Below are 55,248 nucleotides of genomic sequence, written 5' to 3' on the forward strand. Positions count from 1 at the left end.
GGCGGCGTGCTGACCGGGGTCTGGGGGTCGAAGTTCTACCGGGTGGTGTTCTTCTTCCCCCAGATCCTGGCCGTCGTCATCGTCGGCGTGATCTTCAGCCGGGTCTACGCCCCGGACGACAGCGGCCTGCTCAACGGGGCGTTGAAGGCCCTGGGGATCGGGCCTGTGCTGTTCATGGCGAACCCGGACATCGCGCTCTGGTCGATCGTCGGGGTGCTGGTGTGGCAGGCCGTCGGCTTCTACGTGGTGCTCTTCTCCGCCGGTATGGCCTCGGTGCCCAAGGACATCTACGAGGCGGCGACCATCGACGGCGCCGGGCGCGCGGCGATGTTCTTCCGGATCACCCTGCCGCTGCTCTGGGACACCCTCCAGGTGGCCTGGGTCTACCTCGGCATCGCCGCCTTCGACGCGTTCGCCATCGTGCAGGTGCTCTCGGTGGACCAGGGCGGCCCGGACGGCGCCACCACCGTGCTCGGCATGGAGATCTACCGCAACGCGTTCAGCTACTCCCAGTTCGGCTACGCCTCGGCGATGGGTGTGGCGCTGTTCTTCCTGACGATCACGTTCGCGGCGCTCACCCTGCGCGTCAGCCGGCGTGACACGATCGAGCTGTAAGGCGGGGTCCGCAGATGACCACTGAAATCGCACCGAGCGCGCCGGCGGCCCCGGCCGCCCCCGGTCGGGGCGCCGGCCACCGGGCCCGCTCCGCCGATGGCCGGCGCCGCGACGTCGGGCTGCTCAGCGGCCTCGGGCACATCGCCCTGCTGGTCTGGGCGATCCTGGTGATGGCCCCGTTGCTCTGGACCATCCTGGCCTCCTTCAAGAGCAACACGGAGATCTTCCTCGGCAACCCGTTCGCCGTGCCGGGGGAGTTCAGCTTCGACAGCTACGTCCGAGCGTGGACCGAGGCGAACGTCGGGCGCTACTTCCTCAACAGCGTCTTCGTGGTGACGCTGAGCACCAGCGGCACCATGCTGTTCGGGTCGATGGCCGCGTACGTGCTGGCCCGCTACCCGTTCCCCGGCAACCGGGCGATCTACTACCTGTTCGTCTCAGGCCTGGCGTTTCCGGTGTTCCTCGCCCTGGTGCCGCTCTTCCTGGTGGTCAACAACCTGGGGCTGCTCAACACCTACACCGGGCTGATCCTGGTCTACATCGCCTACTCGCTGCCGTTCACGGTGTTCTTCCTGGCCGCGTTCTTCAAGACGCTGCCGCAGTCGGTGGCCGAGGCGGCGATGATCGACGGCGCGTCGCACACCCGGCTGTTCTTCCGGATCATGATGCCGATGGCCCGGCCCGGCCTGGTCAGCATCGCGATCTTCAACATCATCGGGCAGTGGAACCAGTACCTGCTGCCGGTGGCGCTGATGCAGGGCGAGGGCGCCGACGCCAAGTGGGTGCTCACCCAGGGCATCGCCAGCATCTCGACCTCGGCCGGCTACGAGGCGGACTGGGCGGCGCTCTTCGCCGCGCTCACCCTGTCCATCCTGCCGATGATCATCGTGTACGCGATCTTCCAGCGCCAGATCCAGTCCGGCCTCACCTCCGGCGCGGTCAAGTAGCCCGTACCGCGCTCCGGGCCCCGCCGAGGCCGAGGGGACAACGTCCCGGAAAGAGTGGCCATTCCACGGGGGATGGCCACTCTTTCCGGACAACTGCGCGTTCCACCACGGGCGTGGCGGCGAGTGTCGCAGGGGCGAGGCAGAATCGCGTCCGTGCTGGTGGCGGTGGTGTCCGACGAGCGGGGCGGGGGAGCCCTGCAACCGCTCGACGCCGCCGGTCGCCCCGCCGGGCCGGTCGAGCCGGTCGCCGATCTGGCCGCCGCGGTCGCCGCTCGGGAGGTCGCCGATCACCCCCGCTGGGTCTGGGCGTCCGGCGCGTCGATCTATCCGCCGCTGCTGCGCGCCGGGGTTCGGGTGGAGCGCTGCCACGACGTGGAGTTGACCGAGGCGCTGCTGCTCGGTCACGCCGGCCGGTGGGGTGAGCCCCGGTCGGTGGCCGCGGCGTGGGCGCGGCTGACGGGAGCGCCGGTGCCGGCCGACCCGCCGCCGCGCCCGGCCGCGCCGCCGGGCCACGGCCAGGGCGCGCTCTTCGACTCGCTGCCCGGCCCGCCGGGGCCGGGCAGCGAGGCCCTGACCAGGGTGTTCGCCGACCAGCTCGCCCGGATCGCGGCGGCCGAGCACCCGGGCCGGTTCCGGCTGCTGGTCGCCGCCGAGTCGGCCGGTGCGCTGATCGCGGTGGAGATGGGCGCCGCCGGGCTGCCCTGGCGGGCTGAGGTGCACGACGAGATCCTCGCCGAGCTGCTCGGGGAGCCGTCCCCGGTCGGCGGGCCGCCGCGCCGGCTGGCCGAGCTGGCCGCCCGCATCGCCGACGCGTTCGGCGTCCGCCAGTTGCACGCCGACAGCCCGGCGGAGCTGTTGCGGGCGTTCGCCCGGGCCGGGGTGGAGCTGCCCAACACCCGGGCCTGGGTGCTGCGCGGGGTCGACCACCCGGCGGTGCCGCTGGTCCTGGAGTACAAGGAGCTCTACCGGATCTGGACGGCGCACGGCTGGGCCTGGCGCGACGCCTGGGTGCGTGACGGCCGGTTCCAGCCGGAGTACGTCCCCGGCGGAGTGGTCTCTGGCCGGTGGGCCACCCGGGGCGGCGGCGCGTTGCAGATCCCGAAGGTGATCCGGCGGGCGGTGGTGGCCGACCCGGGCTGGCGGTTCGTGGTGGCCGACGCCGGGCAGCTGGAACCCCGGGTCCTGGCGGCGGTCTCCGGCGACGCCCGGCTCGCCGCGGCCGGCGGGGCCGGCGACCTCTACGCGGCCCTGGCCCACGACGCGTTCGGCGGCGACCGGGCCCGGGCCAAGGTGGCCCTGCTCGGCGCCATGTACGGGCAGACCGGCGGCGCGGCGGTGCCCGCCCTGGCGGTGCTGCGGCATAGCTATCCGATCGCGTTCGGCTACGTCGAGGCGGCGGCCCGCGCCGGCGAGGCCGGCGGGCTGGTGCGTTCCTGGTTGGGGCGCACCTGCCCGCCGGGCACGGCCGGGTTCGCCGACGATGCGGAGGCCGACCCGGACAGCGGGGCGGATCCGCAGTCGGCGCGGTCCCGGGCGGCCCGGTCCCGGGGCCGGTTCACCCGCAACTTCGTCATCCAGGCCACCGCCGCCGAGTGGGCCGCCACGCTACTCGCCACGCTCCGCGGCGAGCTGGCCGGCACCGCCGCCGAGCTGGTCTTCTTTCAGCACGACGAGGTGATTGTGCACTGCCCGGCGGAGCAGGCCGACGCCGTCGCCGAGGCGGTCACCCGGGCCGGTGGGCGGGCCCGCGCGCTGCTGTTCGGCGACACCCCGGTCCGGTTCCCGCTGGATCTGTCCATCGTCGACTGCTACGCCGACGCGGCATAGCGCACAATTTTCCCTTTTGCCCCGCTACCCGTGCCCCCGGGCGCTCGTTGCTCCCGGTGTCCGTACGACGAGGCGGGCCGGGCCACCGCGCCGCGGTCCGCCGGCACCGTGGAGGGGGCGCAGCTGAACCGGATCGCAGGAATGATCATCGCCGCGGGCGGGGGCCGTCGTATCGGCGGCCCGGAGGCCCTGCTGCACCAGGGAGAAAAGCCCCTGGTCAGCCAGATGATCGACACGATGACCGAGGCGGGCTGCGAGCGGATCGTGGTCGTGCTGGGCGCCGCGGCCGACCAGGTCCGCGAGACGGCGGACCTCAGCCGGGCCACGGTGGTGGTCAACCGGGCGTGGGGCACCGGGGTGGGCTCGTCGATCCGGGCCGGCCTCGCCGCCCTCGACGACGAGGCAATCGAGGCGGTCGTGGTGGTGCCGGTGGACATGCCCGGCCTGACCGCCGCCGCCGTCCGCCGGGTGGTCGCGCTGCCGTACCCGGACGTGCTGGTCTGCGCCACCTACGGCGGGCTGCGCGGCTACCCGATGCTGTTCGGTCGCCGGCACTGGTCCGGCATCGCCACGCTGGCCAGCGCGGACGTCGGCGCCCGGCCCTACCTGCTGGCGCACAAGGACCAGATCGTCGACATCTCCTGCGACTCGGTAGCCGACGGCAGCCGGGTCGACACCCCGGAGCTGATGGCGCTCTACGGGCTGACCGTCCCGGAGCAACGGGTCGGGGTCTGAGCGCCGGCCACCCGCCGGCTCGCGCGGGCCACCGCCATCCGCTGCCGCTGGCCGCCGGAGAGTTCGTCCGGCGCGCCGGCGGACGCCGTAGGCTCGACCGGTGCCGCGCCCTCCCGTCGACCTGGTGCCCGCCGACGTGCCGGCGGAGTCGCTGACCCACAACACGCTCAACGGGGTGACCGGCGGCATCTGGCGGACGTGCCGCGAGGGGCGCCCGGCGGTGCTCAAGCTGCTCGCCCCGCCCGGCCGCCCGAGCCCGGCGCACTGGGCCGGCAGCGACGACCCCGGCCACTGGAACTACTGGCGGCGCGAGGTCGAGGCGTACCGCAGCGGGCTGGCCACCTCGGCGTATCCGGGACTGGCCGGGCCGGCGGCGTTGGCGGTGGACGAGCGGCCGGACGGGACGGTCGCGCTCTGGCTGGCCGAGGCGACCGGGCGGCCGGGGACCGCGGGCGACCCCGCCGACCTCGGCGAGGTGGCGGCCCGGCTGGGTGCCGGGCACGCCCGTTGGCTCGACGATCCGCAGGCGCGGGCGATCATCACCGGGGCCGGCGACCGTGCCCGGGGCGGCCGGTGGCCGGGCTGGCTGGCCCGGGACTGGCTGCGCGACTACACGCTCAGCCGGCCGGTGCCCGAGCCGGTGCCGTGGGAGCACCCGGTGGCCGTCGCCGCGTGGCCGGCCCCGCTGCGGGTCGGCCTGCGGGCGCTGTGGGAACGCCGGCACGCGGTGATCGCGGCCACCGACCGGCTGCCCCGCACGCTGTGCCACCACGACGTGTGGCCGATGAACCTGGTGTTCGGCGACGCGGGCCCGGTGCTGCTGGACTGGGCGTGCGTCGGGCCGGGCCCGGTCGGGGAGGATGCCGCGAACCTGGTGCTGGACACCTTCCTCGACGGGCTGGTCGACGTCGCCCTGCTCGACGAGGTGGTGAGCACCGTGGTGGACCGCTACGTCGACGGCCTGGGCGGCAGGGTGCCCCGGGCGGTGGCCGCCCGGGCGGTCCGGCTCACCGGTGCGGCCAAGTACGTCTGGCTCGCCCCGCTGATGCTCGGCCGGCTCGGCGGGCCTCCCGGCCAGACGTACGATCGGCGGGACGAAGCCGCGATCATGGACGGCCGCCGTCGGGTGCTGGAGCTGCTAATGCGCTGGGCGGCCGAAGCGCTCGACTGAGCCGTCGGCGTCGCCGTCAGGACAGGTCGAACAGGGCGGCGGCGTTGCCCCAGCAGACCGCCCGCAGCCAGTCGTCGCCCAGGTCGAGCCGGGCCAGGCCGGCGAGCTGCTCCGCGTACGGGTAGGGGAGGTTGGGGAAGTCGCTGCCCAGCAGCACCTTGCCGGCCAGCCCCAACTCGCGCAGCCGGGGCGACTCCTCGGCGGGGAACGGCACGAACTGGTCGAAGAACGGGGTGAACGCCATCGTGGTGTCCAGCCGCACCCGCTCGTACGCCCCGGCGAGGTCGAGGAAGGCCCGGTAGTCGGGAGCGCCCAGGTGCGCCACGATCGCGGTCAGCCCCGGGTGGCGGGCGAGCAGGGCGGCGAACGGCTCCGGCCCGGTGTGCCCGGTGCCGACCGGCGCGTGCCCGGCGTGCACCACCACCGGCACGCCGGCGTCGGCGAGCAGCCCCCACACGTCGTCCAGCGCCGGGTCGGTCGGCGCGAAGCCACCCACCTGGATGTGCACCTTGAACAGCCGGGCGCCGGCCGCGACGGCCTCGGTGACGTACCCCTCGACCCCCGGCTCGGGGAAGAAGGTCGCCGACGGCAGGCAGCCCGGCGTGGCGCGGGCGAAGTCCAGCGTCCAGCGGTTCAGCTCCGCGGCCATGCCGGGCCGGTGGGCGTACGCCAGGGCGCTGAACGCCCGGACGCCCAGCCGGCGCAGGTGCGCGACCCGCTCGGCGTCGCTCCACCGGTACCGGATCGGCCAGTCGGTGCCGACCAGCGGGCCGGCCGCGTCGAAGTACGCCCAGACCCGGCGCAACAGCCGCGGCGGCAGGAAGTGCACGTGCACGTCGGCGAGGCCGGGCAGGCCGAGCCGGCGCCAGAACGCCGGCACCTCGGCGTCGTCGGCCTCGGACGGCGGGATCCCGCCGTCGCCGGTCCCCGACGTGGGGCCACCGGGGGCGGACCGGCCGGTCATACCTGGATGTTGAAGCGTTGCAGCACCGACGGGGCGGCCAGCCCGACGGCGGCGAGCACCGCGATCACGGTCAGCGCGGCGCGGACCACGACCACCTCGGTCTTGCTGCCGGCCCGCAGCGCGATGCTGTTCGGCAGGCCGATCATCGTCCACATCCGACGCTTGATCGGGATGGGCCAGAGGATCGGCACCCCTGCCTTGGTGATCATGTCGCCGAGGATGTGCACGAAACAGCCCACCCCGACGGCGGTGCCGATCAGCGGATAGCCCCGGCCGCCGGGGAGGTTGGCGGCGACGAACCATGCCGCGCCGGCCGACACCAGGGTCACGATCACCCAGCCGGCCCGCTCCGCCCACTCGTCGAACAGCCCGCGCAGCGCCAACCCGATCATGAAGAACAGGACGCCGATCACGGCCCACTTGCCGTACGCGGCGCAGAGCGCGGTGGTGCCCCAGCCGACCAGCAGGGTGAACGGGATGGTGTGGGTCAGCGTCCGGTGGCCGTTGGAGCGGCGCGGGTCGCGGCTCAGTTTGGTCGCGTAGTAGACCCCGAGCGAGACCTTCTCCATCACCTCGGCGAAGAACAGCGAGAAGACCCCGAAGGTGCGGGCCACCGTCGCGCCGCCCTGGTTGCGGGTCACCTTGCCGGACAGGTCGAGGTCGGGGAAGAGCGCCCCGCCGGCGCAGACGGCGGTACCGACCGCCAGCGCCAGGGGCGACTGGTGGTAGTCGGCGAACTGGTCCAGCGCCCAGGACCCGGCCAGCCACACCGCCGCGCCGGAGAGCGCGTGGGATGGTCCCATCATCTCGGCTCACCCTCCCCAGGGATCTTGAGCGCCAAACTACGCCACTGTAGTTCGTCCGGCCGCCGCAGGGGCATCACCCGGACGGTCCACAGGGGAGGGGTCGGGACCGGGGTGTGCGGCTCGGCCGGATCACGGCGCCCGGGAGGCGCCACCCCCGGCGGCGAGCAGGTTGCCCTCGGGGATGGCGATCTTCTGACCGACCCGCCCCGCCCGGGCCGCGGCCCGCCGGGCCTGCGCCGGGCCGTGATCGCGGCGGGCGGCGGCGTACGTGGCGGCGGTGCGGGCCGCGATGGTCGCCCAGCCGTACCGCTCGCCGACCATGGTGCGGGCCCGCCGGGCCACCCGCCGGGCGAAGACCTCGTCGCCGAGGAGCTGGTCGACCGCGCCGGCCAGGGCGTCCGGGTCGCTGTGCGGGAAGGTCACCCCGGTGACGCCGGGCTCGACGATCTCGGCGAGGCCGCCGGTGCGGGCCACGGCCAGCGGCGCGCCGGCCGCCGCCGCCTCCAGGGCCACCATGCCGAACGGCTCGTAGAGGCTGGGTACCACGGTCGCGTCGGTGGCACCGAGCATCGCGGGCAGCTGGCTGGTGTCCAGGAAGCCGGTGAAGCGGACGGTCCGACCGAGCGCCAGCCGCCGGGTCTCCTCCTCCAGTTCGGCGCGGTACGGGCCGTCCCCGGCGATCACCACCCGCAGCCCCGGGTGCCGGTCGCGCAGGTGCGGCACCGCGTGCACCAGGTGCTGCACGCCCTTCTCGTAGACCAGCCGGCCGGCGTACCCGACCAGCGGGCCGTCCGCGGCGAACCGGGCCCGGGCCGAGGCCACCGCGCGGGGGCGGGCCCGCCAGGCGCGGTCGTCGACCCCGTTGGGCACCACCTCGATCTGCCCGGTGGGGACCTCGAAGAGGGTGGTCACCTGGTCGCGCATGTAGCCGGAGCAGGTGATCAGCCGGGCGGAGGCGTTGCTGAGCCAGTGCTCGACGCCGTGGATGGTGCGGTTCATCTCCTCGGGCAGCCAGCCCTGGTGCCGGCCCGCCTCGGTGGCGTGGATCGTGGTGACCAGGGGCAGGTCGAGGTGTTCGGCGAGGGTGACCGCGGTGTGCGCGACGAGCCAGTCGTGGGCGTGGACGACGTCGTAGGGGCCGGCCTCGGTGGCCCGCAGCGCGGCCCGGGTCAGCGTGTGGTTGAAGGCCATCGTCCAGGCCAGCAGGGAGTTGGTCGCCAGGGGAAAGGTGACCGGGTCCTCGGCGGCCCGCAGGATGCGCACGCCGTCGGCGTACTCCTCAAGCGGCGCGCCGTCGGCGTGCCGGGTGACCACGGTGACCTCGTGGCCGGCGGCGGCCAGGGCGACGGAGAGGGCGTGCACGTGCCGGCCGAGCCCGCCGACGAGTACCGGTGGGTATTCCCAGGAGAGCATCAGCACCCGCTGATGCCGGGCGGCGGGGTTGATGTCGATCACGTCGGCGTCAGGTGACATGCGGCCCCCTTGAGTTGTCCCCGAGCGCGCGTGCCGACCGGCACCCCGACTGGTGCCCGGCTGCGCCGCGACTGGATTGGGATCCATCCTCCGGGCGCCTGGATAACCAGCGGAGACGCCGTCGTTGCGGTCGTGTAAAGCGCTACCGGATCTTCCGGCGCACCCGCAGCAGTTCGGCGACCGACCACGCCTGGAACGGGCATCCGGTGGCGGCGTGCGGCGCGAGCCCGTCGGCCGTCTCGCTCACCGATCCCAGGCCGTATTCGGTCAGATGGGATTCTATACCCACGAACAGGTCGTCGACCGGCATCTTGCCCCGCCGGCAGGCGTCGACGTACGGGCCGAGCAGCCACGGCCAGACGGTGCCCTGGTGGTACGCCCCGTCCCGCTCGGCCGGCCCGCCCCGGTGCCGCCCGACGAACTCCGGCGAGTCGGGGGAGAGGCTGCGCGGGCCGAGTGGGGTGAGCAGCCCGGCGCCGACCCGGCGCAGCGCCGGCTCGTCCGGCTCCAGCGGCGCGTACGGCAGCGACCAGGCCAGCAGCTGGTTGGGGCGGAGCAGGTCGTCGTCGTGGTACGCGGCCCCGCCCAGCGGGTACGCCGGCGCCGGCGCGTCCACCACGTCGTACAGCCAGCCGGTCGGGGCCGGGAACCGCTCCCGGAACGCGGCGACCGCCCGGTCGTGCAGCCGGTACAGCCCGGTCGCGTCCTGCCCGGCCAACTCGGTCAGCTCGGCCAGACCGGCCAGCCCGTTGATCCACAGCGCGTTGACCTCCACCGGCTTGCCCGTGCGGGGGGTGACCGGCACCCCGTACACCCGGGCGTCCATCCAGGTCAGCGCCGTCTCTGGAGCGCCCTGGGTGAGCAGGCAGTCGACCGGGTCGACGGCGATGCCGAACCGGGTGCCGGCCAGGTGCGCGTCGACCACCCCGCGCAGCGCGGGGAGCAGCTCCTCGCCGAGGTCGGTGTCGCCGGTGACGGTGACGTGCCGGCTCACCGCGTGCAGGAACCACAGTGTCCCGTCGACCGTGTTGTACTCCACCCGGCCGGTGTCGGCGGTGTTGGCGAGCATCCCCTCCGACAGCGTCCCCGCGTACGACCGCAGCAGCTCGCGGCCCTCGTCGGCGCGGCCGGTGCAGAGGAAGAGCCCCTCGTAGGAGATCATCGTGTCCCGCGACCAGGCGCCGAACCACGGGTAGCCGGCCACCACGTCCGGCCCACGGTCGGTGCCGACGACGAAGGCGTCGGCGGCCAGGGTGAGCGTCGCCGCCACCGAGTCGGCCGGCCGGGCCGCCGCCACCACCCGCCGGTTGCGCCGCCGGGCGGCGGTCACCACCTCCGTCGCCGCGGGCGGCTCCGCGGCCAGGTCCCCGGCCCAGGCGCGCACCGACACGGTGTCGCCAGGGCGCTCCAGCGGCCCGGAGAACCGCCCGGCGTACCAGAGGTCGTCCTCCGGGTGCAGCCCGCGTGCCGCCTCCTCGCGGTGGTGCGCGCCGAGCCACCACTGGCCCTCCGGCACCCAGTCCGGCCCGGCCAGCCGGAACGCGCCCTCCACCACGGCTCCGCCGGCCACCGGCTCCACCCGAAGCGCGGGCCCGTCCGCACGGCGCTCGCCGTGCGCGTCGCGCCAGGTGCAGGCCGCGGCCAGGTCGAGCCGCACCGGCCCGCCGGTGACCAGCCGGTGCACCACCGCCACGCCGGACCGGCCGTGCGTCATGGCCAGCTCCCGCTCGATCACCACGTCGCCGATCCGCCAGCGCCACCGGGGCACCCCGTCGGCCAGGTCGAACCGCTCCAGCAGTTCGAAGCCGCGCGGGTCGACGTCCCCGGAGGCCCACTCGTGGGCGCCGAGGCGGACCCGGGCGCCGGAGGGGAACAGCACCGCCGGGTCGAGACTGACCAGTCCCACCCGGCGGGACGCCGGCGTGTCGCCGGAGACCACCAGCAGCCCGTGGTAGCGGCGGGTGCGCAGCCCGCTCACCGTGCCGGTGGCGTAACCGCCGAGCCCGTCGGTGACCAGCCACTCCCGGGTCGCGCCGCTGGTCAGCTGCCCGCAGACCTGCGGGCCGAAGCGAATGTCGATCACGTTTCCTTCACCCCCGGCCGGGTGTAACACGCCACGACGAGAATGGCCGCTGTGGTGCAGTACCCCGGCGGCGTCGAAGATGGGCAGGTGATCACCGAGGTGTCCCTCCCGAACGCGCCCGCGCCCGACCCCGAGCAGCTACGGCTGGCCCAGGCCGACGCCGGGGAACAGGACTGGCGCGCATGGGGTCCCTATCTGTCCGAACGGGCGTGGGGGACGGTACGGGAGGACTACAGCGAACACGGTACGGCGTGGGATTACTTCCCCCACGACCACGCGCGGTCCCGAGCCTACCGGTGGAGCGAGGACGGCATGGCGGGCGTCTGCGACGACCGGCAGACCTTCTGCTTCGCCCTCGCGCTGTGGAACGGCAAGGACCCCATCCTCAAGGAACGGATGTTCGGCCTCGGCGGTGACGGCGGCAACCACGGCGAGGACGCCAAGGACTACTGGTGGTACGAGGACTCCACCCCCACCCACTCCTGGATGCGCTGGCGCTACCACTACCCGCAGGCCGCCTTCCCGTACGACGAGCTGGTCGCGGTCAACGCGCTGCGCGGGCGCGACGACACCGAGTACGAACTGGTCGACACCGGCATCTTCGACGACGACCGGTACTGGGCGGTGACCGTCGACTACGCCAAGGCGAGCCCGACGGACATGTGCATCATGATCACCGTGGCCAACCGGGGCGACCGGGCGGCCACCCTGCACGTGCTGCCCACCCTGTGGTTCCGCAACACCTGGGCCTGGGGGCTGCCCGGCGGCGACCGGGTGCCCCGGCTGGTCGGCGACGGCTCCCGGCTGGTCGGCGAGCACTGGGTGCTCGGCCAACTGCTGCTGGAGGGCGACGGGGCGCCGACCCCGCTGCTGTGCGACAACGACACCAACGCCGAGCGGCTCTGGGGGTTGCCCAGCCGCTCCCGCTACCCGAAGGACGGGATCAACGACCACGTGGTCGACGGCGCGGCCACGGTCAACCCGGCCCGGGAGGGCACCAAGGGGGCGCTGCACTACGTGCTGGACGTGCCGGCGGGCGGGCAGCGGCAGATCCGGCTGCGGCTGACCCGTACCGCCCCACCGCCCGGCGACAACCCGCCGCCCCCGGCGGAGCTGGGTGACGGCTTCGACGCGGTGCTCTGGGCCCGGCGGGCCGAGGCGAACCGGTTCTTCGGCGCGGTGATCCCGCCCGCGGCGACCCCGGACGAGGCGCTGATCGCCCGGCAGGCGATCGCCGGACTGATGTGGGGCAAGCAGTTTTACCACTTCGACGTCAAGCGCTGGCTGGAGGGCGATCCCGGCTCGCCGCCCCCGCCGCCGGGGCGCCGGCACGGGCGCAACAGCCACTGGTGGCACATGACCAGCTTCGACGTGATCTCCATGCCGGACCCGTGGGAGTACCCCTGGTACGCGGCCTGGGACCTGGCCTTCCACTGCGTCAGCATCGCCCGGGTCGATCCGGGCTTCGCCAAGGAGCAGCTGCTGCTCCTGTTGCGCGAGTGGTACCTGCACCCCAACGGGCAGATCCCGGCGTACGAGTGGGCGTTCGGCGACGTGAACCCGCCGGTGCACGCCTGGGCGGCGCTGAAGGTGTTCGAGATCGACGGTGGCCGGGACCACGACTTCCTGGCCCGGGTGATGCACAAGCTGCTGCTGAACTTCACCTGGTGGGTCAACCGCAAGGACACCGGCGGCAACAACGTCTTCGAGGGCGGCTTCCTCGGGCTGGACAACGTCGGCCCGTTCGACCGCTCGGCGGCGCTGCCGGTGGCGGGGGTGCTGGAGCAGTCCGACGGCACCGGCTGGATGGCGATGTATGCCCTCAACCTGCTCGACATGGCGATCGTGCTGGCCGAGCACGACCACACCTGGGTGGACACCGCCACGAAGTTCTTCGAGCACTTCGCCTACATCGCCGCCGCCGCGTACGAGCAGGGGCTGTGGGACGACGAGGACGCGTTCTTCTACGACGTGCTGCGCCTGGCCGACGGCACGAAGGTGCCGCTGAAGGTGCGTTCGGTGGTCGGGTTGCTGCCGCTGGCCGCCACCACCCGGCTCACCGCCCGCACCCTGTACCGGCTGCCCGAGCTGGGCGCGCGGCTGCGCTGGTTCCTCACCAACCGCCCCGAGTACGCCGATGTGATCGGCACCCGCCGGCTCGGCCCGGACGGCCGCCAGCAGCGGCTGCTGTCCATGGTCGGCCCGGAGCAGATCGTCCGGCTGCTGGCCCGGATGCTCGACAGCGACGAGTTCCTCTCCGAGTACGGCCTGCGCACGCTGTCCCGGGCGCACCTGGACAAGCCGTTCGCGGTGACCCTCGCCGGGCAGGAGTTCTGCGTCGGCTACGAGCCGGCAGAGTCGACCAGCGGCCTGTTCGGCGGCAACTCCAACTGGCGCGGCCCGATCTGGATGCCGACGAATTTCCTGCTGATCAGCGCGCTGCGCGACTACGCGGCCTTCTTCGGCGACGACCTACAGGTGGAGTACCCGACCCGGTCCGGGGTGAAGCACAGCCTCGACGAGATCGCCGACGACCTCTCCGCCCGGCTGATCGCCCTGTTCACCCGCGACGGCTGGGGCCGGCGGCCGATCTACGGGGCCTGCCAGCTGTTCCAGACCCACCCCGACTGGCGGGACCTGATCGCCTTCCCCGAGTACTTCCACGGCGACAACGGCGCCGGCTTGGGAGCCTGGCACCAGACCGGCTGGACCGCGCTGGTCGCCGACCTGATCCTCACCCTGCGCCGCTGACCCGCCGCCGCGACAGTCGCCAATCCGTCGCGAGCCGGTGGCCGTGCGCGAGGTCTCACTACCATCGGCGGGATGCCGCCAACCGACGGAGGGGCCGCCGCGCCGGACGAGCCGGCGCTCGTCGTCGCGGCCGCCCGGCAGCTTGCCGAGGCCGAGGGCTGGGCGGCGGTGACCCACCGCCGGCTGGCCGAGCGGACCGGGGTCGCCATCGACGTCCTCTACCGCCACTTCCCCGATCCGGCCGCGCTCATGACCGCCGTGGCGGTGTGCGGCTTCGCCGACCTGGTCGCCGCGCTCACCACCGCCCGGGCCGCCGCCGACGACCGCCGCGCCTGGCCGGTGGCGGTGGCCGCCTACCTCGACTTCGCGTACGCCAACCCGGAGGTGTACGACGCGATGCTCGCGTACACCCCCGACCTGACCCTCGGCGCGGACCGGGCACCGTCGGCGCCGCAGGCGGCGTTCGCCCAGCTGCGGGCGGCCCTGGCGCCGCTGGCCGGGGGGCGCGACCCGGACACCTTCACCGAGGTCGGGTGGAGCCTGCTGCACGGCGTGGTGATGCTGACCCGGGGTGGCCGGCTCCGCCCGCAGGCCCAGGAGCTGCGGGAGGAGATGATCGCCGCGCACCTGCTGGGCCCGCCGCGCCGCGCCGCGACCGGCGGGTAATCCGGTCGGCCGGCCGGCCGGCATGCCATAGAGTGCCGCACCGGAGCCGGTGGGCGCCCGCCGGCGGGGGGAGGGATCCAGATGACCGACGGGGGCGTGGCGGGAGGCCAGGTGCTGGTCTTCGACGCCGACGACACGCTCTGGGAGAACAACGTCCTGTTCGAGCGGGTGATCGACGACTTTCTCGACTGGCTGGACCACCCCACCCTCAACCGGGCCGAGATCCGGGCCATCCTCGACGACATCGAGCGGGCCAACGCGGTGGTGCACGGCTACGGCAGCAAGGTCTTCCTGCACAGCCTCGGCGAGTGCCTGGAGCGGCTGCGCCGGCGGCCGGTCACCGAGGCCGAGCGCGGCGAGATCGAGGGCCTGGCAAAGGCGCTGCTCGACCACCAGGTGGAGCTGATGCCGGGGGTGGCCGAGGCGCTCGACGAGCTCGCCGGCCGGCACGACCTGCTGCTGCTGACCAAGGGCGAGCGCGAGGAGCAGCAGCGCAAACTCGACGCCTGCGGCCTGCTGCACCACTTCCGCGCCGCGCACGTCGTGCCCGAGAAGAACGTCGAGACGTACCGCTGGCTGGCCCGGAAGCACGCCTTCGACCCGGCCCGGGCCTGGATGATCGGCAACTCCCCGAAGTCCGACATCCTGCCCGCCCGCGCGGCCGGGATGAACGCCGTGTTCATCCCCAACGACAACACCTGGGTGCTGGAGCACGACGAGCTGGACCCGACCGACCCGGGCGTGCTGCACCTGACCGCATTCCCCGACCTGCTGCGCCACTTCTGACCGCCGGTGCCGCTGACCTTCCCCTCGCACCTGGCGGCCGTGCTGCCGCCGAAGCTGTGCCGGCCCGCCGATTCGACGGCGTCGCCCTGGCCACCGGGGCGGTGTCCCCCGACGTCGCGTACGACCTGACCAGCACGTGTTCGGGGCGGTGGCCGCCACCGCGAGGGCGCGCCGGCGCAATGGCCGCCTCGACGGGGAAACAGCGCTGAGCGGCGTGGCCGCGTTACGTGGACATGCCGCTTTTTCACCTTGACATCAATCACTCTGCCCCGGCCGGAGCAGATCTTGTCCGACCTGGAGAGACGCGCCTAGCCTGATCCGGCGTTCACGGCTCTTCGGGGTGAGGCGGGAGCGCACCGAAGTCCGGTAGTTGGGCACCGTGGAGCTGAGTGCATGCGGGCCGGCTCGCCGTGTTGAGCCCGGCGTGGGCGGCGTGCCCCGCCCCGCCGCTCATCCCGGCGATAAACCGCTACCACGCCGGACGGCTGGGGGTCAGGACCGGGGAGTTGCGGACCCGGTCCTGACCCATTTTCTTTTTCCGCCGGCCGTGCCGTGCGTTTTCCGGCCCATTTCCGTTACGTCGACAAGCCGAGCGGCCGGTCTGATTTTCCTCACCTTTTTCGGGGCATCCGCACCGGCCCGCAACTGCGATCATCCTTCGAATGGAACCCAGACAGCCCAGCGTCCCGGCGCCGCTGGCGGGTCGGTCGTGACCGGGCGGGCGCGGCCCATCCCGCCGCCCAACCGGGCCTCCCGGCTCACCACGCTGCCGAGTACGACCAGTCAGGTCGTCATCGTCACCGGGAACGGCTACAGCACCACCTACGCGACCTTGGAAACGTTCGCCAAGGCGGGCGGGCACTGGGTGGCCGTGTCGGCGCCGCTGCCGGCCCGGATCGGCTCCAAGGGGTTCAGCGACAACCACGTCGAGGGCGTACCCACCACCCCGACCGGCGTCTACTCCCTCGGGCGGACCATGTACGGCATCGGCGCGAACCCCGGGGTGCGCTACCCGTACCACCAGGTGGTGACCAACGACTGGTGGAACGAGAACCCGGAATCCTCGCTGTACAACACCTTCCAGCACAGCGCCACCAACCCGGGTGGCTACAGCGAGGCGCTGTGGAAGGAGATCCCGGCGTACACCCACTTCGCCGTGATCACCTACAACATGCCGCCGAACGTGGCGACCCCGGAACCCTACGCCGGCAGCGGCATCTTCCTGCACGAGTTCAGCACCGCCAGCGGCAACGCGACCGCCGGTTGCGTCAGCCTCTCGCACGCCAACCTGGTGTCGGTGCTGCGGTGGCTGGACCCGGCCCGGTCGCCGCGGATCGTGATCTGTCCCGCGCAGAACCTGGGCCGTTACTGAGTCCTGCGATCCGGCGTTAGTTGGCCCGCCGTCGTGAGGCGCATGCATCGTCCGGTCGAGGCCATCCCGCCGCAACGTAGCGGCGGGATGGTCCACGTCCTCGTTGAGCGCCAGGGGATCGGCACCCCGGTCGGGACTACGGGCGCAGCGCCGCGATCGTCGCCTTCGCCGCCTCGGCGATCAGCGCGTCCTCGTACTCGTCGTCCTTCTCGGTCCGGCTGGACAGGATGGCGAGCACGATCGGCGCGCCGTCGGGCGGCCACACTACGGCGATGTCGTTGCGGATGCCGTACGGCCCGCCGCCGGTCTTGTCACCGACCGTCCAGCCGGCCGGCACGCCGGCCCGGATCAGCTTGTCGCCGGTGGTGTTCCGGCGCAGCCAGTCGACCAGGACGTCGCGATCCTCGGCGGAGAGCGCGTCGCCGACAACGTACGCCCGCAGGTCGGTGGCGAACGCCCGGGGTGTCGTGCTGTCCCGGGTCTCGCCCGGCGCGACGTCGTTGAGCGCGGTCTCCCGGCGTTCGGGGTCGGTGACCTGGTCGCCGAGCTCGCGCAGCGCCTTCTCGAAGCCCGCCGGACCGCCCAGCCGATCGAGCAGCAGGTTGGCCGCCGTGTTGTCGCTGTACCGGACCGCGGCGTCGGCCGCCTCGCGCAGCGTGATGCCCGAGCCCACCCGGTCCTTGGTGATCGGCGAGTAATCCACGAGGTCGGCGGCCGTGTACCGGACCACCTGGTCGAGTTCGGCCGTCGTCGTTTCGTCCAGCACGGCGGCGGCGGCCAGCGCCTTGAACGTCGACGCGTAGCCGAACCGCTCGTCGGCGCGGTGCTCGACCGTGCGCCCCGATCCCGTGTCGACGGCGTAGACCCCGAGCCGCGCGCCGAACTCGGCTTCGAGCTGGCCGAACCGGGGGCTTGTCGTGACGCTCGGCGCCGCCGTCGTGGTCGGGCTCGGTCGGGTGCCCTCGGGCGTGCCGGCCGTCGAGCACCCGACCAGCGGTACGAACGCCAGCGCGGCGGCCACCGCCAGGGCGGAGCGCCGGGTCGCGGGGGCCGTGGAGTGGATCACCATCGTTGCCTACTTCCCTTCGCCGCCCGGTTGCGGGCGAACCTCGACTACCGGGCGGGTCCTGCCCGGTGGGGGCGAGGGGAGCCTCGCACCGGATGGTCCATGCTGTCCAAGACGGAAGTGGGCTGATCCATGCCGAGCCGGCATAGCTGTAGGCTTGCCCGCCGTGGACCTCGTCGGCGCGTGCAGGGCCTTCGTGGCCGTCAGTGAGCACGGCAGCTTCACCGTCGGTGCCGCCGCCGCCCGCATCCCCCAGTCCGTGGCCAGCCGGCGGATAGCGGCGCTGGAGGAGCATTTCGGCGCCAAGCTCTTCGACCGTTCGTCCCGGAGCGTCACGTTGACGCCGTTCGGCCGGGACATGCTGCCCTCGGCCCGGCGCCTCACCGAACTGGCCGAGGCGATGGAGCACGACGCCGAGCGCGCCAAACTGCGGCCGTTCCGGCTCGCCGTACCGGCGGTCTGTTCCCCGCGTCGCCTGGCCCGGCTGGTCGCCGACGGCCGCCTGGCCGGCGTGCACCTCGACCTGCACCCGGCGGGGCCGGGCGAGCGCGGGGGCCTGGCCCGGGCGCTGGAGGTGCGGGCCGCGCTCGTCGCCGTGCCGCCCGACGAGGCGATCTGGCGGGTGCCGCTGGGACTGGCCGGCAGCGCCGAGCCGGAGGACCCGGCCATCTACCTGGACACCCTGCGGGCCGGCCGGGCCGACCGGTCGGCCCGGCGACGCCACGTCTGGCTCCAGCCCGAGGACGACGTGCCGCACGTACGGGACCGGATGATGCGGCTGCGTGACGCCGTCGGACTCCAACCTACCCAGGTCGGGGTCTCGGCGTCGCTCGTTGACGCCGTGGGTGCGGTGCTCGACTCGGCCGACCTCCTGCTCTGCTCGTCCGACCAGGCCGACGAGCTGGGCCTGCACTGGCGGCCGGTCGGCGGGACGGAGCTGGTGCGCGGCTATGGCATCGCGGCCGGGTTGCGCGAGGACACCGCGCGCCTGGTGACCGGCCTCGGCGCGTCGATCGCGCACTGCCTCGGTGCGTCCACCGCGACGGCGGGCTCCGGGCGCAGCGTCCGCGCCGCGCCGGGACGGAGTGGAGGGCTGGGATGAACGTGGCGAAGGTGGTCCGCGAGGCCCGGGAGGCGTTGCGCGACGGTGGTCTGCGCGGCTCGTTCCTGGTCCGCGACCTGCACACCGGCGACGAACTGGGTATTGATCCCGACCGGGAGTTCCCGGTCGCCTCGCTGGTGAAGGTCCCGCTCGCGGTCGCCACCCTGGAACGGGTCGTCCGGGGCGACCTCGACCCGGCCACGCCGATCGAGGTGGCCCCCGGCCGGATGGCGACGCCGGGGCCGACCGGGCTGGCCAAGTTCCGGCACCCGGCGAGGATCGCGCTGGACGATCTGCTCTATCTCAGCACCTCGGTCAGCGACGGTTCCGCCGCGGACGCGCTGTTCGCCCTCACCTCGCCGGCCGAGGTCACCGCCGAACTCCGGCGGCTCGGTTTCGACGGCATCGCCGTACGCCATCTCCTCCGGGACCTCACCGAGACCCCGGCCGAGCGGTTCGGGCGTACGGAGGCTCACCTGGCGCACTCCCTCGCCATCGGAGCGGCGACGGCGGGACACGGCCACCCGGTGGCCCAGCTCGACGTGACCCGCGCCAACTCCGGCTCGGCCCGGGCCTTCGTGGACCTGCTGCACGGGCTGTGGACGCCGTCGACGATCCATCCCTCGGTCGCCGCCCGCGTGCGCGAGTTGATGGGTGACAACGTGCTGCGGCACCGGCTGGCCCCCGACTTCAGCTCGGACGCGTCGCGCTGGTCGTCCAAGACCGGCACACTGCTCAACCTGCGGCACGAGGTCGGCGTGGTGGAGCACGCCGACGGGCGGGTGTTCGCGGTCGCCGCCCTCACCGAGTCCCAGGTGCCGGCGGCCGTCCAGCCGGGCGCGGAGGCGTTGATGGCACAGGTCGCCCGGACCCTCCGCGACCAGCTCAGAGCGGGCTGAGCCGCGGCACCGCCGGGGGGTTGTGGCCGGGCGTTCGAGACGGCCATGCGCCACGCCAGGCGGGGCGACGATGACGGTTCGCCGCGCCGACCCGGGCGGAGCTGGGTAGCGTGCCAGCGTGGAGGTTGGATTTGCCCCGCCGGTTTCCGGCTCGTGGGCCACCCCGGCGAACATGATCCACGTCGCCCGCCGCGCGGAACTGCTCGGATACCACTCGTTGTGGACGTTCCAGCGCCTGCTGGCGCCCGCCGACCTCGGCTGGAGCGAGACGTACCACAGTGTTCAGGACCCGCTGACCACGCTGGCGTTCCTCGCCGCCCACACCACGCGGATCCGGCTCGGCGTCGCGGTGCTCAACATGCCGTTCCTCTCACCGGTGGTGCTGGCCAAGCAGACCGCGACCCTCGACATCCTCGCCGGTGGACGGCTCGACGTCGGCCTCGGCCTCGGCTGGTCGGACGAGGAGTACCAGGCGACCGGTGCGAGCCGGCATCGGCGGGGCCGGCGGGCCGCCGAGTTCGTCACCGTCCTTCGCAGCCTCTGGCAGGACGACATCGTCGCGCACCGCGGCGAGTTCTACCAGGTCCCGCCGACCCGGATGGAGCCGAAACCGGTGCAGCGACCGCATCCGCCGATCCTGCTCGGCGGCCAGGCACCCGCGGCGCTGCGCCGGGCCGGTCGGCTCGCCGACGGCTGGATCAGCGGCAGCCAGGCCGACCTGAACGGCATCGCCGACGCGATCGCGACGGTGCGGACGGCGGCAGCGGACGCCGGGCGTGATCCCGGCTCGTTGCGGTTCGTCTGCCGGGGCGCGGTCAAGGTACGCCGGGCGGGTTCCGCCGACCGGGAGCCGCTCACCGGCACCCTCGCGCACATCCGGTCGGATCTCGGCCGGCTCGCCGAGGCGGGCGTCACGGAACTGTTCGTCGATCTCAACTTCGACCCGGAGATCGGCTCACCCTCGGCCAACGCGCAGGCGTCGCTGCGACGCGCCGACGAGGTGCTCGACGCCCTCGCCCCGACGTACTGAGCCCCGGACCGGTGCTGCTCACCCGGCCGGGTCCACTGCTTCGCCCGCCGCCGACCACGCCGACCAGCGGGTCACCACGACCGCGATGACCGGCCCGCCCGGCGGTCGCTGCACGTACTGCGAATACTTGCCGGCCAGTGCCGCGCGGGCCGCCGCTTCCTCCGCCGGATCGCCGACCAGCCGGCCGTGCCCGTCCAGGCGGACCCACCACAGTGTCGACCAGTCCTCGTAGTATTCGTCGATGAGCAGGCTGGCGTGCTCCGTGGCCTGGATGTTCGCCAGCCGGCGTAGCTGCCGGTGGCGCTTGGGCTTCTCGTCCACGGCGTGGTACGCCACGTCGCCGAGCAGGACGAAGCAGACCGGCACCAGGTGGGGGCGACCGTCGGGCCGGACGGTGGCGAGCCGGGCCACCCGGGCCGAGTCGACCCGGTGCCGGAGTTCGTCGGCCCGCACAGGCCGACCGTAGCCGAGCCCGGCTCGGGGAGTATCCGAATCCGCTGAAGGAGCCGAGGTGAGTCGTGACTTCGATGACCGCCGGGCGCGCGTACTTGTGGCCCTGATCGCCGTCCTGGCGATGCTCTTCCTGTTGGCGGCATCATCGGTGACGGGCACGTTCTGGTTCCGCAGCGGCACGTACAGCGACGGTCAGGTCGTCACCGGCCTCGCGCTGGACGTCGTGCGGGGCCGGTAGGGCGAGGCGAAGGTCGAGTACTTCGTCGATGCCAAGCGGTATGAGGCCTGGGTCTATTGCGGCACCTCCTGCCCGAACGAGGGCGACCGCATAGAGGTCGAGTACTCCGCTAGTGATCCGACGGAGGTGGTCCGGAACCGGGCGCGCCCGTACTCGGCGTTGGCCGTCGGCGCACTGTTTCTGACCGCACTCGGGATCGTGGCCTGCGTGGTTCTGCTGCACCGCGACATGGCGGCGCAGCGCCCGTGAGGTGCCGCCGCCTTCGACGGCGACGACGAGATTAATTGGAATCGATCCGCGGAGGTGGGTTCAACGATGACGAACAACAGCCCGGCCGTTGACGAGGGAGCCATGTCCGTCACCTTCAGCCGTCCGGCCGGCACCTTCCTCTACTCCGCCAGAAAGCCCCGGCTGTCACTCAACGGCGGGGAACCGGTGGCACTCCCCTGGGGCACCCACCGCCTTTCGGTCGCCGCCGGCCGTCACCGCGTGCAGGCGTGGGTGCCGTACCTTTTTCCGCCCCGGGCTGGTCGCGCGGAGGCGGTTGTTGCCGTCACCTACGACGAGGACCGCTCCCAAATCCGCACCGGCAACGGACCACAGGTCATGGCCGCCCTGCGCAACGCCGCCATCAGCGCACTACGCCTGACCGGCATCACGAACATCGCCACCGCCAACCGCCACCACGCCCGCGACAGCCACCGACCACTGGCTCTACTCGGAGTCACCTGACGACTTTGCCGTGGCCCTGCCTCGAAGCCGACCTCCGCGCCTGGATTGCCAACTGGAACACCAACCCCAAGCCGGTCCTCCGCGGCGAGCGCGCGCTGAAGCCGCGCCGAGTTCGCCCAGGAGTAGTCGGGTCCGCGGACACCGCGGCGCTGGCGTACGTCGAGCAGCAGGTGGGCGTCCGCGTGCCGCAGTCGTTGCAGGAAGGACTCGCCGTCGAAGCCATAGACGCCGAATGTCACCAATCTGAGCACCGGAAGTCACCCACCTGCTACTCGTGCCGGTTCAACCGGCAGCCCTACCGGAGCCGGCGAGGTGGCATCACGCGACGGCGGTCCCCTCGAGCTCGACCATCAGGGTGGGGATCGCCAGCCGTGTCACCCCGAGCATCGTGGTGGTCGGCGCCACCCTGGCGGCGCCCAACCTCGACGCCAGCACGCCGTAGTGCTCGAAGAGCCGATCGACGTCGGTGGTGTAGACGTTGAGCCGGACGAGGTTCGCGAGGGACATGCCGGCCTCGCCGAGAATGGCCTCCAGGTTGTCGAGGCTCAGCGCCAACTGCGCCGCCATGTCACCGGCATGCTGGGGCTTGCCGTCGCCGCTCATCGCGGTCTGCCCCGAGCAGTACAGGGTCCGGGTGTGCCCGGAGACGATCTCACCCTGGTTGTACCCCAACTCCACCGACCACGTCCACGGGTTGACCGCCGTTCGCTCCATTGCCATCTCAGCTCCATTGTCGAGAGTGTGGGCCCGCTAGGACTCGAACCCACGTGTTGGTGAGCCTCTCAACCAACCACGACATCCTGTGTCGTGTATTCCTGGGCATAATTTTCGTATGCGGGCCGACCGGTTGGTATCGCTGGTGCTGCTGCTGCGCCAGCGCGGTCGGCTGCCTGCGGCCACACTGGCCCGCGAGCTGGAGGTATCCACCCGCACCGTGCTGCGCGACATCGAGGCGCTGTCCGCGGCCGGCGTCCCGGTCTACGCCGAACGCGGACGGCACGGCGGTTTCGCGTTGCTGCCCGGTTTCCAGACCGAGCTCACCGGACTGAACCACGACGAAGCGCTCGCCCTGCTGATCGCCGGATCGCGGCGCGGCGCGCAGGCATTCGGTCTCGGCTCGGCGCTCGCTTCGGCCATGCTCAAGGTGGTCGACGCGCTACCCGAAAGCTATCGGGACACCGCGGCCGGCGCGGCCCAGCGATTGCTCATCGACCCGGAGACCGACCTGCTGTCGCGCCGGCTGGTCGCCGAGGAGGTTCCCGACGGCGTAGTGGCCGAGGTTCGACGCGCGGTGCTCGCCGGACACAAGCTGCGCATCCACTACGCGGCTGTGGGCCAGACCCCGAAGTGGCGCACGGTGGACCCGATCGGCCTGGTCACCGTACGCGAGCAGGGCTACTTGCTGGCCACGAGGTCTGGCGCGGACCGCACCTACCGGCTGTCCCGGGTCTTGGCCGCCGAGGAACTCGCCGAACCCGCACAGCGACCAGACCGGGTCGATCTGGACCGGGCCTGGCAGGAACGCAGCACGCAGTTTCGGACCGGCGGCGATCAAGTCACCGTGCTGGTGCGGGTGAACCCGACGCGGCGGGAGGACTTGGTGGGCACCGCGCTGGCCGTCCGCGCCGAAGAAGCCGACGCAGACGGCTGGCTGCGGCTGGAGGTGACCTTCCAAGATCCGAGACACGCCGAATGGGCGCTGTGGCAGCTCGCCACGAACGCGGAAGCCCTGGCCCCGCAGTGGTTGCGCACCGCCCTGCGCAACCGCGCCGCCGCGATCGCCACCCGCTACGATGTGTCAACTGAGAGTTGAAGGGCGATTCACCTGCCAGGCGAGGAGCGTGGGATGACCAACTCGTTCTTTGCCGGAATCGATGGCTTCCGGGATACCGAGTCACTCGACTATCTCCAGCACACCCTCGGCGTTCGCCCGCTATCAGCCGCGCAAGGTGATCACCGCGGATCAACCAGGTGCCAGCGGGCCCGCTGACGGTCAAGTCCCGTGGCGCCGTACGACGTTGATGCTTCGTTCGGGCGTGTTGGTCAGGCCGTGATGGCCTGGAGTTCGGGCTCGGCGGTCACCTTCTCGACGACGGCGTGGCCGACGGCCTGAGCTCGGGCCAGGACGTCGAGGCTGAGGTGGCGGCGGCCTTCGGTCCATTCGTCGTGCTGCTCGGCCAGGACGGCACCGACGAGCCGGATGATGCTGGGCCGGTCGGGGAAGATGCCGACTACGTCGGTGCGGCGGCGGATCTCAGCGGTTGAGTCGTTCGTTGGAGTTGATGCCCCTATGGATTGTCAAGGCGAGTTGGCGCCGGGGTGAGCACGACGGGTGTGGTGAGGTGACGGTGGATCTCGCGGGCGATGTATTGCTTCAGGCAGCGGATGACTTCGCGCCTGCTCTTGCCCTCGGCGGTTCGTTTCGTGAGGTAGGCGCGGCTGCGCTGGTCCCGTGGTTCTGGAATGATGAATGATCCAGACAGGTACCGAGGTTCCGACGGGTGGAATGCCACGATGTGTGCCGGATGACGCAAGAGGATAGTCGTGGTTGAGCTATCGGCGCTACGGCGCATGATGCCACCCCCGGCCGCCCCTGACACGGCCGTGGACTGGAGGTGACTGACCGGATCCTGGACGAAGGAGTTTCCTGCCGACTATCGGCAGTTCATGGAGGTGTATGGGCCCGGCACAATCCAGGAGTTCCTGGTGATCCAGGAGCCGGAGCCCAAGGACGCCGCCTCCGGTGCGGGAACAGGCGGGATGGTTAGCGAAACGACCAATGCCGAGATGGCCTGGGCGGAGTTCCGTAAAGAGTCCGGGTTGGCCGAGGTTGAGCCGTTGCTGATCGCATGGGGGGTGAGTGCTGGCGCGGACATCCTGTGCTGGGACGCGTCCGGCGTTGACCCCGACGCCTGGCCCGTGCTGGTGTGGAACCGGGACGACACGGTCTGGCGCCGCTACGAATGCGGGATGGTGGAGTTCCTGCAGCGCGTGTTGGCGGCGGAATTCGACGAATGCCCGTTGAGCGGCACCAACATCTGGGGGGTCACCTCGGTGAAGTACCTGCCCTTCGGTGAGGAGATGCGGCTGCGGAAGGCCGGGCTGGATCCCTGGACCGGCGAACCGGATCCGTACGCCGGCATGTTCCCTATGTGACGGCGAGGGCAGCTGCCGATGGTTCAGTGAGCCTGATTCGGGACTGACGAAGCTCCTGGCCGATGGGCCTCAAGAGGGGCTGAACTTAGCCCCCTGAAGGGCCGAGCGTGGAATCTGCTCGGCCCTTCACGCTTCTCCGTGAGGTGAGATCGGCTCAGGACCGAGCAGTCTGCCGCCGAACACAAACTCGAACCCGCCACTCCACAGAGGCATCGCCTTACGAGTTCGTGCCCAATTGGTGGGGGTTTTAGCTGCGGTGATGCCGGTTTCGGGCTACCAGGTGATCACGCGGTCGGATACGAGCCCGGCGACGGCGTAGATGGTCTCGGGTAGCAGTGCGCGGCGGCCGGTGAAGCGTTGGAGTTGTCGCCACCACGTCAGTTCGGCGATCGCGTGCTCGACCGGGATCCGTTGTGACGATCGGTGTTTACGTTCGGCTTCCCATTGAAACCTGCCAGGCCGGTGGCGCGCCGGGGCGCAGCTTCCGCGGCGGAGCAACGACCTGGCCGGGATGCTCCTTGGCCAGCCCTTGGTAGGCGAGAGGCTGGATCGGATGCATGCATCCAGACGTGCCGAGATGAGTGCATGCGGCCGACGTGATGCTCGCGGGACAACGGGGGCAGCCGTCCACCGATTGGTGTGGGACCATCACGCTGTGCCTGAGTTGATCGTACGGGACATGACGAGGAACGAGTTCGAGGAGTGGCGTGACCGTACCATCCGATCATTCGCGGATGAGCAGGTAGCAGCCGGTAACTGGCCCGCGGACGAGGCCCTCGAGTTGGCGGCCAAGGCAAACGACGTCCTGTTGCCGGATGGCTTTGCGACTGCCGGAATGCTGTTCTTGAGGGCCGTGCTTCCCGACGGCACCTGTGTTGGCGTTTTGTGGCTGGGCTTGACGCACCCGCGCGGGGCGCCCGACTGCGCGTTCATCTACGACATCGAGATCAATGAGGCGTACCGCGGAGCCGGCTACGGACGCGCGCTCCTGGCTGCTGCCGAGGACGCCGTGCGCTCCCGTGGCCTGCGTCGCCTGGAGCTCAACGTCTTCCGCGACAACGCCCGCGCGATCCGGCTGTATGAGACTTCCGGCTACCGCGTCGTGACACAACAGATGCGTAAATCGCTCAATTGATCAAGAGCCAGATCGTTTCCCGCCGCCGGTGCACTGATCTGCCGCCGACCGGGCGTCACGGTGCGTCACGAGCGGTCCGTGCAGGGAACAACCGACTCTGCCGAGATTCGTGTGCGGCGTATCGTCAGTCGTCGTCCTCGTCTTCCGAGTCGGTGGGAAATAGCAGCATGTCCGCGATGAAGCAGGTCACGGCATCGGAGGTGTCGTAGCCGATCCACGTAGGGTAGGCGCCGTCGCCCCAGCCGCTGGACCAGGCGACCATGTTACCCGAATCGGTCGTGCGGTAGCGCGGCTCGACCAGACCGTCGAGCGTGCGCCAGACGTCTACCACGCGGTCGGCGGAGTCGGCGTCGACGTAGCAGGCCATGCCAGTGTCGACGCCGAAGCCGAAGAACTGCTGGTAGCCCAGGTCGAGTGGGTCCTGCCCGTCGCGCAGCGCCAGTTCCCATCGCACTGCGGGACGGTCGCTGATGTCGAGGCGGGCGGCGGTGACCCGGATATGCCCCGGGTCATCGACGAAGGTCGCGAGGCCGACGGAGACCGGGTACGTGCCGAGCGGCACGGTGACGTCAGAAGGCTTGGCGTCGAGGTCCAACGAGGAAGGATCAGCGGCGATCAGGCGGCCGGACGGCAGGTGCAGTCGCCCGGCGCTGTGGGCCGACAGGCGAAGCTGCCGGTCGTGGTAATCGACCTGCGCATCGGGGGTGAACAGGAGTTCAATGCCGTGCGGCCGCAGCGGCCGGGGCGGACGCCATGGTGGTCGGGTCGCGGTTCGTACCGGAAGCGGATGGTGCACCGCGTCGACGATCTCCACGGGCGTGTTCCCAGCGAGACTCAGTAGTTCCCGCCATCGGCGAAAGCCCGGAACCGGCAGGCGGGGCGGCGGCTGTATCGAGCGGGACTCGTGCCGAGCGCCCAGATCGCCACGTGGCTCGACGACGTCGGTGCGCTTGCCGGAGAGTCGATAGGTGATGCAGGTCCGCGCCGCGACATGCGGGTACTCGAATTCGCCCACATCCGGCGGGCCGTCCCAGGTGGCGGCCCGGCGCAGGAACAGGTCGCCGCCCCCCGTGCCGCGCAGCTCGTGGCAGGACACCTGCCGGCTGGCCGCGTCGAAGCGCGACACGCGGCAGTACTCGTCGGCCCAGGAGACGTCCATCACCGCGTGTCGTCGACCGTCTTTCAACAGCACGGCCGTGTACGGCTCACCCGCCGCGTCACGGTCCTGGGCCGCGGTCGCGGTCAGCGGATTGACCACGCCATCGTTCCATCCATCGCAGTACACGACCTCAAGCCTCGCGATCACGCCGTGACCATACAGACTGTCGCCGGTCGGCATCTCTCATCAAGATCAGGTGCATGCTTCTGCCGCCACGCCAGCGCGATAACGGCGAGCCGGGCGGCTCCTGACACCGATAGGTTGCAGTTCATGGGCAGTATCCTCTCGGTCAACCTGGCGGTGCCGGAGCGCAGCACCGCGAAGCGAGTCGGCATCACCGGCATCAACAAGCGGCCGGTTGACGGACCCGTGGCGGTCCGTGCTCCCGGACCGAAGACCACCGGGCTGCACAGTGGTCTGGTGGGTGACCAGATCTTCGACATCGAGCATCATGGCGGTGACGACCAGGCCGTGTACGCGTACGCCCGGGAGGACTACGACTGGTGGGAGGCCCGACTTGACCGGGTGCTGCCTGGCGGTGTCTTCGGCGAGAACCTGACCACGGTGGGCGTCGACGTGAACGGTGCGGTGATCGGCGAGACGTGGCTTATCGGCGACAGCCTCGTGCTGCAGCCGACGTTCGGGCGTATTCCGTGCGCCACGTTTCAGGCCAAGATGGCCGAGCCGCAGTGGGTGAAGACGTTCACCCGGGAGAATCGGCCTGGTGCCTACCTGCGCGTCGTCGAGCCGGGAGAGGTTCAAGCCGGCGACCCGGTGACTGTGGTACACCGGCCGGCCCACGGCGTGACGATCGCGGACGCCTTTCGGGCGTACATGTCCGAGCCGGAGTTGCTGCCCGCGCTGGTTGAGGTCGAGGGCCTCCCCGACGAACTGCGGGACTCGCTGCGCCGCCGCCTGAGAAGCTGAGACAGGGGCAAGAACGTCGGTGGCCGCGGAGGTGGTGCGGCTCTCGCTCGCGCTCATCTGCCGCGATCAGCGCGCGCATCGGCTGCGGCACGGCGGGGACCGTTCGTGCGGCCGCGCGAACCAGTTCGAGCAGTCAGCGACCGCCGGCCCTGGTCCCTCCACAAGCGGCGTCCTTCCCGGAGCGTCGCGCGCTAGTCTGCCGCGCATGTTCTACCGCGTCGGGGACGTGCTGCGTATCTCCTGCCCGTTCACGCCAACGGTCGTCACCGGCGTCGACGAGGCGTACGTCAGCGTCCGCTGGCCGTGGTGGGAGATTGACCCAGACGCGGCGGGCGTGCGCTGGAACGGCGAGGTGGCCCTGGGCCGCGCCGATCCGGACGAGCTGTACGTGACCGACCCGCCCTCGCTCCGCCTCGCCCCCGGCAACACCTGCCGGGTCGGTATCCCGGCGCGGATCATCCACGTCATCGAGGTTCACGAGTACGAACCGCCGCAGGAGACGGGCTGGCTGCCCCGCCCGAGCCTGAGCCTGCTCGTCCTGTGCGCCGGTGAGGCTCCGGACGCGGCAGCGGAGTTCCAGAGCACGAGCATCGAGCCCGATGGCGGTGTTCCGTTCACGCTCGAACTGGTGTTTCGACCGTACGCCTTCCCGGAGGCCGGCGACGACGTTGCCGACGCCGCCGGTCGTGCATGGCACTTCGATGGTCCGTGGACCTGGGCCGCTTATGACGGCGCGGGGGGAGTGCCGGCCTGGCCCCTGGCCCTACTGATGGGCGGGGCGGATCCGGCGGCAGTCACGGCCATGACCGCTATCGGTTCGCACGAAGCCGAAGTCACCCGCTGGCGCCGAGCGGCCGGCTTGCAAGACGACGCCCATCCCCACTGAGCAGGCCACGCCGCCTACAGCTACCAGCGGCCGGCCAGGTATCCCGATCTGCCGCCGACCGCGCGCCCACCAGCCGTTACCGCCCGACTCTGCCGATGTGCGGACACGGGTCGCAGGCAACCTGTGTCATCGTCCTTCCATGGCGATCGACTTACGCGTGGCGGACAACCGGGACGTGTCCTTCCTCGTCCAGGCGGATCTCCACGTCGACCGGCAGGAGCTCCACAGGGTCATCGAGGCTGGTCGAGTCACCGTCGCCGTGGAAGACACGTCGATCCAGGGATGGCTCAGGTGGGGCCTCTTCTGGGACGAGATCCCCTTCATGAACATGCTGTTCGTTCTCGAGCAGCACCGCGGCAAAGGCCTCGGCACGCGGCTGATCAAGCACTGGGAGAACCATCAGCGAGCAGCGGGCCGTGGCTCGGTGATGCTATCAACGCTGGCGAGCGAAAAAGCCCAGCATCTATACCGGCGCTTGGGTTACGTCGATCGCGGATGCCTCCTGCTACGGGGCGAACCGCTGGAGATTCTTTTCGCCAAGTCTATCGGAGAGTGACGCACTTCTTTGCCGCCGACCGAGCGTCTCGGTATAGCAACAAGCGAACCCAGCCCCGCCACGCGGCTTGTGCCGCGGAGCGGACGGTCAGGTGCATCACGACGCTCGGGCGGCTCTGTGCGGATCAGTCGATACGTTGGGCGATCTGGAGCGTGTTCAGGTAGTGCTTGCGCACCGTCGCAGACGGGCGGGCGGCGATCATGTCCTGGATTCCCGTGAACAATGTCTTCCGCTGCCAGGGCGAGGCGGCGATGTGCCCGGAGTAGGTGGACAGCAGCGCCAGGTACTCCTCGGCGGTGTAGTCCTGGCTCCAGACGTAGCGGTGCACGATCGGCTGCGCGAAGAACCCGCTGCCGCCGATCGCCTTGACGTCCGGAGCCGCGATCGCCTCAGGAGGCTTCGGGCCGCCCTGCCCGTCGCCCATGCCGACCTCGTCGTAGACCTGCTGTACCTGCCGGAAGAAGTCGTCACCGCCCGGCGGTGACACGTGCTCGGTGGCGACGATCGCCAGGTGACCGCCAGGACGCAGCAGCTCGGCGGCCCGGCGGTAGGCGACCTGCGGGTCCAGCCAGTGCCACGACGTTGCGGCGAAGACGAGGTCGAACGGCCTTTGGTCGCCCGCCTCCCACCGCTCGAACGGCGACACCACGACGTCCACGTCACCGTGCCCGGCGAGCACGCGGCGCGCCACCGCGGCCAGTTCCCGCCCGGGCTCCAGGGTCACGACGCTCCAGCCGCGATCGAGCAGCCCACGAGTGGCCTGACCCGTGCCCGTTCCGACCTCCAGCACCCTGGCTCCAGCGGTGCCCAAACCCGCCGACGCCGCCAGGTCGGCGAACAACTGTCTCGGGTAGCCCGGGCGTGCCCGCTGGTACAGCTCCGCAGCCGTGTCGAACGTCGTGGCCAGCCCCACGTACGGTTCCTGCCCCATCGCCGCACCTCCTCGCACAAGCATCCGCTCATGCCCCACCATGGTCGACGTTGTTCCATGACCGATCTCAGCGGCCTCACGCACGCCAGGTCGCCCAGCGTCTTCAGTCTGCCGGGAGGCAGAACAGCGCGGCGAGCGTGCCTACCGGATCTGCCGCTGGTCCGCCGTGCTGCGGGCGGGTCGCGTCGGGCAACGCTGGCGCGGAGTCCAGAAATGGCGGATGAGCATGCAGAGCAAGCGGCGGCTCGACTGATCATGCAGCGACACCACCAGGCATGCTGAGCATTGTGAGCGACTCGTACATCCGGCTGATCCCGACGAACCCGGACTGGCAGCCCACCCACGAGGCGGCCGCCGCCGCCGTTGCCTACGTGGCGAGCTTGTTCTCAGGCCCCGACGACGCTGTCGAGGAGGTGGAATACGAGTTCTACGACCGGGTGACCCTAATCGACGCCGGCGAGAACACCAGCCAGATCACGTGCTCGCGCTGTGGTCGGGATATCGGTCTGGACTGGCTCGGCGACCTGGTCAGGGGAAATGGCAGCCTGAGCTTCGACCACCTGGACGTGACAGTGCCTTGCTGCAATGCCGTCGTACCGCTGAACATCCTGCACTACGACTGGCCCATCGGTTTCGCGCGGTTCGAGGTGAGCGCCATGAACCCGACCCGAGCGCAATACGAACTCGAGACAGAGGAAGTCGCCAGGGTAGCTGATCTCCTCGGCCACGCAGTTGCGCAGATCCTCGCTCACTATTGACCACCAGGCCGAAGAGGAGCCAGCGCCTGCCGTCGCACGTCCCTATGAGCGGATGCGCGGATCTGCCGCCGACCGGGCGTCACGTTCAGTGACAGACCTTGGCAACGCTCAACGTGGGATCCTGCCGATGACCGGGCATCCGGTCTTGGTGTGCCGCTGCTGAATTCATTGCCGCTCGATGCAGAACTCATTGCCCTCGGGGTCACGCAGGGTTACCCAGCCGCGATCCTCGGGACCGCGGTGGTCCTCGTGGATCGTGGCGCCGAGGCTGACGGCCCGCTCGACCTCCTCGTCGCGGGACCGCCCGTCGGGCTTCCAGTCGAGGTGGACCCGGTTCTTGGCCGAGCGCGGCTCGGGGACCCGGACGAACAGCAGACCCGGCACCGGGTCCGGCGCTTCGACGAGCACCTCGTCGTCGCCGGGCTGATCGATCCCGGAAATCGGCCAGCCGGTCAACCGGCTCCAGAACGTGGCCAGCTCGTACGGGTCCGCGCAATCGATCGTTACGTGACGCAGTCTCATTCGCAGCACCGTAGGTCGTAATCAAGCCGGCATCAAACGCAATCGCCGCCACCAGCCGCGCCGCGCGCCCCGGTTCGGCACAAGTGGGCCGCCAGTGCGCACATTTGCCGCCGACCGGGCGTCGCGGCGTCCGTCGTGCTGATGAGAGGCTGCGCCGCTGGTCCGGTCTTGACAACTCCAGAAACGCTGCGGTGTGCATCCTTTACGGCGTTCATCATCCGGCTACGCCGGTCGGTCTTCGGCGGTCCGCCTGCCAATCGGGATCCGCCCGGCGGCTCCGCTTCCGTCAGGCATAAGGACTCGGATCTTCGTCCGGTGACGGCGCCCGGGTGGGCGGTACCGGAGACAGATCTCGGCGGATGCCGGTGATCCCGGCCGCCTGTTCGTGCGCCCTGTTCAGGATCGCCTCCGCCTCCCGTCGGGCGGCGGTCACGATCTCCTCGGCTTCGAGCCGCGCCTCGGCGTGGTGGTCGTCGGCCTGCTCCTCGGCGAGTTTGAGGATCTGTTCTACCCGGGTGCCCAGGCCGCTGACGGTTGGCCGCTGCCGGTTCCGCCGTCGTCGTTCCGCGGCGACCGTGGTTCCTGTGGTCGTATCGTCGCCTGCCACCCCGGCGTCCTCGTCGCGGTCGACCCGGCCGTCCCCGACGAGATCGGATTCCGTCGTACCGACCAGGGAGAGCGCGACGCCGAGCGCGGCGATCGCGACGCCGGACCAGAAGGCGGCCGGCCCGAGGGACGGACCGACCGCGGCGCCGACGCCGAGCCCGAAAAGGACGGCGGCAGTCCTGGCCGGCTTGCGCATAGGTCCTCCTCGCGCGGTGCGGGCGTGGGGCTTCCGGTTCCAGCATGACGAACGAGTCAACCCGGGTCGATCCCCGACGGAAGGTCCCGGCGCACGAGGGGCGCTGGATCAGCCGAGCTCGTACTGCCAGTGGCGGACAATCGATTATCCGGATCTGCCGCCGAGGGCGCTCGACAACGATGGCGCGCCGACGGGCCCCGGATCGTCGTTGCCTGACCGCGGAGATGAGGACAGCCGGATCAGCGCCGCGAGCGGTCCAGCCCACGGCCCGCAGTGCCTGCTCGATCTCATCACCAAGGTGCTCCGCCGTCGAGGGTTTCTCAGGTGGTGGCCTTGGTCGATCGGCGGTCGGGCGCAATTGGCTGCACGGTCCCTTCGGAAGACCTCAGCTGAGCTGTTCGGCCAGTCCGACGATGATGCCCTCGGGGCCGCGGACGTAGCAGAGCCGATAGCGGTTCTCGTACTGCGCCAGCTCGCCGACGAGTTCGGCGCCGTGGGTTCGCAGGCGGGCAACGACGTCCTCGATGTCGTCGACGGCGAACATGATGCGACGAATGCCCAGCGTGTTCGCCGGTGCATCCTTCGGCTCGGCGCTGATCGCCTCCGGCGTGTGGAACATTGCCAGCTCGATTCGGCCGTGGCCGTCCGGGGTCCGCAGTATTGCGATGTCCTGTCGGACGTCGTCGATCCCGATGACACGCTCGACCCAGCGTCCCTCGATTGGCCCCTTGCCCTCCAGCTCCATGCCGAGTTCGACGAAGAACGCAATTACAGCGTCGAGATCGTCGACAACGATGAGGACGTTGTCCATCCGCTGGATCGTCATGCAGGGTCTCCTTAGCCTTGTGCGGCCATGACCGCATCCACTCCTGAGACGGAGCCGCCAGGCCGTTCTCGACAGACTGTGCACCATCTTCTGCGGGAAATCTCGTGACGCGGCGGTGCCCATCACGCGCCAGCCGTACCGCTTCGGACGAAACACCGCAGGCCAGTCGGACCATGAAGCCCTCACGTAGGCGATCCTCGGTGGGTACTCATTTGCCGCGAGGTGCTTGCCGTGGCCTGCCTCCGCCGGACTGGGGCATTACTGTGAGTATTCGGCGTGCAGTTCGGCGTACGGCCGGCGTTGGTCAGGGTGGCGCCGGTTTCTGCCCATGCCGATCTCGGCGCAGCAGTGCGTGCCCGGCGTGCGGGCACGATGAGCCGGACACTCCTCGGCCAAAGCGCGGACCTGGTCGGCTTCCAGTTCGAAGGCCTCGCGGCTGCCGGTCAGCACCAACGTGTCGGCGGCGATGTCCCACCGAAGATGATCGCGGAACTCCTGATGCCAGGCTCGTCGGTGGTCGGCGATCGACCGCGCCGGCCACGCGTGACCGGGTAGGACGACGACGGTGTGCGGCCTGCCGGTCCCCAACCGGGAACGGACCTGCTTCCACCGTGACGACGGGAACGCGAGACGGTGATGCAGCAGCACCAGGTCGAGCGGGCGCCCCCAACTGTGATGGTCGGGGAGTTTCGCGCGGCGCAGTGGGAGGTAGACGATCGTGTGCGGCGACCGGGCAGCCAGACCCCACGCCTGAGCGAACATCACCGCAGTGTCCTTGTCGAGGCAGAACTGGGCTCCGAGACGGCCCTCGTACAGACCGGCAAACCTTGGGTGGGCGATGGCGCTGCTGCCGGGCCAGGACACGGCCTCGCTCGGCACCGAGGACTTCTTCGAGTACTCGGTCGACGCGGGTACCGGGACGCTAGCCGACCAGGTCGCCATCGAGGCACTGCGCGAGTGGGACTACGAGCGAGTCGAGGAGACGTTCATCCCGGCGCAGATCCCGGATGACCCGGTCGACGCCGTCATCACCACGGTGGTGGACGAGTGGACCGGGGCCAATGTGTATGTCGTCGGCTCCGGGTGGGGTGACGGCGTGTACGCGACCTATGTGGGCCGCACCGCGGACAGGCGCGTCGCCAGCTTCGTCACCGACTTCCGCGTCGTACCGCACGAATAGCCTCACGACACTGCCCTTGGTGACGAGTTCGTAGGCTCGTGTGCCCGTGGTCGGGTGCACGCACGTGGCACCCGGATTCGACCTGGGCGCGCCGCCCGAACCACCGCCACAGTCTGCCGGAATTTCCACCGACACCCTCAGCCTCATCCCAGCACGTCACTGGATAAAGGACATACGGCAAGCAGGATGCCGGCTTCCAACGAGCTAACCAACAGAGTCAACGACCGGGGCCGTAGGGCGCATTCACTTCTCAGAGTCCTCGGACAAGCTCCACGAAAGGGTGAATAAATCTGCTAAAAACTTGATGTCGCGGATAGTTTGATTTTCGCCGGTGCCGACACCCGTGGCACGAAAGGTCATCCCGAAGAATGTGGGTGTCCCGCACGCTCGAAGAACTCTTGAGCCTCCGTCGTGCGTCCCCGCCGGATGAGTCGAAGAGCAAGTTCGGTCATGGCGTCAGTGTTCCCGGCCTCGGCAGCACGCCTATAGAGCGACTCGGCGTCTTCATCCTCGGATCTCCGGGCCTCGGCGACCATAGCATCGGTGTTGCCCCTGGCTGCTGCGCGGCGGTAGAGGCGGTCGGCCTCCTCATGGTCCTCCCGTTCGGCCAGCATGTGGGCAAGGACGACCATGGCGTCCGTGTTCCCGGCGTCGGCGGCCTGGCGGTAGAAGACGTCGCGCTCTTTGCCGCCGTCGTCCTTGGCATACAGCAGTGCAATACGGGCCTCGGCGCGGAGGTTCCCCGCCCGAGAGGCCAGCTCGTAGAGAACTTGTGCCTCGTCGCCTCGGCCTTGGGCGTTTAGCAGGTTGGCGAGTCGGACCATTGCGTTGGTGTCGCCGGTCACGGACAGTGAGCGGAAGAACCTTTCGGCCTGCGCGAAGTTGCCGAGCGTTGCCATTGCGTGCGCGTGGTCGTACATCGCGATCGGACTGCACGCGACCCCGGCCCGGAAGTAGGCGTTGGCGGCGATGTCAAGCAGGCCCGCGTCCTGGGCGGCCAGGCCCACGGCCAGCGACTCGAACCCGTCGGCGAGCGCGAGGACGGTGTCCCACACCGCGCTGCAGACAGCGACACCGCCCAGCGGACCTTCACCCGCCACCGCGCGGTCCACCAGATAGTCTGACGCTAAGTACAACCCACCGTGCCGAGCGTCGTGCCTCTGACGCAGGCAGGAACTGGCTCCCAGCACCCGCTGCGAGGCCCAGGTCAGTCCCAGCCGCGCGGGCGGCAGATCGTGGCGCTCACGCCACCCCGGTGGCACATACTGTCGATACAGCGCGCTCAGCACGGACTCGGACACATACTCGTGGTAGCCCGCACGCCGGATGTCGACTGCGGCATTGATCACCGCCTGGCCAACGTAGAACAGGGGGTCGTCGCCGACCGACCAACGCCTTAGCATGGCTGGCCCGGCGGCCAGGTATTCGGCGAACCCCACCTCGGCACGCAGCGCCCCAGCGATGCGGGGGTCGTCCGACTTCCGTGCACGCGACGCCTCGCTCGTCGTCAGCAGGCGACCCACCGCGATCCGACGGTCCGGCGGGATGGCAGCGACCACGTTGACGGCCAGGCGGTCGACGCCGATGTCGCCTCGGCGCGTGGCAGCGGCGTTCTCATAGCAAGCAAGTTCCCGGTCGCGGATCGTGGCGACCACGGTGGCCCCCTTGCGCTGCACGACGTGCAAGATGGCCGGGTCGAGACCCTGGGGAGTGAGGAATCGCTCCAGGTCGTCGAGCCAGACCAGCACGCCAGCAAGGTCGAAGTCCCACGTGACCGCCCTCTGCAGCCACCGCCCGTCGACTGGGACGAGCAGTGGTCGGTTGGGGTAGAGGCGCCTGAGTGCCTCGGCGGCCGAGCGCGTCTTGCCGACCGACGCGGGACCGTGCAGCAGCACCGTCCCGCCGTCGCGCAAAGCCTGCTCCAACACGGGGTCGAAGTCTCGCGCGATGTAGGGGACGTCCGGCGCGGACCGCGTGGGCACACTGATCGCGTCGCTCACCCCGAGGTCTCGCAGCGACACCTCACCGATCGTCGGTAACCGGCCGTCGAAGGCGTACTCCGCCCCGATCAACGGGTCCGTCAGCTCGACGGTCGCCGGCTTCTCCACGGAAGGAGGGCGCACCAGAGCTGCCAGCGCCAGAAGTAAGGCGAGGATGCCAGCGGGCCAACTGAGCCCTTCGAGAACGTTGCGCACTGGCCCGTCGTCACGGACCAGCCAGTCCAGCCACCCCCACCGCAGTATCAAGCCAAACGCCAAGACACCCGCGCCAGCGACGGTCCACCACACCCACCGTCTCATCTTCATCGCCCTCCCAGGTGGCGAGCGCCGTCGAGGGAACGGTAAGCCATAGAGGCGACACCGAGCGTGGGCGCGGTCAGCAAGCCTTGGTGGATGTGAAGGTGAAGTCGCTCGATCCCATGGGCGATTGGAGGACCAGCCTTAACGATACCTGCCAGTTAGTGCCCCACTTGCCGTCCCAACGTGACCGTCCAGCCCGACTGCCGCTCCTATGCAAGCCCACTCACGTACTGACCGACAATGCCAAGGGGCCAACCTCCGCTCATGGCTCATAGCCGCCGACCGCGCGTCACGGTGCGTGACGGACGCGCGGCGACGCTCGGTGCGCGGTTGTGCCGAAAGCAGTGCGCACGGCCACCGGTGGTGCCATGGCGGCCGGTCAGGTAAGGCGTCAGCTGAAAGCCGTGCCTGAAGTCGGTTCAGCCATCACGTCGCCCTCGTGGAAGGCACCGGTTGTTCTTCCCCTGACCACCGGCTGAGTCAGCAGCCCAGGCCGTCCTTGTACCACTTCGGGACATCACCGTCGGCGACCTTGTCGGCGAGCTCCCAGACGACCTCGGGGTAGTCGCCCTCGTCGTTCATGTCGTGCAGCACCTTCCACTGGTGGCTACTGCGCAGCGCGGCTGCGGCCTGCTTGACCGCTTGGTCGTCGCCGGCGGAGTCGGCCCGGATCCACTCGGCGATCCAGTCGCAGGTGACCCTGCCGGCCACTGCGGCGCCGAACTGGTATGGGTCGTTGGCCCCGGCGTTGTCCAGTACCGCCACGTCGAAGCCCGGCGGGGCCGGCATGTCGGCGAGAATCTTGGCGGCTTCCTCACGGACGTCGCCCGGCGTGACGATCTCCGGCGGCAGCGCCTTGAGGAACGACTTGGCATCCACCTTGATCACGTGGGTGAGGATCCCGTCGAAGGTGGCCCGCGTCCAGTTGCCCCCCGTGCGCAACTCGACAAACGTGCCGTCCTGCGGCTTGAGCATGGCCGCCATGTCGTTCTTGCTGTAGGTGAAGATGCTGGCCGGCCGGTTCGCCACGGTGGTCGCCTCCGGCTTGCTGACAATGGATGCCGGCGTGAACCTCCGCGACGTCCAGACCGCCGCCCGCCACGCCGATCCCCGCACCACCATGCGCTACGACCGCGCCCGCCGAAACCTCGACCGCCACCCCAACTACATCCTCGCCGCCTACATGGCCTCCGGAACCTGACCCCACCACGCTACTTTGCCGAGAACAGCGCGTCAGGCATCGGCCACGCCGGGTCCACGTTCGGCTGCCTCCAGAGGCTGCTTGATCTCGACAATTCCGCGCTCGACTCGCGTCTGGATCGCCGGGGCCATGGTGTGCGAAGTAGATCCGTTGACCAGACGAGTCGGCAGGGCCTGCGACGACTCGCCCGACGCCCCGCTGCAAGCTCGAAGGCAAGAGGCCCAAGCTGACCCCCGCCAGCAGGCCGAGCTGGTCCGGATGCGCGCCAGCGGCGAGTACTCCATCGCCGACCTGATGGAGATGTTCTCCGTCGGCAGGGCAACGGTCTACCGCGTCCTCGAACGCGCTGGCCACGATGGCGCGAGCTGGCGGACATGAGGAAGTCCGCATGAGTGAGAAGCCACGCCCCGAGGACTGCACGCATCCGGATAGAGGGTGCAGGAGCACATCCTGGCGCGGGCGCCGGCGACTACTACTGTCGCAGCTGCGGTGAGGCGATGCCGACACCGCCGGACTGACTGAGAAAATCTCGCGGCAGGACCCACCAAAGGGAGAGCGCGGTGTTTCGCAGGGGCATACGGAGTCAAAGGGAGAAGTTCGGCAGGGAACTCGACGCGGTGAAGGCTCATACCGCCGCGGGCCAGTGGCGGGACGCGGTGCTGGCGAGTATGCGGGCGGAGCGGATCGCTACGCGGTTGCAGCGGGCGGAACCGACCGACCTTGGGAACGTGTGGGTGCTCGGCTCGACGTGCTACGACCAGGCGTTGCTGTGGGATCGGCTGGGCAAGGGACGTCAGGCCGTCAGCGCCGCCCGCAGGGCACTGTGGGCCTACCACTGGCTGGACCCCTCGAAGGGGGACCCGGGTCGTGTGCGGGAGGTGCTCGCCGGCAACGGACCCGAGGTGAGGGACGATGCCCCGTCCGCGCCGGCGGATCTGATGGCCCACGCCGCGGACGCCCGGGCCCGGTTGGCCCGGTTGTTGGCCAAGTACCAGCGGGAACGCCGCCCCGGCGACGCCTCGAACATCGACCGTTACCGCGGCCGCTCGGTGGCGGGCGAAGTTGACCTGCTGGGCCACGACGCGGTCGGTGTGTACGAGGTGCTGGTCGAGGCCTCGCACTACGGACAAGAGGACCTCGACCGCGTCAAGAAGCAGTACGAGGCCGCGCTCCAGCACCTCTATTAGGCCCTCCCCTCGGGTCCATGCGATGCGCCCCAAAGTAGAAAGGTCTGGTGGTCACCAAGCTCGATCGGCTCGGCCGCTCCCTCGACCACCTGATCGACTTGTCCGCCCAAGCTCTCTCGGCGTCCGGATCTGCCGCCGTCAGCGCCGCCGCGCCCGGCTGACGCTTCGCGTGTATCAAGATTCGGACGCTGTCCTGCGGATGCCGGTTGTCTGGGGGACATGAGACCGCTGTGCGGCCCAGCCCGGACTGGAAAGATGTGTCAGATTCCGGGATCTGGCTTGCCAGTACCTATGCCCTTTCGGCTTTTCCGTCAACTCTGCGGATCGAGGCGTACATGATTACGCCGAGCGTTCGTCCTGTTCACCTGTGCTGCGCCAGGTGATTTCGGGCGCTGGAGAGAAGTGCTCGGCGAGCATCGGGGGTTACTGGGATGATGGGTCGCGGCGGCTCGGAGACGGGTTGACTCCTGCCCTGCGGCTGCCTGTAGCGGGGCCGCTAGCGGCGTCGAGCGCCTGCGCCGTCATCAGGCGCGCGGTACGGGGGCACCGCCTACCCGTCTCCTAATGCGGACCCGGGCGCACCAGGAGGTCGCCGGTCCTAGCGGCAGACGCACACTCGTGCCGATCTGCGCGCACGTTGCGTCATCGATCGGCGGGGAGATGTGATCCTCGGTGGTGGTGTGGTGCGGGTTGCCACCCAGGGAACTCGACCAAGCCCATAGTGGCGACGAATTGCCACGTGATCGCCGTCCACCGCGCGTCATCCGGCATCTGTCCCGGGAGCGTGGCGCCCAACGAGCAGCGCCGGACCGGTCGGCCGCCTCTGGGCGCAATCGCGCGGTACGCCGCTCAGGTAGGCGGCCGGCTCCGTCCGCTGCGCCCCGCCTGTCGATTTGACAGCGCTATAGCTAGCGGTTATCTATTAGCGGTCTAGCGAAGGGTGTGCCTGGGTGCAGGACGTGGTGCTGGCCATGCTGGCGAAGGAGCCAGCGCACGGGTACGAGTTGCGCAGCCGGATGCGTGAGGCGCTCGGCCCGCTGGGCGAGGCGATGAACGCCGGGCAGATTTACGTGACGCTAACCCGGCTGGCGAAGGCCGGGCTGGTGACCTCGGAGCGGGCCGAGGGCCTGCCGGACCGGCCTGACCGCCGGGTTTACGCGCTGACCCCGGTGGGGCAGCAGCGGGTCGCCGTCTGGCTGACCGAGGTGAGCTGGCCGAAGCCGGACCTCGCGGAGTTCCATCTCAAGCTGGTGGCCGCCGCGACGGCGCGGTTGGCCGATCCCGTGGCGCTGGTTGACGCGCAGCGGCGGGAGGTGTTGCGCCGGCTGCGGGACGCCCAGCGGGCCGCGCTGGGCCGGTCGGTGGACCCGATTGCCGGGTTGCTGCTGGAGGGTGTCGTGCTGCGGCTGCGGGCCGACCTGGAGTGGTTGGAGGCGTGCGAGCGCATGTGGACCGAGCATGCTCGGACCGGGGGGAGGGCGGGGGCGTGACGGGATCGATGGTGCTGCGGGCACGCGGGCTGACCAGGCAGTACGGCCGGGACAGCGGGCTGGTGCGCGCGGTCGACGAGGTTGACCTGGATGTGCCCGCCGGGCAGGTGCTGGCGGTCATGGGGCCCAGCGGCTGCGGCAAGTCCACGCTGCTGCATCTGCTCGGCGGGCTGCAACGCCCCACCGACGGGCAGGTGTGGCTGGCGGGCTGCCGCATCGACACGATGAGCGAGCGGGCCCTGGCCCGGCTGCGGCGCCACCGCATCGGCTTCGTCTTCCAATCCTTCCACCTCATGGACGAGCTCACCGCGGTGGAGAACGTCGAGCTGGCCGCGCTGCTGGCCGGTCAGCCGCCCCGCCGGGCCCGGCGGCGTGCCCTGCACCTGCTGGACCGGGTCGGGCTCGCCGACCGCGCCACGCACCTGCCCTCGGCGCTGTCCGGCGGCCAGCGCCAACGGGTCGCCATCGCCCGCGCGCTGAGCAACGACCCGCTGGTCGTGCTGGCCGACGAACCCACCGGCAACCTGGACAGCGCCGCCACCCTGGACGTGCTGCGGCTGTTCGAGGAGCTGCGCGTCGCGGGACATACCCTGGTGGTGGTCACCCACGACGCCTCGACGCCCGGCAACCGCTGGCCGTCGCCCGGACGATCGGCGCCACGCCCGGACAGGCCAGCGCGGGCCTGGCCGTGGCGCAGCTGCTCCCCGCGGTACCCGGCGTCGCCGCCGGGATCCCGGTCGGCATCGGGCTGTACCTGGCTGTCGGCCGCGGCGAGATCCGGTACGCGCCCGCCTCCTGGATGCTCGCCACGGCACTCGCAGTCCTGCTCGCCATCGCCGTGCTCACCGCCATCCCCGCCCTGGCCGCCGCGCGGCGCCCGGTCGCGGACGCCCTCCAGCCCGCACCGACCTGACAGCCGTCAACGGCGTACAGCCGCTCACGGCGCTACGGCCGAGTGGAAACGCAGAGCAAGTCGCCAGTTGCATCTAGCGCATCAATTGCAAGAGCTTGCGCATGGATCTGCCGCCGACCTCGCGCTGACGGGGGCGTGCCGTGTCACTCCCTGTAAGCCGCTTTTCCGTACGGTCGAGATCTGGGCACGTCCGGTCCTGCCGATGTCCGGTAGTGGCCAGGAGCCCGGACCGACCGCAGGTCGGGCAACGCGTGTGTCGTTGCGCATCTCGGGCGCTGGCACTGCGGGGCAGCGGTAGGTGTGCTGGTCGGGCCAAAGGGCTGGCGAGCAACCGAGGTGCAGGATTCACACCTCGACTTCCGCCCCGTACGCGACGAACTGTTCAGTGAGGGCGGCCGCTGTTGGGCTGAGCCGCGCAAAGTCACGTGCGACCAGGACGGCCTCGCGCCGGGCCCACGGTTCGGTCAGCTCGTGCTGGGCGCGGAGCGGGACGCCGTAGCGCCGCGCCGAGTTGCGCGGCACGATGGCCCGACCAACTCCGGCCGTCGCCGCGGCACACACAGCCCCGAGCGAGGGAAACCTCACCCGGTATGTCGGCTGCAAGGCCGCTCGAGCGGCCTGCCGCTCGATCAGCTGCTGCAGGGGCACACCGCGGTTCAGCCCGACCATCGGCTCCGCTGTGACCTGGGCGAGCGACAGGGGCCGCGACAGCCCCTTTTGCGGCCTGCCCACGACAACCAAGGAGTCGTCCCACAGGACGATGGTCTCGCAGCCCTGCGTAGCGGCCGTCCCAGTTGATACGACAGCGAGCTCGACCCGTCCTTCGCGGACGTGGTCCACCGCGGCCACGCTGCTCAGCTCGACCAGATCCAGCGAGACGGTCTGCATCCGGTTCAGCGCCGCGGTGATCACCTCGGGCAGGCTGTCGACCGCCGAACTGTTCACGGCCAGGCGCAGTTCTTGGGTGATGCCGCGGGACCGGGCCATCAGCGACTCCTCGAGCTCACGAGCCTCGTCCACGAGGCGCGCAGCGCCGGCCGTCAACGACTCCCCGGCTGCCGTCGGGCTTGCCCCACGACGGTGGCGCTCGAGCAACGGTGTACCTACGCGCCGCTCAAGCGCCGTGATGCGGGCGCTGGCAGCGGACAGTGAGAGGCCACAACGCTCTGCACCAGCGCTGATGGAGCCAGACTCGACCACCTCGAGGAACAGCGCAAGATCACGTATCTCGATCACACCCGCATTCTGCCTTCGGCGACACCGAAGGCTGCACCACATCTCCGTGATCAGAAGCGGCGGGCCGCACTGGAGCATGGAAAGGACCCTCAATGCAGGCCGAAGAATGTAAGTGAAGGAGAGCCATGGAGATCGTCGACTCCCAGAACCCGTGCGCGGCGCTCGAGCGGGAGTTCCGCAATCAGCTCCACGCCATCGTGTTTCTGATCGGGGAGGGACGCGACGCCGAGGCGATCCGCATTGCAGAGCAGGGACCGTGGCGGCCGTCTGAGCGTGGAGCGCGACAGGCGCCGGTCACTGCGGGGGCCCACCGCTGCGGGTGGGCATCCGCGAGTGCCTTCATCGACGTCATCCGGCGCACCATCGGCTACACGCCGGGGATGTGCGCCCGGGCCGAGCACGCGGTGCCGCTGCCGTGACACTTGCCGAACAGCTGCTGGTGCTCGTCGCCGGGTTCGCGGCAGGCGTGCTCACCTCCACCGTGGGCGTGGCCTCGCTCGCCAGCTTCCCCGTCCTCCTAGCCTTAGGCATCCCACCGGTCGTCGCCAACGCCTCGAACACGATCGGTCTCACCCCAGCCGGTTTGAGCGGCTCCTGGGGTTATCGCGAAGAACTGCGCGAGCAACCCCGACTCGCCTGGGTCATCATCGTCACCTGCGGCCTCGGGTCAGTCGGCGGGGCGGCCCTGCTCTTGGCACTCCAGCCCGGTGTCTTCGAGCGCGTCGTGCCCTGTTTGATCCTCTTCACCTGCCTGCTCGTCGGTGTACAACCGGGGGTCACCCGTTGGCTGCGCCGGCGTACGCCGGACGCGAAAGCGGGGACCTTCCCCGGCCCGGTCACCACAGCGCTGTCGGTGCTGACCGGTGCGTACGGCGGCTACTTCGGCGCCGGATCCGGCGTGATGATGGTCGCCGTCCTCGGCTTCGGGCTCGACCTCGACCTGCGCGTGGTCAACGGGCTCAAGACGATGGCCGTCGCCGCCGCGAACGTGGTCGCGAGCGTCATCTTCATGGTCGTCGCCGACCTGGACTGGTCCGTGGTGGCCGTGCTCGCGCTCGGGTCCATCGGCGGCGGCTACGTGGGCTCTCGGATCGGGCGCCGGCTCCCACCAACAATGCTGCGCACTCTCATTGTCGTTGCCGGGGTCATCGCCGCCGTGGCCCTCGCCTGAGCGAGAAACGACGTCGGAGGCTCACGGAGGAGTACTCGCCGGGCGGTCGGTCCGGGGGTAGCAGCCGCCGATTACGACCGCCCATTCCTGGACGATCCACCGGCCCTGTACTTCCAGCAGCAAGGCCCGTCCCCGGCAACAACCTGACCGGTCCAGCAACTTCTCGTGACCCGCCATGCATCCGGATCTGCCGCGAGGCGCTCGTCACGCAAGGTAACCAGCTCACGGGTGCATGCATCCAGACGTGCCGATGATCGGATGGCAGCTGGCCGAACGCTATCCGGCCGTCGCGGTCAAGCCTTCGCCGCCGCGGCCGTCCGCGATGAGCGCTTCGATTCTCGCCGCCACCTCTGGTAGTCCGCCATCGCCGAGACGTCGACCGGCCCGCAGTTCGATGAGGTGGCGGACGACCGTCAAATGCTCAGTGAGGTCTGCGGGGCCCGGGGGTAGGTGGCCTGCTGCAGCTCCGAGACCGTGGCGGAAACCGTAGCGACCACGTGGCCGAGCTGCGCACTCGCCGTGTGGGCGAACTCCACCACGTCGATGCCGGCCTCACGCGCTACATCGAGGGCTCGTAGCAGGCCGAGTTGGGCGTCGTACCACACCCCGAAGAGGGCGAGGTCCCAGACCGCAGCCGCCTCCGGCGCTTCTCCGACATAGCGTGGCTTGCTCAGCAGCTGGAAGGTCCTCTGGTGTTGCTCGAACGCGTGCCGGGCGCCGCTAAACAAGATCCGCGCCGTCGGTGCCGATCATCTCGGGCGGTGCCTGAATCCCCGCGTGGATGTACTGCGCGCCCAGAGCGGTGACCCGCTGGGCGGCTAGCCTACCCGTGTACATCCCGACGATCGTCTGCCCTGACAGGTCCATGTCGAGCTGGGCAAGGCACTGCTCTACCGCGCTGTAGTCCTTGAGGGTCAGAAAGCTGAGGGTGGTGGAGGACACCGCCTCCCGGACGGACCGCGCTGGTAGCGCCCCCGCGGCCACAAGCGCGGTCGCACGACTTTCGGTGCGGTTCCACACCGTGACGTCGTACCCACCTCCCAGCAGCCGATGTACGACCGCACTACCGATGGCCCCTGTGCCGATGACCGCGACCCTGGGTGCTGACTTCTCGACTTCGACCATGGCCCGATCTTCAAACATCCACCTTGGTTGAGGTCAAGTCGACGGCTCCCTCGCAATGCGCCGCGATGGAAGCGCCGCCGCGACGACGACGGGTGCCCGGGCTCGGGCTTTCGAGGCGGCTGCTCCCATCCTCCCCCTCAGTGCTCGGCACCAGGACAAAAATGGGTGGCCTCGCCAGCCCGTCCCGCCCTACCTTGTAACTGGATCTTCTTCTCCGACCCACTCACGAGAGGACCTCACCCCGCGTGACGCCGCCTGCTCTTTGACCTGACACCTTCCCCGTGCATCGGTCGCCGACGTCGCCGTCGGCTCTTCCCATGCCTTCCGTCAGGTCTTCAGAGAGATCATGTCTACGCGTCCTCACATCGTGCTGTCCTGGGCCGCTCGGCGCTCGCACCCTCCCCTGCTCGCATTCCGCTGCGTCCACTGCCATTCCGGCCCCGCCGACACCGGCGACGGGAAGTTCCGCGTCAATGCCAACCGCAAACCCCCCGACATCTGGCTCCTGGTCGCCTGCGTTTCCTGCGACCGCATCAGCAAAATCACCGTCCACGATCGAGTCCCGGTCCGGTACCTGGATCCGATCCTTCTGTGGGGCTACTCCGGCAACTCCTCCCGTCGTGGGCCTGAGCCGGGGCGAGAGGCAAGGTGGCCTTGCCCCGGACTGCATCATTCGGCGGTCCGCGCGCGGTCGCTCATGACCGGGCGCGAACGAAGGTCAGGGCCGGCCCGATACCGACGACAAAGGTGAACGCCCGGGTGCATTGATCCGGACGTGCCGATGAAGTGGGGGTAAATCTGCCGTATCCGGACATGGCGGCGACGCGCGGCGAGCTGGAGCAACTACGGAAGTCAAGCAGCGGGGGTAGACCGCAGTAGACGCGAGCCACCCAACAACGGCAGCGGCAGGTGTGCGCCCGTGACTCCGCAGTCCTTGGATCTCGTGGCGCGACGGCGGCGCGCTGCGGCACAGCCACCCGCAGGACGCCTTCGCTCCCGTTGAGCACGAGCTACGGGAGGCCACCACGGATCTGCGTGGCGCCGCAAAAGCGTCCAAGATTGACTTGGTAGTGAAACGGGGCCTGGCCGTGACGGTCGCCATCGCCGCCGGATTAGCGGCAGATGGCCTGGGCCTGGAGAGCGGCTTGTCGACCGTCACCCTCGCCGTCATCGGCGGTCTCGCGGTCAACGTCGCCACGAACCAGACCAGGTACGAACACACTGGTACGGTCTCTGATCCGGCGGTATACAAGTACCTGCACCGGGTGCAGCAGGCGATCGTCTCCCCGGCGGTATAAGCAGGGCTATGCCCGTCAGAATGTGTTCCCCACCGTAGGCGATGCACTGATCGGCCGCGAAGTGCTCGTTACGTTCGGTGACCGTTCTCCGGGCTGACTCGCGTCCTGACGTGCCGAAGAGCGGATGCTGAACTCACCGACTGTACCGACGAGACCGGGCGGCTATCCGAAGCGGTCAGCCAGCTTCGTCAGCTTGGTGACGTACGCCGGCCAGTCATAGTCGTGAGGGATGTTGGTGTTCTCCCGCCGCAGGCCGATCGCCGTGTCGTGCTGCTCGCGCATGATGTCGGCGTGACCGGCGTGACGAGCGAGGTCGCAGGTCACGTGGACGATGATTCTTTGCAGCGTCACGGCCTGTCCACCTGGCCACCACGGCACCCGCCCCGGCGCGTCGAGCGGTAGCTGTTCGATCGTCTGATCCGCGAACACCCCGACACGGCGATACAGGTCGATCAGCCCATCCTTCGTCTCGTCCTCCCGCGCGTACCAGTCTGCCTGCGGGTCCTCCTCGAACGCCTGCATGGGGACCAGTTCCTCAGGCGTCGGGAATTCGCGCCCGAAGGTAGGCCCGAAGTAGCCGGCTTCGACATTGAGGCAATGCTTAAGGACTCCCAGCAGGTTGTTGCCGGTCGCGGTGCGGGGCAATCTGGCTTCGCGTTCGCTCAGCCCGTCGAGCTTCCAGATCAGGTCTTCTCGAGTCGCCTGGAGGTAGTGGTGCAGCGCAGCCTTCGCATCGCCCAAGTCAGCCATGCCCGCCAGTCTTCCGTATGCGCCGAGCCATCGTGCGAGGTGTCGTCCGCAAGATCAGCGCCCGGCTGGAGCGGTCGGCATCCTCATCTGCCGCCGACCGAGCATCACGTGCGTCACGAGCGGTCCGTGCAGCGAACAACCGACCCTGCCGATGTGCGGATGGTTGATTACGCCGTCTGTCGGACACAGTGGCGATCGCCGGGTCAGCGGATTGTGGCGGTGAGGTGTTGCGGGGCGGCGGCGTGGGCGGTGTCATTGGGTGGACATTCTCGGTTAGATGTAGCTGAACAACGGAGGAAAGACGAGGACCACGATCCAGGCCCAGGCGGCGTACACCGGCAGGTAGCCGGTCTGCCAACGTTCGAGCGCCGTGAACAGCGTGCGCCGACGGATGAAGGTCAGCAGGAGCCACGCCGACCACGCGAGGTTGACCAGCAGGATGACGTTCTCGCCGAGCGCGGCTGCCCTGTTGGGCGTACTGCCGTATTCGTCGGTGATGCGCCCGGTGATTTCCAGCAGCACCAGCACGTCGATGGCCAGCGCACTGACCACGAGCGCGAGCTGGAGTTTGTCGAACGGGCCCGGCGGGGCCAGCGGATCGCGGGCCGAGAGCGAGTAGAGCAGCAGCCCCAGCACCACGACCAGCAGGAGGTCGAACAGGATCAGCGCTTCGCGCTCGACGTCGATGCCGTGGCTGGTCCAGACGACGGCGACGAGGAAGGCGAAGAGGGCGGCCGTGAAGAGCGGGGTGAACAGCCGCGTGAGGACCGGCGCGATGTTCTCGACGACACTTTGCTTGGCCTCGACGAGCCACCCGGCCACGACGACCGCGGCCGTGGCGCCGCAGGGAAGGAGCCAATGCGAGATGAACTCCTCCGGGACGATCCCGATGGCCTTGAAGGTGTTGAACAGGAACGCGGAGAGTACGCCGCCGCCGAGGGCCATGAGTACCAAGTAGATGAACCACTCGCCGGTGAAGCGGATGAAGTCCATGCGTCGACGGAAGGAGCGCCAGTCGTCGGCGATATAGGCCAGACCGACCACGAGCCACAGGGCGATGGGAAGGTGGATGCTGGTGACGACCACGGACTGCGACTTGTCCGCCAGCGGGTAGGCGTTGGCCGCCACGGCGCCGAGAGCGAACAGCGCCACCAGTATCGCGATCACTGACCGTCGGGCTTTCCGGCGCCAGGCCAGGAACGCCGCCAGCCAGGGCAGCGCGAACAGGGTGAAATTCCGCGCGTAGAACGAGCTGTCGTCCTCAAAGTTCAGCCCGAACAGGGCTGGCACCTTGACGGACGCCACCGCGCCCGCCGCACAGCTGACCATGGCCCACAGGTCCCGCCGGGAGCGCGTGTCGGCGACCGGGCTGCCGGTGTCGGCGGTCAGCACCAGCTGCTTCCACAGCCGTTCCGAATGCTCCCGGGCGAACTCGCGGGAGAGTTCGTCGAGGCTGCCCATCCGTTTGACCGCGACGAGGAACGCCTCATCCGGGCTCAGGCCTGCTGCGACGAGCTCGTCAACGGAGCCGCGGAGGTGGTCTTCGAGCTCGTCGGCGTCGAACGGTTGCAGCTCCCTGCGGCGGAGCACGTACTGGCGCCACTGCTCGAACTGCGCTTCCAACTCCTCCTGCCCGTCCTGTTCCGTCATGCGAGGCCTTCCAGCGGGTTGACCGTCAGCGGCACACGGTCATGCCAGATCTCCTTGAGCGCGTCCACGACGGTGTCCCACTGCCGGCGCTGCTCGGCCAGCTCAGCCAGGCCCTTGTCGGTGATGCGGTAGTACTTGCGCTTTCGCTCGCCGGTGACCGACTGCCAGCTCGACTCCACATAACCGAGGCGCTCAAGCCGGTGCAACAACGGGTACAGCAGCCCCTCGGTCCAGTCCAGCTCGCCCCCGGACAGCTCGTTGATCCGCCTGAGGATGGCGTAGCCGTAGCTCTCGCTCTCGGCCAGGATGCCGAGCACCATCGGTGTCGCCGAGGCGGCCACCAAATCCTTAGCGACCTTCACGAGATTTCACCCCGCTCCTACCCCTAGAACTATGATGCATAGTACTGGTAGGTATTGCCTGGCGCAACGGCCGGTCACGTGTCCCTGCCAGCGAGGATGTAGAGCTGGATGAGGCTGGCGACCGAGCCCTTGTACGCGTTATCCGCGATCCGCTGCCGCACGGGCGCACTGTTCTGCCGCCGAGCGGGCGCGCTGCCTGCCGAGCGGCCGTCACTGTCCGTACTGCTGCTCGGGCACTTCTCCGGCGGTGACGTCCGGGCTGGCGTTGAGGCCGGCGGCGATCTGAGCCGGCAGCGGGTAGACATGTTCGACAGGCAGGTGAGCTGCTGCCGCCTGATCGTCGCCGCCGCGCAGAAGGTCCCTAACGCGGTGAACGGTGGGGGTGATGTCCGTTACGGCAACCATCCAGTCATCGACGTATCGGTCGACAGCCTCACCGGACAACCCAACCTGCAGCGACCGGTACGGCAGCGCCTTCAGATGCAGTGACCGTTCCGCCTGTCTGCGCACAGCCATGGGCGGAGCTGGGAAAGCGGCTCTCGCTGTCAACGCCCGCCGGACTCCGGTGGCCCGTCGATGGTCAGCGTCAGCATGCTGTGGTAGGCATGGGATCGCGAAGAGCAACGCCCGCTGACCTACTCACATGCCGCGTACCGGGCGCCATGCTGCGTCACGAGGTCCCCGCAGCCAACGCCCGGCCATGCCGATGAGCGGACGTTCAAGCGGGACGGCCGAGCGCCGCGGAAGTCGTCGCTTATTCGAAGACGGCTTTCCATCGAAGAGACGCCGCGCAGGTCGCGGGAGCAGGGTACCCGCCGGTCGGAGGGCCGCGTCCGGAGCGCGCTGCGGCCCGACGAACTCGATGGTATTCGTCACCGTGACGTGGAGGCGGGCAGCAGGCTAGGGTGACGCTGCCGTGGTGTTCGGGAAGCCGGTGCGATACCGGTGCGGCCCTCGCCACTGTGATCGGGAAGTCCGCGGCCCTCGTCGCTTGCGAGGTCACTGGGTGCGATGCGCCTGGGAAGGCCGGCCACGGACGCACCTCCCGTTAGCCAGGAGACCGGCCACGGCACTGCGATGACCCGTCCACGAGGTGCTGGAAGGCGGTCCCGATGCGCGTGTGCGCGATGCGGTCCACCCTGTTTCGGCGCGTTGCCGCGCCACTGTCCATTGTGTTCGTCCTGCTCTGCGGTTGCGCCACGGACGACGCACCCGCCACCACGGCCGCCGCGCCGGCCGTGCCCGTCACGGTGACCACCTGCGGTGCGCCGGTGGCCGTCGCCGCGCCGCCGAAGCGGGCGGTCACCCTCAACCAGCCCGCCACCGAGATCATGCTGGCGCTCGGCTTGGCGGACCGGATGGCCGGCACGGCGTACCTGGACGACGCGATTCTGCCCGAGCACGCCGCCGCGTACGCCTCGGTGCCGGTCCTGTCGGAAAAGTACCCGTCGAAGGAGACGCTGCTCGACGCGGAACCGGACTTCGTCTATGCCTCGTTCCAGAGTGCCTTCGGCGATGAGGGCGTCGGCGACCGCGCCGACCTCGCGGGGCTCGGCATCGGCACGTACCTGTCGCCGGCCGGCTGCCCGAAGCAGCACCGGCCGGCCACGTTGACCGTCGACGACGTGTTCGCCGAGATCCGGGACGTCGCCGCCGTCTTCGGGGTGCCGGAGCGGGCCGAGAAGCTCATCGCCCACCAGCGGGCCCGGATCGCCGCCGCCGTCCGGCTCGGCGGCGGGCGAGAGGTGTCGGTGCTGTGGTGGGACGGCGGCACGGACGCGCCGAGCGTGGGTGCCTGCTGCGGCAGCCCCAACATGATCATATCGGCGGTGGGGATCCGCAACGCGTTCGATGACCTCGCCGGAAGTTGGGCCGACACCAGCTGGGAGACGGCGGTCGAGCGTGACCCCGATGTGATCGTGCTGGTCGACGCGAGCTGGGACCCAGCCGCCGCGAAGAGGACCTTCCTGACCCGGCATCCCACGTTGAAGGATCTGCCCGCGGTGGTAGGGCAGCGGTTCGTCGTCATCCCGTTCTCGTCCACCTCGGCCGGAGTGCGGGTGGTGCGGGGAATCGAAGCGCTCGCCGAGGGAGTGGCACAGCTTCCCGGAGCGGACCGCTGACCGCCAGGGTCGCCCGCACCGCCTCAACCGGCCACAGTGCCGGGACAGGCCGCGATGTCGGGCAGGCAGGTGCCGCCGTGGCCATCCGTCGCGGACTTGGCACCGGGACGCTGCTGGGCATGCTGCTCGCGGGTCTGGTGGGGTCGATCGGCGCCGCCGTCACCATCGGGCCGGCCGACATTTCGGTGTCGACGGTGTGGGCGGTGGTGGCTGATCGCCTGGGCTTCGTCGACGCCGACGTGCCGCTGCTGCGTGAGCACATCGTCTGGCGGTTGCGCCTGCCGCGGGTGCTCGGCGCCGCCGCGGTCGGGGGAGGGCTGGCCGGGGTCGGCGCGGTGATGCAGACCGTTACGCGCAATCCCCTGGCTGATCCGTACCTGCTGGGGGTGTCTTCCGGGGCGTCCCTCGGCGCGGTGGCGGTCCTCGTCGTCGGCCTCGGCGGCGGGGTCGCCGCCCTCACCGGGGGCGCGTTCGCCGGCGCGCTCGCGGCGTTCGCCGTCGTGGTCGCAGTGTCGGGCCGGCGGGCTGCGCTCGCCCCGACCAGGGTGGTGCTGGCCGGGGTGGCCGTCGCGCAGCTGTGCGCGGCGGGGACCTCGTTCGTGATCATCTGGGTCGCCGACCCGCACGCCACCCAGAGCCTCGCCTTCTGGCTCTCCGGATCGCTGGCCCGCGTCGACTGGACCTCTCTGGTCTGGGCCGCACCGGTCCTGGCCGCCGTGCTCATCTTGCTGGCGGCCCACGCCCGCACGCTCAACGCCTTCGCCTTCGGTGAGGACGCCGCGGCCAGCCTTGGCGTCCCGGTCACCCGGGTGCGGTGGCTACTGCTGGTCGCCACCGCGCTGCTCACCGCGGCGCTGGTCGCCGTCAGCGGCGCCGTCGGCTTCGTCGGGCTGATCCTGCCGCACGCCGTGCGGTTCCTCACCGGAGCCGACCACCGGCGGCTGCTGCCGGCCGTCGTCCTCGCCGGCGCGATCTTCCTGGTCTGGGTGGACACCGCCGCGCGGAGCCTGTTCGCGCCCCGGGAACTGCCGGTGGGCGTGCTGACCGCGCTGCTCGGCGTGCCCGCCTTCGTGGTGCTGCTGCGCCGCCGGGAGGCGCGAGGCTGATGCTCACCGTCACCGGCGTCTGCCGGTCGGCCGGCGCCCGGTGGATCCTCGACGACGTCACCTGCGCGGTTCCGGCGGGCAGCCTCGTCGGGCTGCTCGGCCCCAACGGCTGCGGCAAGACCACCCTGCTGCGCATCGTCGCCCGTCTGGCCGCACCGGAGGTCGGGCGGGTCACCGTCGACGGCGACGACGTCGCCACCCTTTCCCGGACCACCCTCGCCCGCCGTGCCGCGCTGCTCGCCCAGCACGCCGACACCGACCTCGACCTCACCGTCATCGAGGTCGTGCTGCTCGGCCGTACCCCGCACCGCCGCTCCCGGTGGGCCGACAGCGCCGCCGACAGCGCCGCCGCCACCGACGCGCTCGCCCGCGTCGACCTCGACGGGTACGCCGACCGCCGCTGGCACACCCTCTCCGGCGGGGAACGGCAGCGGGTGCACCTGGCCCGCGCGCTGGCACAGCAACCGCGCCTGCTGCTGCTCGACGAACCCACCAACCACCTCGACATCGGCCACCAACTGCACCTTCTGCATCTGGTCCGCCGCGCCGGAATCACCACTCTCGCCGCGCTGCACGACCTCAACCTCGCCGCCATGTTCTGCGACACGGTGGTCGTCCTGGCCGCCGGGCAGGTCGTTGCCGCCGGCGCGCCGGCCGAGGTCCTCACCCCGCACCTGCTCGCCGACGTGTACGGCGTCCACGCCGACGTGGCGGCCCACCCGACCACCGGGAGGCCCGTGATCACCTACCACCCGCCCGCGTCATGACCCGCCACGTACTGCTGGTGGCCCGCGCCGTCACCCACACCGCAGGCCACGACGCCGTGCACCGCCTCGCCGCCGACCTCCGCGCGGCACTCGGCGCACCCGTGTCGGCGTGCTTTCTGGACGGTGCCACGCCGTCACTGCACGACGCGCTCGACACCGCCGTCGCCGACGGAGCCGGCGAGGTGCTGCTGGTGCCGATACACCTGCCGCCCGACCGATACCTCGGCACCTGGATCCGCCGCGCCCACACCCACTGGGCCGCCAGGAAAGATCACCCGCCACCGGTGCGGGTCACCGCGCCCCTGGCCGCACAGCCCACGCTGGTCACCGCGGTCACCGAGGCGATCGCCGGCCCGCACCAGCTGCTGAACGGTGCCGCCGGCCCATTCCGCAGCGCCGCCTGGTCGACCGTCCCCCGGCACCGCCACCACGTCCTGGTCTGCCGCGGGCCCCGTTGCACCGCCTACGGCGCGAACGCGGTGGCCGACATCCTCACCCGCCGGCTCGCCGCCCACGGCCTCGGCGGCGACGACGTACTGATCACCGCCACCGGCTGCCTGTTCCCCTGCAACCTCGGCCCGCTCGTCGTCGTGCACCCCGACGACACCTGGTACCCGCACGTCAACGCCGACCTCGCCACCCGCATCGCCGACGACCATCTCCGGCGGGGGCAGCCCGTCGACGGCCGACAACCGAGGAGCAGCACATGACGGACGCGGACGGCTGTCTCGTCACCGTCTGCCGGGACTGCTGCTGCGGCAACGCCGGCAAGCACCCAGCAACCGACCACGACGGGCAGTTGGAACACCTACGCGACGCGCTGCCGGCGCCCCACCGGGTCCGTGTCAGCACCTGCCTCGACCTGTGCGCGCAGTCCAATCTGGTCGTGGTCCACCCCACCCGGGCGGCGCGCCGCGCCGGGGTGCGGCCGGTCTGGTTTGGTCTGGTCCTCGACGACGAAATGGTCAACGACATCGCCGACTGGGTCCGTCTCGGCGGGCCGGGCGTCACGCCGCTGCCCGCCCTGCTGGAATTGTCGGTGGTCACCCCGAGACTCGCCGTGCCAGACCGGTCGACCGGAGCCGGTCCGCACAGTCATTAGGTGAGGCGTTGTCATCGTGATGGCCCTGGTCAGGGTGGGCGCAGGAAAGACTGTGTCGACATAGGACGAGACTCCCGGTAAGACAGCAGTCGACCAAGATCCGATGCCCCAACCGGGAGCCTTGCTGTGCCGTCTTACCCGTCCACGCCCGCGCTGTCCAGCCGCACCCTGAACCACCTGGCCGACCTCGTCCGCGCCGAACGCACCCGCCGCCGAAGCCGGTGGCGACGCCTCGACGCCAGCCGGCAGGCCCTGCTCGCCCTGGCCCATCTGCGTAACGGTGACACCAGCACCCGTCTGGCCTTGTGACCGGGAAGAAGCCGACCCGCACGGAGATCTTGATTGGCGGGCGAATGAAGGCCATCGACCGGAACCGCGCCCGCAGCGGCCAGGCACGACGACGTGTCGAAGCCGTGATCCTCGAGATGGGGCTCTCAGCGCGTGACGGCAGCGAGCCGCTGCACGCTGTCCGCATGCGGCTGGTGGCGTCCGAAGCCCGGGAAGCGGTTCATCGCAGCGCGGGTGCGCGCCTGGCCGCGGTCGGTGTCGGGTCACCACTGGGTGATGAGCGGCGTGTCCGGTTCGTGCTGCCGCCAGGCTCCGGTGAGACGGGCGAGGCGGGTGGGGGCGGCGATGCCGCGCACGGTTGCGATCTTGCCGTTGGTGATGTCGAACGTCACGGCGCCGACGACCTGGTCGCCGAGCACGAAGAGGATGGCGGGGGCGCCGTTGACGAGCGCGTAGTGGATGGCGGGCGTGCCGCCGGCAAGTCGCCGTTTCGCGGGTGTGGGTTTGAAGCCGGCCCGTGCGACGGCGGCGATGCGCTGCGCAGCGTACTGCAGCAGCGTCTCGGTCAAACCGGCGCCGTCGGAGATCGCGATCGCGTCGTCGGTGAGCAGCGCCACCAGCCGTT

General features: G+C 70.4%; 58 protein-coding genes, 4 pseudogenes and 1 riboswitch. Of the genes and pseudogenes, 38 read left to right on the plus strand and 24 right to left on the minus strand.

All coding sequences use genetic code 11. From position 1 onward, the window contains the following. The 5 genes from C1I99_RS02860 to C1I99_RS02880 all read left to right on the plus strand — a co-directional run. A partial coding sequence (locus C1I99_RS02860; protein WP_111132598.1) for a carbohydrate ABC transporter permease occupies window positions 1-615 on the plus strand: 615 nt, incomplete at its 5' end. Between the two features lie 14 nt (window positions 616-629). Then, the gene (locus C1I99_RS02865) at window positions 630-1,562 is read left to right on the plus strand and encodes a carbohydrate ABC transporter permease (RefSeq protein ID WP_111132599.1); all 933 of its coding nucleotides are present in this window, start codon (window positions 630-632) and stop codon (window positions 1,560-1,562) included. 153 nt (window positions 1,563-1,715) lie between these two features. Next, the gene (locus C1I99_RS02870) at window positions 1,716-3,389 is read left to right on the plus strand and encodes a bifunctional 3'-5' exonuclease/DNA polymerase (protein ID WP_438941378.1); all 1,674 of its coding nucleotides are present in this window, start codon (window positions 1,716-1,718) and stop codon (window positions 3,387-3,389) included. Between the two features lie 141 nt (window positions 3,390-3,530). Then, window positions 3,531-4,124, plus strand: a complete 594-nt coding sequence (locus C1I99_RS02875) for a nucleotidyltransferase family protein (protein WP_111132601.1) — start codon at window positions 3,531-3,533, stop codon at window positions 4,122-4,124. A 100-nt stretch (window positions 4,125-4,224) separates the two neighbouring features. After that, entirely contained in the window at window positions 4,225-5,295 is a 1,071-nt protein-coding gene (locus tag C1I99_RS02880; protein WP_111132602.1) for a phosphotransferase, read from the plus strand. Between the two features lie 16 nt (window positions 5,296-5,311). On the opposite strand, the gene C1I99_RS02885 is transcribed toward C1I99_RS02880, so the two are convergent. The 4 genes from C1I99_RS02885 to C1I99_RS02900 form a co-directional block, all read right to left on the minus strand. Continuing rightward, window positions 5,312-6,259: an amidohydrolase family protein gene (locus C1I99_RS02885; protein ID WP_111132603.1), complete on the minus strand. Its 948-nt coding sequence runs from the start codon at window positions 6,257-6,259 to the stop codon at window positions 5,312-5,314. Then, entirely contained in the window at window positions 6,256-7,065 is an 810-nt protein-coding gene (locus C1I99_RS02890) for a metal-dependent hydrolase (RefSeq protein ID WP_111132604.1), read from the minus strand. The genes C1I99_RS02885 and C1I99_RS02890 overlap by 4 nt, the downstream gene beginning before the upstream one ends. A 129-nt stretch (window positions 7,066-7,194) precedes the next feature. Next, a complete protein-coding gene (locus C1I99_RS02895) occupies window positions 7,195-8,538 on the minus strand; it encodes a glycosyltransferase family 4 protein (RefSeq protein ID WP_111132605.1) in 1,344 nt (447 codons plus the stop codon). Between the two features lie 142 nt (window positions 8,539-8,680). Further along, window positions 8,681-10,621, minus strand: coding sequence for an amylo-alpha-1,6-glucosidase (locus tag C1I99_RS02900; protein ID WP_111132606.1), 1,941 nt, complete (start codon window positions 10,619-10,621; stop codon window positions 8,681-8,683). Between the two features lie 42 nt (window positions 10,622-10,663). On the opposite strand from C1I99_RS02900, the gene C1I99_RS02905 reads away from it, so the two are divergent. The 4 genes from C1I99_RS02905 to C1I99_RS02920 all read left to right on the plus strand — a co-directional run bounded on the left by C1I99_RS02905 (window position 10,664) and on the right by C1I99_RS02920 (window position 16,196). Next, window positions 10,664-13,372: an MGH1-like glycoside hydrolase domain-containing protein gene (locus C1I99_RS02905; RefSeq protein WP_111132607.1), complete on the plus strand. Its 2,709-nt coding sequence runs from the start codon at window positions 10,664-10,666 to the stop codon at window positions 13,370-13,372. A 72-nt stretch (window positions 13,373-13,444) separates the two neighbouring features. Further along, window positions 13,445-14,038 (plus strand): TetR/AcrR family transcriptional regulator, encoded by a 594-nt coding sequence (locus C1I99_RS02910; RefSeq protein WP_111132608.1) that lies wholly within the window; start codon window positions 13,445-13,447, stop codon window positions 14,036-14,038. Window positions 14,039-14,119: 81 nt separating this feature from the next. Continuing rightward, on the plus strand, window positions 14,120-14,824 hold the full coding sequence (locus tag C1I99_RS02915) for an HAD family hydrolase (protein WP_111132609.1): 705 nt from the start codon (window positions 14,120-14,122) through the stop codon (window positions 14,822-14,824). A 709-nt stretch (window positions 14,825-15,533) separates the two neighbouring features. Then, entirely contained in the window at window positions 15,534-16,196 is a 663-nt protein-coding gene (locus C1I99_RS02920; RefSeq protein WP_111132610.1) for a L,D-transpeptidase family protein, read from the plus strand. A gap of 136 nt (window positions 16,197-16,332) precedes the next feature. Here C1I99_RS02920 and bla read toward each other — a convergent pair whose 3' ends face one another. Next, entirely contained in the window at window positions 16,333-17,265 is a 933-nt protein-coding gene (gene bla / locus C1I99_RS02925) for a class A beta-lactamase (RefSeq protein ID WP_111132611.1), read from the minus strand. A 163-nt stretch (window positions 17,266-17,428) separates the two neighbouring features. Between bla and C1I99_RS02930 the strand changes: the two genes are divergently transcribed. The 3 genes from C1I99_RS02930 to C1I99_RS02940 all read left to right on the plus strand — a co-directional run bounded on the left by C1I99_RS02930 (window position 17,429) and on the right by C1I99_RS02940 (window position 20,293). Continuing rightward, the gene (locus C1I99_RS02930) at window positions 17,429-18,364 is read left to right on the plus strand and encodes a LysR family transcriptional regulator (RefSeq protein ID WP_111132612.1); all 936 of its coding nucleotides are present in this window, start codon (window positions 17,429-17,431) and stop codon (window positions 18,362-18,364) included. Beyond that, entirely contained in the window at window positions 18,361-19,263 is a 903-nt protein-coding gene (locus C1I99_RS02935; RefSeq protein WP_111132613.1) for a serine hydrolase, read from the plus strand. The genes C1I99_RS02930 and C1I99_RS02935 overlap by 4 nt, the downstream gene beginning before the upstream one ends. A gap of 118 nt (window positions 19,264-19,381) precedes the next feature. Then, on the plus strand, window positions 19,382-20,293 hold the full coding sequence (locus C1I99_RS02940) for a TIGR03619 family F420-dependent LLM class oxidoreductase (RefSeq protein ID WP_111132614.1): 912 nt from the start codon (window positions 19,382-19,384) through the stop codon (window positions 20,291-20,293). 18 nt (window positions 20,294-20,311) lie between these two features. Here the strand turns inward: C1I99_RS02940 and C1I99_RS02945 are convergent, their stop codons facing one another. Then, window positions 20,312-20,746 carry a TIGR03668 family PPOX class F420-dependent oxidoreductase gene (locus tag C1I99_RS02945; RefSeq protein ID WP_111132615.1) on the minus strand — a complete coding sequence of 145 codons (435 nt, stop codon included), beginning with the start codon at window positions 20,744-20,746 and terminating at the stop codon, window positions 20,312-20,314. A gap of 58 nt (window positions 20,747-20,804) precedes the next feature. Between C1I99_RS02945 and C1I99_RS32195 the strand changes: the two genes are divergently transcribed. Together C1I99_RS32195 and C1I99_RS35120 are read left to right on the plus strand one after the other, a co-directional pair. After that, complete coding sequence (locus C1I99_RS32195; protein ID WP_146603871.1) at window positions 20,805-20,984, plus strand: hypothetical protein; 180 nt, start codon at window positions 20,805-20,807, stop codon at window positions 20,982-20,984. A gap of 315 nt (window positions 20,985-21,299) precedes the next feature. Further along, on the plus strand, window positions 21,300-21,716 hold the full coding sequence (locus tag C1I99_RS35120) for a hypothetical protein (RefSeq protein ID WP_233512283.1): 417 nt from the start codon (window positions 21,300-21,302) through the stop codon (window positions 21,714-21,716). A 318-nt stretch (window positions 21,717-22,034) separates the two neighbouring features. Here C1I99_RS35120 and C1I99_RS02955 read toward each other — a convergent pair whose 3' ends face one another. Further along, complete coding sequence (locus C1I99_RS02955; protein ID WP_233512284.1) at window positions 22,035-22,436, minus strand: RidA family protein; 402 nt, start codon at window positions 22,434-22,436, stop codon at window positions 22,035-22,037. 112 nt (window positions 22,437-22,548) lie between these two features. Here C1I99_RS02955 and C1I99_RS02960 point away from each other — a divergent pair, with 112 nt between their 5' ends. After that, the gene (locus C1I99_RS02960) at window positions 22,549-23,529 is read left to right on the plus strand and encodes a helix-turn-helix transcriptional regulator (protein WP_111132617.1); all 981 of its coding nucleotides are present in this window, start codon (window positions 22,549-22,551) and stop codon (window positions 23,527-23,529) included. Window positions 23,530-23,759: 230 nt separating this feature from the next. Here C1I99_RS02960 and C1I99_RS02965 read toward each other — a convergent pair. Next, window positions 23,760-23,975 (minus strand): annotated as a pseudogene (locus C1I99_RS02965) (transposase); the annotation flags it as partial. Between the two features lie 83 nt (window positions 23,976-24,058). Between C1I99_RS02965 and C1I99_RS34485 the strand changes: the two are divergent. The 3 genes from C1I99_RS34485 (at window position 24,059) to C1I99_RS02975 (ending at window position 26,007) form a co-directional block, all read left to right on the plus strand. Beyond that, window positions 24,059-24,190: a hypothetical protein gene (locus C1I99_RS34485; RefSeq protein WP_267897463.1), complete on the plus strand. Its 132-nt coding sequence runs from the start codon at window positions 24,059-24,061 to the stop codon at window positions 24,188-24,190. A 193-nt stretch (window positions 24,191-24,383) separates the two neighbouring features. Next, entirely contained in the window at window positions 24,384-24,872 is a 489-nt protein-coding gene (locus C1I99_RS02970; RefSeq protein ID WP_111132618.1) for a hypothetical protein, read from the plus strand. Window positions 24,873-25,527: 655 nt separating this feature from the next. Then, complete coding sequence (locus tag C1I99_RS02975; protein WP_111132619.1) at window positions 25,528-26,007, plus strand: GNAT family N-acetyltransferase; 480 nt, start codon at window positions 25,528-25,530, stop codon at window positions 26,005-26,007. 124 nt (window positions 26,008-26,131) lie between these two features. On the opposite strand, the gene C1I99_RS02980 is transcribed toward C1I99_RS02975, so the two are convergent. Then, window positions 26,132-27,313: a DUF4241 domain-containing protein gene (locus C1I99_RS02980; protein WP_158553936.1), complete on the minus strand. Its 1,182-nt coding sequence runs from the start codon at window positions 27,311-27,313 to the stop codon at window positions 26,132-26,134. Between the two features lie 123 nt (window positions 27,314-27,436). On the opposite strand from C1I99_RS02980, the gene C1I99_RS02985 reads away from it, so the two are divergent. The 3 genes from C1I99_RS02985 to C1I99_RS02995 all read left to right on the plus strand — a co-directional run bounded on the left by C1I99_RS02985 (window position 27,437) and on the right by C1I99_RS02995 (window position 29,535). Next, window positions 27,437-28,093, plus strand: a complete 657-nt coding sequence (locus C1I99_RS02985) for an MOSC domain-containing protein (protein WP_111132621.1) — start codon at window positions 27,437-27,439, stop codon at window positions 28,091-28,093. A 205-nt stretch (window positions 28,094-28,298) separates the two neighbouring features. Next, window positions 28,299-28,979: a hypothetical protein gene (locus tag C1I99_RS02990; protein WP_111132622.1), complete on the plus strand. Its 681-nt coding sequence runs from the start codon at window positions 28,299-28,301 to the stop codon at window positions 28,977-28,979. Window positions 28,980-29,118: 139 nt separating this feature from the next. Further along, window positions 29,119-29,535 (plus strand): GNAT family N-acetyltransferase, encoded by a 417-nt coding sequence (locus C1I99_RS02995; RefSeq protein ID WP_233512285.1) that lies wholly within the window; start codon window positions 29,119-29,121, stop codon window positions 29,533-29,535. Between the two features lie 124 nt (window positions 29,536-29,659). On the opposite strand, the gene C1I99_RS03000 is transcribed toward C1I99_RS02995, so the two are convergent. Next, on the minus strand, window positions 29,660-30,466 hold the full coding sequence (locus tag C1I99_RS03000) for a class I SAM-dependent methyltransferase (RefSeq protein WP_158553938.1): 807 nt from the start codon (window positions 30,464-30,466) through the stop codon (window positions 29,660-29,662). Window positions 30,467-30,741: 275 nt separating this feature from the next. On the opposite strand from C1I99_RS03000, the gene C1I99_RS03005 reads away from it, so the two are divergent. After that, the gene (locus C1I99_RS03005) at window positions 30,742-31,224 is read left to right on the plus strand and encodes a hypothetical protein (protein WP_111132625.1); all 483 of its coding nucleotides are present in this window, start codon (window positions 30,742-30,744) and stop codon (window positions 31,222-31,224) included. Window positions 31,225-31,389: 165 nt separating this feature from the next. Here C1I99_RS03005 and C1I99_RS03010 read toward each other — a convergent pair whose 3' ends face one another. From C1I99_RS03010 to C1I99_RS03025, 4 genes are all read right to left on the minus strand, one after another. After that, the gene (locus C1I99_RS03010; protein ID WP_111132626.1) at window positions 31,390-31,746 is read right to left on the minus strand and encodes a VOC family protein; all 357 of its coding nucleotides are present in this window, start codon (window positions 31,744-31,746) and stop codon (window positions 31,390-31,392) included. 286 nt (window positions 31,747-32,032) lie between these two features. After that, on the minus strand, window positions 32,033-32,548 hold the full coding sequence (locus tag C1I99_RS35125; protein WP_111132627.1) for a DivIVA domain-containing protein: 516 nt from the start codon (window positions 32,546-32,548) through the stop codon (window positions 32,033-32,035). Window positions 32,549-32,933: 385 nt separating this feature from the next. Next, entirely contained in the window at window positions 32,934-33,374 is a 441-nt protein-coding gene (locus C1I99_RS03020; protein ID WP_111132628.1) for a VOC family protein, read from the minus strand. A gap of 258 nt (window positions 33,375-33,632) precedes the next feature. Continuing rightward, window positions 33,633-34,253, minus strand: coding sequence for a hypothetical protein (locus tag C1I99_RS03025; protein WP_146603872.1), 621 nt, complete (start codon window positions 34,251-34,253; stop codon window positions 33,633-33,635). Here C1I99_RS03025 and C1I99_RS03030 point away from each other — a divergent pair. Beyond that, window positions 34,213-34,554: a DUF4241 domain-containing protein gene (locus C1I99_RS03030; RefSeq protein WP_111132630.1), complete on the plus strand. Its 342-nt coding sequence runs from the start codon at window positions 34,213-34,215 to the stop codon at window positions 34,552-34,554. The genes C1I99_RS03025 and C1I99_RS03030 overlap by 41 nt on opposite strands. Before the next feature lie 356 nt (window positions 34,555-34,910). Here C1I99_RS03030 and C1I99_RS03035 read toward each other — a convergent pair whose 3' ends face one another. Together C1I99_RS03035 and C1I99_RS03040 are read right to left on the minus strand one after the other, a co-directional pair. Further along, window positions 34,911-36,749 carry a tetratricopeptide repeat protein gene (locus C1I99_RS03035; protein WP_146603873.1) on the minus strand — a complete coding sequence of 613 codons (1,839 nt, stop codon included), beginning with the start codon at window positions 36,747-36,749 and terminating at the stop codon, window positions 34,911-34,913. A gap of 585 nt (window positions 36,750-37,334) precedes the next feature. Further along, window positions 37,335-37,883, minus strand: a complete 549-nt coding sequence (locus C1I99_RS03040) for a hypothetical protein (RefSeq protein ID WP_111132632.1) — start codon at window positions 37,881-37,883, stop codon at window positions 37,335-37,337. A gap of 34 nt (window positions 37,884-37,917) precedes the next feature. Between C1I99_RS03040 and C1I99_RS33650 the strand changes: the two are divergent. From C1I99_RS33650 to C1I99_RS35130, 5 genes and pseudogenes are all read left to right on the plus strand, one after another. Next, window positions 37,918-38,055 (plus strand): annotated as a pseudogene (locus C1I99_RS33650) (tyrosine-type recombinase/integrase); the annotation flags it as partial. 150 nt (window positions 38,056-38,205) lie between these two features. Beyond that, entirely contained in the window at window positions 38,206-38,433 is a 228-nt protein-coding gene (locus C1I99_RS03050) for a helix-turn-helix domain-containing protein (protein WP_199561910.1), read from the plus strand. A 239-nt stretch (window positions 38,434-38,672) separates the two neighbouring features. Further along, entirely contained in the window at window positions 38,673-39,242 is a 570-nt protein-coding gene (locus tag C1I99_RS03055; RefSeq protein ID WP_146603874.1) for a hypothetical protein, read from the plus strand. A 950-nt stretch (window positions 39,243-40,192) separates the two neighbouring features. Then, window positions 40,193-40,732, plus strand: a complete 540-nt coding sequence (locus C1I99_RS03065) for a PadR family transcriptional regulator (protein WP_111132635.1) — start codon at window positions 40,193-40,195, stop codon at window positions 40,730-40,732. Continuing rightward, window positions 40,729-41,943, plus strand: a complete 1,215-nt coding sequence (locus tag C1I99_RS35130; protein WP_233512286.1) for an ABC transporter ATP-binding protein — start codon at window positions 40,729-40,731, stop codon at window positions 41,941-41,943. The genes C1I99_RS03065 and C1I99_RS35130 overlap by 4 nt, the downstream gene beginning before the upstream one ends. Window positions 41,944-41,990: 47 nt before the next feature. On the opposite strand, the gene C1I99_RS03075 is transcribed toward C1I99_RS35130, so the two are convergent. Beyond that, on the minus strand, window positions 41,991-42,881 hold the full coding sequence (locus C1I99_RS03075; protein ID WP_158553939.1) for a LysR family transcriptional regulator: 891 nt from the start codon (window positions 42,879-42,881) through the stop codon (window positions 41,991-41,993). Window positions 42,882-43,006: 125 nt separating this feature from the next. Here C1I99_RS03075 and C1I99_RS03080 point away from each other — a divergent pair, with 125 nt between their 5' ends. Then, window positions 43,007-43,300, plus strand: coding sequence for a helix-turn-helix transcriptional regulator (locus tag C1I99_RS03080; RefSeq protein ID WP_111132637.1), 294 nt, complete (start codon window positions 43,007-43,009; stop codon window positions 43,298-43,300). Then, window positions 43,297-44,052 (plus strand): sulfite exporter TauE/SafE family protein, encoded by a 756-nt coding sequence (locus tag C1I99_RS03085; protein WP_111132638.1) that lies wholly within the window; start codon window positions 43,297-43,299, stop codon window positions 44,050-44,052. The genes C1I99_RS03080 and C1I99_RS03085 overlap by 4 nt, the downstream gene beginning before the upstream one ends. A gap of 413 nt (window positions 44,053-44,465) precedes the next feature. On the opposite strand, the gene C1I99_RS03090 is transcribed toward C1I99_RS03085, so the two are convergent. Both C1I99_RS03090 and C1I99_RS03095 read right to left on the minus strand, forming a co-directional pair. Continuing rightward, window positions 44,466-44,780: an imine reductase family protein gene (locus C1I99_RS03090; RefSeq protein WP_111132639.1), complete on the minus strand. Its 315-nt coding sequence runs from the start codon at window positions 44,778-44,780 to the stop codon at window positions 44,466-44,468. After that, complete coding sequence (locus C1I99_RS03095) at window positions 44,773-45,195, minus strand: NAD(P)-binding domain-containing protein (protein WP_111132640.1); 423 nt, start codon at window positions 45,193-45,195, stop codon at window positions 44,773-44,775. Before C1I99_RS03095 ends, C1I99_RS03090 begins: the two co-directional genes overlap by 8 nt. Before the next feature lie 328 nt (window positions 45,196-45,523). Between C1I99_RS03095 and C1I99_RS03100 the strand changes: the two genes are divergently transcribed. Continuing rightward, a complete protein-coding gene (locus C1I99_RS03100; protein ID WP_199561911.1) occupies window positions 45,524-45,928 on the plus strand; it encodes a DUF1062 domain-containing protein in 405 nt (134 codons plus the stop codon). Window positions 45,929-46,265: 337 nt separating this feature from the next. Continuing rightward, the gene (locus tag C1I99_RS03105; RefSeq protein WP_146603875.1) at window positions 46,266-46,475 is read left to right on the plus strand and encodes a hypothetical protein; all 210 of its coding nucleotides are present in this window, start codon (window positions 46,266-46,268) and stop codon (window positions 46,473-46,475) included. A gap of 162 nt (window positions 46,476-46,637) precedes the next feature. Here the strand turns inward: C1I99_RS03105 and C1I99_RS03110 are convergent, their stop codons facing one another. The 4 genes and pseudogenes from C1I99_RS03110 to C1I99_RS03125 form a co-directional block, all read right to left on the minus strand. Then, entirely contained in the window at window positions 46,638-47,225 is a 588-nt protein-coding gene (locus tag C1I99_RS03110) for a DinB family protein (protein WP_111132643.1), read from the minus strand. 273 nt (window positions 47,226-47,498) lie between these two features. Continuing rightward, entirely contained in the window at window positions 47,499-48,875 is a 1,377-nt protein-coding gene (locus C1I99_RS03115) for a permease prefix domain 1-containing protein (protein ID WP_111132644.1), read from the minus strand. Continuing rightward, window positions 48,872-49,237: a PadR family transcriptional regulator gene (locus tag C1I99_RS03120; protein ID WP_111132645.1), complete on the minus strand. Its 366-nt coding sequence runs from the start codon at window positions 49,235-49,237 to the stop codon at window positions 48,872-48,874. The genes C1I99_RS03115 and C1I99_RS03120 overlap by 4 nt, the downstream gene beginning before the upstream one ends. Window positions 49,238-49,447: 210 nt before the next feature. Next, window positions 49,448-49,738: pseudogene (locus C1I99_RS03125) on the minus strand (DUF4291 family protein); the annotation flags it as partial. Between the two features lie 399 nt (window positions 49,739-50,137). Then, a riboswitch (cobalamin riboswitch) is annotated at window positions 50,138-50,320 on the plus strand. A gap of 29 nt (window positions 50,321-50,349) precedes the next feature. Between C1I99_RS03125 and C1I99_RS03130 the strand changes: the two are divergent. The 6 genes and pseudogenes from C1I99_RS03130 to C1I99_RS03155 all read left to right on the plus strand — a co-directional run. Beyond that, window positions 50,350-51,360 (plus strand): ABC transporter substrate-binding protein, encoded by a 1,011-nt coding sequence (locus C1I99_RS03130; protein WP_199561912.1) that lies wholly within the window; start codon window positions 50,350-50,352, stop codon window positions 51,358-51,360. A 77-nt stretch (window positions 51,361-51,437) separates the two neighbouring features. Then, a complete protein-coding gene (locus C1I99_RS03135; RefSeq protein WP_233512287.1) occupies window positions 51,438-52,466 on the plus strand; it encodes a FecCD family ABC transporter permease in 1,029 nt (342 codons plus the stop codon). Next, window positions 52,466-53,233 carry an ABC transporter ATP-binding protein gene (locus tag C1I99_RS03140; RefSeq protein WP_111132647.1) on the plus strand — a complete coding sequence of 256 codons (768 nt, stop codon included), beginning with the start codon at window positions 52,466-52,468 and terminating at the stop codon, window positions 53,231-53,233. The genes C1I99_RS03135 and C1I99_RS03140 overlap by 1 nt, the downstream gene beginning before the upstream one ends. Then, window positions 53,230-53,943, plus strand: a complete 714-nt coding sequence (locus C1I99_RS03145; RefSeq protein ID WP_111132648.1) for a (2Fe-2S) ferredoxin domain-containing protein — start codon at window positions 53,230-53,232, stop codon at window positions 53,941-53,943. Before C1I99_RS03140 ends, C1I99_RS03145 begins: the two co-directional genes overlap by 4 nt. Next, the gene (locus tag C1I99_RS03150) at window positions 53,940-54,335 is read left to right on the plus strand and encodes a hypothetical protein (protein ID WP_111132649.1); all 396 of its coding nucleotides are present in this window, start codon (window positions 53,940-53,942) and stop codon (window positions 54,333-54,335) included. The genes C1I99_RS03145 and C1I99_RS03150 overlap by 4 nt, the downstream gene beginning before the upstream one ends. A gap of 126 nt (window positions 54,336-54,461) precedes the next feature. Beyond that, window positions 54,462-54,638 (plus strand): annotated as a pseudogene (locus C1I99_RS03155) (IS5/IS1182 family transposase); the annotation flags it as partial. A gap of 248 nt (window positions 54,639-54,886) precedes the next feature. Here the strand turns inward: C1I99_RS03155 and C1I99_RS03160 are convergent. Then, window positions 54,887-55,240, minus strand: coding sequence for a sigma-70 family RNA polymerase sigma factor family protein (locus tag C1I99_RS03160; RefSeq protein WP_233512288.1), 354 nt, complete (start codon window positions 55,238-55,240; stop codon window positions 54,887-54,889). Window positions 55,241-55,248: the final 8 nt, after the last annotated feature.

Origin of the sequence: Micromonospora deserti (assembly GCF_003236335.1) — a bacterium.
Lineage (GTDB): Bacteria > Actinomycetota > Actinomycetes > Mycobacteriales > Micromonosporaceae > Micromonospora > Micromonospora deserti.

What these genes read in the sequence shown, in the direction of transcription:
- C1I99_RS02865 (WP_111132599.1), top strand. Translation starts at nt 630, where the DNA reads ATGACCACTGAAATCGCACCGAGCGCGCCGGCGGCCCCGGCCGCCCCC.
- C1I99_RS02875 (WP_111132601.1), top strand. Translation starts at nt 3,531, where the DNA reads ATGATCATCGCCGCGGGCGGGGGCCGTCGTATCGGCGGCCCGGAGGCC.
- C1I99_RS02885 (WP_111132603.1), bottom strand. Translation starts at nt 6,259, where the DNA reads ATGACCGGCCGGTCCGCCCCCGGTGGCCCCACGTCGGGGACCGGCGAC.
- C1I99_RS02890 (WP_111132604.1), bottom strand. Translation starts at nt 7,065, where the DNA reads ATGATGGGACCATCCCACGCGCTCTCCGGCGCGGCGGTGTGGCTGGCC.
- C1I99_RS02895 (WP_111132605.1), bottom strand. Translation starts at nt 8,538, where the DNA reads ATGTCACCTGACGCCGACGTGATCGACATCAACCCCGCCGCCCGGCAT.
- C1I99_RS02905 (WP_111132607.1), top strand. Translation starts at nt 10,664, where the DNA reads ATGGCCGCTGTGGTGCAGTACCCCGGCGGCGTCGAAGATGGGCAGGTG.
- C1I99_RS02910 (WP_111132608.1), top strand. Translation starts at nt 13,445, where the DNA reads ATGCCGCCAACCGACGGAGGGGCCGCCGCGCCGGACGAGCCGGCGCTC.
- C1I99_RS02915 (WP_111132609.1), top strand. Translation starts at nt 14,120, where the DNA reads ATGACCGACGGGGGCGTGGCGGGAGGCCAGGTGCTGGTCTTCGACGCC.
- bla (WP_111132611.1), bottom strand. Translation starts at nt 17,265, where the DNA reads ATGGTGATCCACTCCACGGCCCCCGCGACCCGGCGCTCCGCCCTGGCG.
- C1I99_RS02935 (WP_111132613.1), top strand. Translation starts at nt 18,361, where the DNA reads ATGAACGTGGCGAAGGTGGTCCGCGAGGCCCGGGAGGCGTTGCGCGAC.
- C1I99_RS35120 (WP_233512283.1), top strand. Translation starts at nt 21,300, where the DNA reads ATGACGAACAACAGCCCGGCCGTTGACGAGGGAGCCATGTCCGTCACC.
- C1I99_RS02955 (WP_233512284.1), bottom strand. Translation starts at nt 22,436, where the DNA reads ATGGCAATGGAGCGAACGGCGGTCAACCCGTGGACGTGGTCGGTGGAG.
- C1I99_RS02960 (WP_111132617.1), top strand. Translation starts at nt 22,549, where the DNA reads ATGCGGGCCGACCGGTTGGTATCGCTGGTGCTGCTGCTGCGCCAGCGC.
- C1I99_RS02970 (WP_111132618.1), top strand. Translation starts at nt 24,384, where the DNA reads ATGGAGGTGTATGGGCCCGGCACAATCCAGGAGTTCCTGGTGATCCAG.
- C1I99_RS02985 (WP_111132621.1), top strand. Translation starts at nt 27,437, where the DNA reads ATGGGCAGTATCCTCTCGGTCAACCTGGCGGTGCCGGAGCGCAGCACC.
- C1I99_RS02990 (WP_111132622.1), top strand. Translation starts at nt 28,299, where the DNA reads ATGTTCTACCGCGTCGGGGACGTGCTGCGTATCTCCTGCCCGTTCACG.
- C1I99_RS02995 (WP_233512285.1), top strand. Translation starts at nt 29,119, where the DNA reads ATGGCGATCGACTTACGCGTGGCGGACAACCGGGACGTGTCCTTCCTC.
- C1I99_RS03000 (WP_158553938.1), bottom strand. Translation starts at nt 30,466, where the DNA reads ATGGGGCAGGAACCGTACGTGGGGCTGGCCACGACGTTCGACACGGCT.
- C1I99_RS03005 (WP_111132625.1), top strand. Translation starts at nt 30,742, where the DNA reads ATGCTGAGCATTGTGAGCGACTCGTACATCCGGCTGATCCCGACGAAC.
- C1I99_RS03010 (WP_111132626.1), bottom strand. Translation starts at nt 31,746, where the DNA reads ATGAGACTGCGTCACGTAACGATCGATTGCGCGGACCCGTACGAGCTG.
- C1I99_RS35125 (WP_111132627.1), bottom strand. Translation starts at nt 32,548, where the DNA reads ATGCGCAAGCCGGCCAGGACTGCCGCCGTCCTTTTCGGGCTCGGCGTC.
- C1I99_RS03020 (WP_111132628.1), bottom strand. Translation starts at nt 33,374, where the DNA reads ATGACGATCCAGCGGATGGACAACGTCCTCATCGTTGTCGACGATCTC.
- C1I99_RS03030 (WP_111132630.1), top strand. Translation starts at nt 34,213, where the DNA reads ATGGCGCTGCTGCCGGGCCAGGACACGGCCTCGCTCGGCACCGAGGAC.
- C1I99_RS03080 (WP_111132637.1), top strand. Translation starts at nt 43,007, where the DNA reads ATGGAGATCGTCGACTCCCAGAACCCGTGCGCGGCGCTCGAGCGGGAG.
- C1I99_RS03095 (WP_111132640.1), bottom strand. Translation starts at nt 45,195, where the DNA reads ATGTTTGAAGATCGGGCCATGGTCGAAGTCGAGAAGTCAGCACCCAGG.
- C1I99_RS03100 (WP_199561911.1), top strand. Translation starts at nt 45,524, where the DNA reads ATGTCTACGCGTCCTCACATCGTGCTGTCCTGGGCCGCTCGGCGCTCG.
- C1I99_RS03110 (WP_111132643.1), bottom strand. Translation starts at nt 47,225, where the DNA reads ATGGCTGACTTGGGCGATGCGAAGGCTGCGCTGCACCACTACCTCCAG.
- C1I99_RS03115 (WP_111132644.1), bottom strand. Translation starts at nt 48,875, where the DNA reads ATGACGGAACAGGACGGGCAGGAGGAGTTGGAAGCGCAGTTCGAGCAG.
- C1I99_RS03130 (WP_199561912.1), top strand. Translation starts at nt 50,350, where the DNA reads ATGCGCGTGTGCGCGATGCGGTCCACCCTGTTTCGGCGCGTTGCCGCG.
- C1I99_RS03140 (WP_111132647.1), top strand. Translation starts at nt 52,466, where the DNA reads ATGCTCACCGTCACCGGCGTCTGCCGGTCGGCCGGCGCCCGGTGGATC.
- C1I99_RS03145 (WP_111132648.1), top strand. Translation starts at nt 53,230, where the DNA reads ATGACCCGCCACGTACTGCTGGTGGCCCGCGCCGTCACCCACACCGCA.
- C1I99_RS03150 (WP_111132649.1), top strand. Translation starts at nt 53,940, where the DNA reads ATGACGGACGCGGACGGCTGTCTCGTCACCGTCTGCCGGGACTGCTGC.